Here is a 57,671-nt window from a genome sequence, read left to right on the forward strand (position 1 = left end):
GTTCTCACGCTACATATCGGTCTATCTGTGGTTACCCGTGAGCTCTGTCCTCTCGGCGCTCCTCACAAAGATACAGGTGTTGATGGTGCAGAAGGATATTGCAGCATTGAGTGACCCTAACTATCTGCCCGATTCGGGTAGCTGGTACTACATTGTCTTCTTTCTGATTGGTATCGTGGGGTACTTCTGTGTTCCTACGGTAGCGGGCTGGATTATAGAGGCTGGTGGTGGTATCGGGGCGTACGGACGCAATGTCAATCAGACGGCGCAACGAGGAGCTCAGGGTGCCTATACGGGAGGTAAGGCGGTAGCTGGTGCCACGGGGTCTATAGCTGGCAACGTAGGCGGACGTATCAAAGGGGCACTTATCAAGGGCAAATAGCGCCCCTTCAGCCGAAGGGTGGCTATGACACGCTTGATGAGGATGCGATGACCACGTGACGGTCGTATGACGGTCAGGTGGGTAGGATTAGCTCCTCCTATGTGCGTCAATATAGCAGCTGGGGGAGGTAAGCGTAGTGCCTGCCGTGTGGCACTACAGTTTCCTACCCATGGCACTGGAGTTTCCTGCCTATGAAACTAGAGTTTCTTACCTATGAAACTGCAGTTTCCTTCGTATGAAACGAAAGACTGAAAAATGAGACGTCATATTCCGACAAATGAGACGTCATATTCCGACAAATTGCAGTGCCAAGTGGGGTTGGCACTAGAGTTTCACCCGTATGGCACTGGAGTGCCAAGGCGCCTTGACACTAGACTACCCCTCAGAAGTTTTTAGATATAAGACAATTAGAATAATGGAATATGGAATTCAAATCACTCACAAACATAGAGACCTCTTTCAAGCAGATTAGGCTCTACGCCATCATCTTTGCGATAGTCTGCATAGCGGTCAGTAGCTATGCGGTCTATGCTTCGTACAGCTTTGCTAAGAAGCAGCGTGAAAAGGTGTACGTACTGGACCAAGGGAAGTCTCTGATGCTGGCTCTGAGCCAAGACGCTTCGATGAACCGCCCGGTGGAGGCTCGAGAGCATGTAAGACGCTTTCACGAGCTTTTCTTCACGATTGCGCCCGACAAGGATGCCATCGAGAAGAATATGGAGCGTGCTTTCCAACTGTGCGACAAGTCCGCTTTTAACTACTACAAGGATCTAGCGGAGAAGGGGTACTACAATCGAGCTATCTCGGGCAATGTCAACCAACGTATAGAGATTGACTCCATACGGTGTGACTTTGACTCATACCCCTATGAAGTAACCACCTTTGCTCGGCAGTTTATTATCCGACAGAGCAATGTCACGGAGCGAAGCTTGGTGACTAGTTGCTCGCTACAAAACTCGGTTCGCTCGGACAACAATCCGCAAGGTTTTTTTGATGGAGCACTTCCTCGTACGAGAGAATCGTGACATCCAAACTTACAAGCGATAAGACTATGAAGCGGAAAAGTAGACCTACCCTCAGAAGAAGCTATTTGAGGGGGCAGGTACGGCTAAGAGAGCGATGCAATATGCTAACGAACAGACAGCGACAGATTATTGTCTACGGACTGAGTCTCGTCTACCTAGTCTGCTCAATCTGGATGGTGGCACAGTTCTTCCTCCCGCACCGTGAGGAGATGCCACCTATCCCTATGGGGGAGCTGGTGGACAGCCCGATACAGAGGGATACAACCTACATCAAGAGAATGGAACATTTAGCGATTAGTAACTATGGAGCATAAACAGAAAGAACAATTGAAGAAGGTGTTAGTCTTCGCAGGGCTAGGGATTATCTTTGCCCTTGCTATGTGGTTTATATTTGCACCCGCCACTAAGGAGCAACCGGACGCTGGTGAGGGGTTGAATGACAACATACCACAAGCTACGACCGAAAAGCTAACGGAGAATAAACTCAAAGCCTACGAACTAGTTGACCATACAACTCAAGAGGAGCAAGCTCGTGAGGAGGTGGGGAGACTGGCGGAGTACTTTCAGCAGGAGGGAACCTCGTCTGAGAGCGACCCGCAGGAGGCGGTCGTTGGTAATAAGATTGAGTCTTCGATGCAACGATACGAGGAGAACAACCGTCTGCTAGCGGACTTCTACGGCTCTGACCCTTATGAGGAGGAGCGAGAAGCTATGCAACAGGAGATTGATGACCTCAGACGTGAACTGCACGAGCTTAGCCAACAAGCCGATGACGAGGAAGCTAAGCAACTAGCTCTTATGGAGAAGAGCTACCAAATGGCGGCTAAGTACTTGCCCGCAGCTGGAGCCTCTCCCGCCCATGGAGCTATGCCTATGAGTGAGCAGGCTCAGATGGTATCTCCGCCTAGCGGTGGAGCTGCCAAGGACGAGGCTCCAATGGAGATAATAGCTGACCGCAAGCCGTTGGTCTCAGCACTGGACCAGCCAATGAGCGACAAGGAGTTTATGGAGATGTACGGAGCCAAGGAGCGGAACATGAGCTTTCATTCGCTCTCTAATAGCTCCGCAATCTCTGGCGAGCGCAATACCCTTTGCGTAGTGGTGGACAAAACAACGACCCTCAAAGAGGGTGATTACGTTGCTCTTCGCCTGGTGGAGACCGCTCGTGTACAGCAAACTTCAATCCCAAAGCATAGTATCTTAATGGCTCAAGCTAAGATCGATGGCAACCGAATGCAGTTGCTGATTAAGAGCATAGAGGTGAATGGTCGCATTCTGCCGGTCAAACTATCTGCCTATGATACAGACGGACAGATGGGAGTCTATATCCCTGGCTCTGAAGAGGTGTCAGCACTCAAGGAGATGGGGGCAAATGTCGGGGGATCGATGGGTACCTCTTTCACCTTTTCCTCATCGGCTAAAGACCAAATCATCTCCGAGGTGACTAGAGGGGTGATGCAGGGAGCTGGACAACTACTACAGAAGAAGCTCCGCACGATTAAGGTGACGCTCAAAGGAGGATATAGACTATTCCTTGTACAGACGAAGTAAGCTTTTAGAACTCTAACAATAACAACTGATATACTTATGAAGAAATGGATTTTATCTATCGTAGTTTGTGCTACGATAACGCTCCCTGCTATGGCACAACAAGTGGAGGGAAACAATCAATTACTGAGTAGCGGAGACCTTTACCAAGGGATGAGCCGATCGATACCGAATGGACGGGTCGTATTGCCCTACGGGCTGGAGGTTACGTTTGAAAAGACGGTGCATCTCATCTTTCCTGCAGCTATACGCTATGTAGATCTCGGGTCGCAAAACATTATTGCTGGAAAAGCTGACGATGCGGAGAATGTGCTGCGTGTAAAGGCTGCCGTCCGTGAGTTTGAGACGGAGACCAATATGAGCGTCATCTGCGAGGATGGCTCATTCTACGCATACAGTGCGCCCATAATAGGGGCTTGATAATTATCACTTTGGCAAGTGATTAGGTTAGTATTCCAATTTATAAACCTATCCCATACCGACTTATCCGAATGGGAAACCAAACGGGGAGTGAAGCATGTCGGTAACGCGATAAGTCAGTTAATTGCTAAACTGCGACTGAATTGCTATGGGAAAAGACAGACACAAGGATGAAGCCTGATTGGTTGAACAATAGTCCTATGACTAATGTAGAGGTGGCAACGGAAAGCAGTTACATACGTTGCCTCGCAGTACCCACGCTTATTGAATGGAGTGATGGGCAAGGAATTTACTGCGACATATCCGTCAGAGAACGGAAAAGGATGTACGTTGCATCCGACAGTCTGTCAAGCCAAGTTATCAAGGCCACTAAATGGGGATTGCCTACACGGAGATGCCGAAAGGCTATGAGCATAGGCTCTGAAAACTCCGCATGGCAACGGAGTTCCCGTAGTAGTCTGAGCGTGGGAAAGCCACGTACATGGCAAAGGGGAACAGCTCGGTAATTTTAATATTGTCAAACGATAACGTGTGAGACGTATGAGAAATCCAGAGACCATATTAAACAGTTTATCTGCACATAGCAAAGATGTGCATTACAAGTACGAAAGGTTGTACCGCATCCTATTCAATGAACAGATGTTTTATGTAGCCTACCAGCGCATTTATGCGAAACCGGGCAACATGACACCTGGTTCAGACGGCAAAACCATTGACGGAATGAGTGTTGATAGAATAGGACATCTGATAGCTGCGCTAAAGGATGAAAGTTACATGCCAACGCCTGCCCGAAGAGTCTATATACCTAAAAAGAATGGGAAGAAAAGACCATTGGGCATCCCATCAATTGAAGACAAGATGGTGCAAGAGGTCGTTAGACTTATTCTTGAAGCTGTCTATGAGGGGCATTTTGAGAACACCTCGCATGGATTCAGACCAAGAAGAAGCTGTCATACGGCTTTGCGTTCCATCCAAACTCTTTTCACTGGTGCGAATTGGTTTATCGAAGGTGACATCAAAGGATTCTTCGACAATATTGACCACCATATCCTGATTGAAACTCTTCGTGAGCGCATATCAGATGAAAGATTTCTTCGACTGATATGGAAATTCCTAAAGGCAGGCTATATCGAAGATTTTACATTTCACAAGACGTATTCGGGAACTCCTCAAGGAGGGATAATAAGTCCTATCTTGGCTAATATATACCTTGATAAGTTCGACAAATACATGCGTGAATATGCGGAATCTTTTGACAAGGGTAAGAAAAGGCGGGAAAACCCACTCCACGCAAGTTATAGTCGAAAGGCTGTAAGATTACGCAAGGCTATCCGAAACGCCACTGATGAAGACACGAAACGTGAATTGCTGACACAACTGAAAGAGATGGAAGCAAAGACACGGAGAGTGCCGGCATCTATGGCAATGGATAGTAACTACAAGAGACTTAAATATATCAGATATGCCGATGACTTTCTAATCGGTGTAATTGGTAGTAAAGCAGATTGCGCAAGAATGAAAGAGGACTTTACAAACTTCATGAGAGACAAGCTAAAACTTGAATTATCCGAAGAAAAGACCTTAATCACTAATGCACAGGATTCTGCAAAGTTTCTTGGGTATGAAATCTCTATCAGAAAATCCGAGGCCATGAAGCGAAATAAGCTGGGATGGTTGAAGAGACCGTTCAGCGGACGCATAATGCTGACTCTGCCTATTGCCACAGTCCAAAAGAAATTATTGGAACTGAAAGCAATGGAACTTAGGGTAATCAATGGAAAGGAAATTTGGTATGCCATGCCACGCAATTACCTGACCAAAGAAGACCCTGCCACAATCTGCGCACGCTATACAACTGAAATCAGAGGTTTGTACCAATATTATAGGATTGCGGACAACATCTCTTATGCAGGAAGTAAATTCGGTTACATAATGCGATATAGTTTCTGCAAAACTTTGGCAAAGAAACTAAATTCATCAACTGCCAAGGTTATACGAAAGTACAGAAGAGACCATGACTTGGCGATACCCTATCAAGCAAAGAAAGGAGAAACCAAGTTCCGAATATTCTATAATGATGGCTTTGCGAGGCAAGAGCCGGACAAAGACGCAACCTGCGATAATCTACCTAACACATTTGTACTTCCTTTCCCTACTCTTGCGGAGAGACTTATGGAGCGCAAATGTGAATTGTGTGGAGCAACTAATGTCAAGACCATAATGTATCAAGTCCGTAAGCTCAGAGGTATAAATACCGATACTGAATGGCACCGACTGATGATTAAGAAGTGGCGTAAGACATTGGCTGTATGCAAACATTGTAATGCAAAAATTCATGCCCATGACAAATAAACTGATATTACCAGTGGAGAGCCGTATGCAGGGAGACTTGCACGTACGGTTCGGGGGCAGGCCATGGGAAACCTACCACCGAAAGGTGGCAAGGCGCCCATTGCCGAGCCTACATGTGAAGTATGCGGATGAACCAGAGAAGCTCAGCATCGAGATGAAGGACTTTCTATCTCCTACGGAGGGAAGACTGCCGAGCAATCGTGCGGACATCTACTTCAAAGAGCTGGGAAGTGAGTCGCCCATATTGGTTAAGCTGATTATGAAGAGCATCTACCAAAATGATAAGCGAACCATCAAGCATGTTGGAGCAAAGCAATTCGGGATGCGCTTCTTACTTCGTGGATTATATGCCCACAATGGGTTGCTTTACTTCCACGTCCGTATGGATAATGAGTCTAATATGCCGTATGCGGTGGACTTCATTACGTTCAAGGTGGTGGACAAGAAGGTGGCGAAGCATACAGCTATACAGGAGCGAATACTACAACCACTACGTGCCTTTCATCAGGTGATGTGGATTGGGGCGGGACGCTCTGAGAGAATAGTCTTTGCCTTGGAGCAGTTCACACTATCGGAGGATAAGCAACTTGAAGTGACGCTCTACGAGCGAAACGGCAGTCGCACGCTCACTTTCTATGTGGAGCCTGAAGACCTTTTGCTCACTAAGAAGATTGATAACCTTAAACTGAAGTGGTGATGAAGAGATGGTTATCCATGATGGTCTGCGTGATGGTGGCTATGGTTGCTGCTATGCCATCGTACGCACAGCGACTAATCCCTAGGCAAAATAGCGTTGAGCTGGTCGGCTCTATGCCGATTATCAAGGGGGAGAAACTATTCGCAAAGGAGAGCTTTGGGGTAGGTCTTGCATTCGCACACTACTTCAAGCGGGCAAACTACGCTTTTCTCTTGGCGGAGTATGAGCAGCAAGGGTTGACTTATCGCTCTTACAATGTTCCACTGCGTGATGTGCTACTGCATTTCGGCTATATGCACCCGATACTCTCGGATTGGGGGAAGAATGTCTTTGGCTATTTGGGACTATCCGCTCTCTGCGGTTATGAAGAGCTGAACGAGGATAAACGGTTGCTTCCCGATGGGGCTACACTCCTGGATCGGTCTCGCTTTATTTATGGTGGAGCGATACATAGCTTGGTGGAACTGTTCCTAACAGACAATCTGCTCTTCGTCCTCGAAGCTCAAGGGCGACTGCTCTTCGGCTCTGACCTGCATCGTTTTCGTCCTGCTATCTCAGCAGGACTCAAGTTCAATATCTAACTACCAACAACAATGAAAAAGTTCCTAGTGAATACGATATGGGCTGTGGGAGCGATTGCCCTCGCCCTCTTTTGTCTATCTGCTTGTACTCGTGAGCTGGATGTGCAGCAGGCTTATGACTTCTCGCTCGAAGTGATGCCTGTGCAGAACTCCATAGCTAAGGGGGAAACGGCTGAAATACGCTGTAGCCTCAAAAGAAGTGGTCGCTTTGCCAATACGCAATACACGATCCGTTACTTCCAGCCGGATGGCAAGGGCTGCTTGAAGATGGATGATGGCACTGTATTCAAACCGAATGACCGATATCCGCTCACGAGAGACGCCTTCCGGCTCTATTACACTTCACGCTCTACCGACCGCCAAACAATTGACATCTACGTGGAGGATAACTTCGGACAGCTTCAGCAACGGACTTTCAACTTCAACAATGAAAGGGAGGATAAACCAAAATCATCAATAGAAATACAGCCAACTTAGGAAGAAGTGTAATCTTCTTTGATTGCGACTTTCTTTTGCTTCTTTGCTTTGGTCGCCTGCTCGTACTCAAAGACAAAGAAAAGAAGCCCCCGAAAGTGTTGCCGTCTGTCGGCACCCTTTTGGGGGCTTTTGTTATTGAATCTACGAACAAGGTTCCGAATCTTCATCCTTTTACTTACCTTTGAGACAAACAGAGAATAAAGAGATATGGCAAGAGCTACAACAAAGGCGGATTTGATGACATCTGCTAATCAACAATTTGTGAAGATGTGGGAGCTCATCGACAGTATGAGTGAGGAGCAACAAGCGACACCTTTTGCTGTGGAAATGACTACAAGCGGTAAGGAAACACATTGGAGAAGAGACAAGAACTTGAGGGATGTACTTGTACATCTGTACGAGTGGCATAATCTGCTATTGAATTGGGTCCAAGCCAATAGCAATGGGGTGCCTAAGCCTTTTCTTCCCGAACCTTACAATTGGAGAACCTACCCTGCACTGAATGTTGAGTTTTGGAAGAAGCACCAAAGCACATCGTTGGAGGAAGCAAAGGAAAACTTGAAAGCGTCTCATAATGCTGTAATGGTTTTGATAGAAAATTATTCCAATGATGAACTTTTTGCCAACGGCTCATTGCCTTGGACTGGGACATCTATACTGGGAGCATATTGTGTCTCGGTAACGGCAAGTCACTACGATTGGGCGATGAAGAAAATAAAGAAGCATATCAAACTCTTGAAATAAACTTAGTGGAAAAGAGCCGACAGCTCCTTTACCGAACTTCATCGTACAACTTCCCGTATCAGTTGGCTATGGGCATTGACAAGGCTCACAATTTGGTCGTGGTATGGGGTGTTTTGGTTGCACACACCACGGCTCTGTGTCACTTGGAGTGTGTCCAGAGAGACCTCTATCGTCTCTATTCGTTTGCCCTCAATGGTAGCCGACAGAATGAGCGAGTTCTCTTTGAGATAGTACTCATTTGAAAATAGGCAGTGATGCAATTCAGCTCCTTCGTCTATATACTCCTGCACGCTCTCCAGGACGTGTACTTGGATTGTGCCGTCCGTGAAACGGATGCCGAAGAACTTTGACTTGAGTTCACGAAAACGCTCCTCGTCCGCCATTGCCTTTTCCCGCTTTCGCTCCATCGCCTCCCGCTCACGCTGTCTGCGGAGCTCCGCTTCTCGTTTGTCATGCTCCCCTCTGAGGTCGGAGGGGCAGATATATTTCGGACTGTGGATGTCCTTACCCAATCGTTTGAGCATATCTACATAGTCACACCATAAGACAATGTCGCTTATTATGTAGTGGTGACGCAGTGTCAACTTGTATGAGTTCCAATAGATGTCAAGCCCTTTGCCCCTTGATAGGAAGTGTCTTAAATCCTTGTATCGTCCTGCTTTCATCATTGTTTCTGCACGACTATCAGTAAGTAGAGCTGGGATGAGTTGAGTAGGTGCTATGCCGTGAAACTCTCCGTTGAAGCCATTCCTATAAAGCGTATTCGTGACCTTTAGCTTCGGATATATCTGCGAATAGGCTACATATCGGTAAGCTTCGCTATCGTTACGGATAGCCATCGGAGAGCAAAAAGAAAAGCTATCAATATAGTGTCCAAAAGTTCGCTGTATGGCTACTAATGCTTGTCTCCCTGCATCGTTCCACCAATAATGCCCAATCTCAATGACAGAGCTCTGTGCTCTGCAACCTTTCTCCATTTCAGCCACGAGGAGGAACATCCGCAACACTTGATACTCACCACAAGTGGTTAGTAGCGTGAAGTACTGCTTCTGTTGTAACTTACGCGCTCTTGTTGTCTTGACTTGCAACCTTGCCCTACATTGAGGGCAAGTGCAAGTATCTATAGGCTGCTCTAAAGTCCAACTATAACCACAATCCATACAAGTCGTACGACCTTTAGGTAAGCGGAAGGCAAAGTGGTCTATGCACTCTCGGAATGCCCACTGATGCTGTGCTTTTGTTATCGGGCATAGTCTCGTACTCCGTGCCAAGACGGCTTTCTCAAACTTGTTTCTAGGTTTCATAAGGCAAGGGTGTCAAATAGTGTGGGTTGCGGTTGTATAGAAGATGTTGTCTCTGTTCTTTCAGTTCTCTTGGGTCGCTCATTTCGCTTCTGCAATTTGACAAGTTCCTCTTGTTGGTATTGCTTGATAGCTTCCTGCCGTGCTTGCTTTTTCTCTTCTTCGGAGAGCTCTACAACGTGATTGACCACAACATTGCAACCAGAGACTTTATCCACCTCTATATCATCTTCATCATAGTAGTGAACTGCCATTGAGTATATCTCCTCATCGGCAAAGCCATTACAACCACTTCTTTGCACCTCACTCAAGATATAGAGAATGCACTCCTCTATGTTCTTATGGGGCTTCTGTAGATTGGGCGCAAACAAAGGGTCTGTCATCGCACGTTCATTAAGATACTCGGCTATCGTTCGGGTAAATTGTTCTGTTCCTTTCATTGTCTTATCGGTATTAGTGCTGTTACTGCTTGGGTATCTCTACGATTTGGTTGATAGGTCCATAGAGGTAGTTGCGTAGGCTGGTGCGGTCGGGAGCATAGTACTCTGCCCACTGTCCATATTGATTGACGAGGTACTTCTTCAATACATCAATGAAGTCAAATCGCCATCCTTGTAGCGGTACGGCAGAGCGGAAGTAGGTATTGTTATTCACCGCTTCACAGAGCCAATCCTTATCCTCACGGCTCATTCGCTCGCCACGATTAAGCTTTGCTCTCAGGAGATATACAGAGCTGTCACAAAGGCTTTTCAATGGGGGTACGTTCCAATGGACGAACTTGGTAGCCAACGCCTGCTCACTTTGTTCAAACTCAGAACTTATGCGGTAATGAGAGGAGGAGCTATATCCTTTTTCTTTCGTTGATGATGTCATATTTACTTTCTGCTTATTCATAAGAGACCTTTTTTTTATGCGTTCAAAGATCGGAGTATGCTGATTCCTTTTTTCAAGCAAAAACAAGGTAGCGGGGCAAGACTTACACAAGGTTTTGGCGGAAAATACTACCCGAAGCGAACAGCATAGGTGTGGAGATTTTCCAGACAAACCGAATGGCCTGACCTTGGGAAAGTCTTTAAGCCCCGTACTACCTTTGCGATGAAAAAGAATCAGCTTCCGATTTGACCACTGCATAACTGGGGAACTATGACTGAGAAGCAGAAGTGCAATGCCTAAACACAAGAAGCAAAAAGGGTGACTAGACTCGAAAGAGAGCCAGTCACCCAAAGAGTTGTTTCTCTGAAGAGAGAGAGGTGCTATATCATAGCACGCAAAGTAGTATTACGGCTAGTACAACAATCCAAAAGAGGTAGCGTAAAAGCGTAAATGTGATTTGCAGAACGGTACGAACGATGAATCGTAGTACCACAAAACCAATCAGTATCAATAGAGCTGTTACGATCTGTGCTGTGACTAACTTAGAGAGTAAGTACACTCCACCCGATAGGATACCTATAAGTAAGGTAAGTCGGATGATGCGAGACCATTTGATCTCGTTGCTTGGAGTTGTTTTGGACGCAACTTGTAATGGTTCCTCTTTATCTGCAGGAACACTTGCCCGTATGAAGGCTGGACTGTGCAGGTCTTTGTTCACGAGAGATCTATTCATATTCGGAGTCTTTTAGAGTTTTCAAGAGCAGAGCCAAGAGACTATGCGACATAAAGACAAGAGATAGAATATGCTCTTGACGTATGGCGCAGAGAGACTATCTTGGCTCTTGAAGCTCAAAAGGCGCACGAGATAGGGATAATCTACATTGTCGACTCTAATGCACTCACATTGCCTACCGCGGGAAGTTGATTAGCTTCGATAAGAAGTACAACTGTTCCTGTCAGTTCTGTGTAGAGCGTATCATACTCAGGTGTTGCAACAAATTCATCCGTAAGGTTATACTTGTCAAATAGGTTCTGTATCGCCTTGTTCCCGAGAAGTATCCGAGAGAGTCGTTCGGGGAGTGGGGAGGGGAGCTCCTTTTCAAACTCATTCTCCAAGACGGACACAAGCGTGTCGTATTTGGAGAAATGCAGGTCACGATATAGTACTTCACTCGCCATACTCTCTGCTTCGGGATACGAGAATCCTTCTTCCACAGCATCACAGTAGGTAGTAAGAGCTTCATCAGCTCGTGCCTTGATAAATGGCTTGTCTTCCACCTTTTCAGGGAAATGCTCACTAAGGTAGCTCTCTAGCTTTAAGCGGAAGTAGGATAGTTCTTTCTTATTCGTTGTCTTCATCTTCTTATTTGGTTTTAATGGTTGCACTTATTGCCAGCTATTCTCCCCGATACCCATTGCCGTATTGAACTTGCCTAGCTTGTCAGCAAACTGCTCCATGTCATGTTCAATCTTCTTATTGGTGATACGGGCATAGATTTGCGTTGTTCGGATATTGGTATGACCCAGCATTTTAGAGACACTCTCTATCGGAACTCCCTTGCTCAGTGACATTGTCGCAAAGGTATGTCGAGCTAGGTGGAAAGTCAAGTTCTTCTTGATACCACATATATCTGCAATCTCTTTGAGGTATGAATTGGTCTTCTGATTGCTGAGGATAGGGAAGAGCTTGCCATCACGATAAGTTTGGTGGCTATATTTACTGATGATGCGCTTAGGGATATCAAGGAGCAGCACATTGGTCTCCACGCTTGTCTTCTGTCGCTTAGTCATAATCCACTCTTTGCCACCAAGCATCACGATATTGTCGGGTGTAAGATTAGCCACATCAATGTAGGCTAAACCTGTAAAGCAGGAAAAGATGAAGATGTCTCGTACCAGCTCCAATCTCTGGATATTCAACTCCTTGTTGACAATCTGTAAGACCTCTTCATCAGTCAAGAACCCTCTATTCACTGGCTCTAAGTGAAATCGGAAGTTGACAAAAGGGTCGTGATGTAGTACGCCTAACTTTTGCCCCAAAATGACTACAGTCTTGAAGGTCTTCATCGTCTTAGTGGCTGTATTAGGATTTTGCCCCACCACTGTGCGTAGGTATAGGTCAAAATCATGTATAATCATATAGGTTAGCTCCGTGAGCTTGAGGTCTCTACGTCTGAGTTTATCTTTTAGGAACTCAGAAAAGCGTCTTTTGCAGACCTTATACTTTTGAAGAGTGGGCGCAGAGACTGAGATGCCAACTCGAGCTGCAACATCTTCATTGTGTTTGTCGAAGAGTTGCATGATGGTATCTATATCTTGTTTTTTGCCAAGATGTTCTGACTTGATACGCTCTAACGAGAGCTCATCAGTCATTTCTAACTTGCGAAAGATGGCTTGTAAACCACTTTGGATGTTATCCAATTGCAAGTTCGTATTCAGAGCTTCGGTGTGACGCCCTTTTACTCGCTCTTTTTCGCGATCCCATTGGGACTGCACGATGGTGATGCCAGTGGAGCCTAGTGACATCCGCTCATTGTTGAGATAGATGCGTAGCATGACTGGCGTTTTTCCTTCCTTGTTCACATAGTTGCTACGAAGGTAGAATGCTGTTCTGAAAATTGATTGCATACATTGTCTGTTTTTATTGTAGCCAAGCATAGAAAGTTTGCGACCAGAAAAGCTACACATTTATGGTGCTATAACTCTCTACAACTCGCCTACAAAGTTGCACATAATTGTTTGAACTACAGCAATGTACAAGTACTCTAAACAGACTCTCTACGTACTCTTGGCTACAATTATTTTTTGCGAGAAAAAAGTGTAGCCAGATTGTAGCCATTGGAGAGTATTTTGGGCGTTTCGGCTATCTCTGTAACTACTCTGAAGAGGTAGAGGTCTATAAAACAAAAGTATCGTAACTCGTTGGAATTACGATACTTATACTTTTTCAGTAATACTCTCTGGCGATGCCGCCAGAGTACTTAAAGCGGAGAGAGAGGGATTCGAACCCCCGGACCCGTGAAGGTCAACGGTTTTCAAGACCGCCGCGATCGACCACTCTGCCACCTCTCCTTGTTCTACGCAACGCAATATTACATTACACCGTTGCGGAAAACTTTTGCAAAGGTAGCAATTCTTACGAACTAAACAAGGGTTAATCCCTATTTAGTCATTCTTGTGACTATTTACTATGTCGGGGGAAAGAATTTGGGGTTAGCCGATCTCTACTTTGCTTAGCCATTAAAACACTTTTTACAAGGGGAATAGCTATATTTGCAGTCGGAAGAAAGTAACAGAATACAAGTAAATGTATGAAACCCGATGACGCTATACCTCCGAAAGAGGATCCTTTGAGTTGCTCTCTGCGACAAGCCAGTAAGAGAGAGGTTGGGAGTGTACTTACGTCGGCATTCTGTTACCCTGGTAGCTTTGCAGACATAAGTCAGTAGAAGCCGAGCTTAATCCAAAAGGCATACCTCTCCTTCCTCAATCACGTTGCATGAGATAAGCCGGGCCACTTTTCCTAATCGGAAAGAGAGAGCCCCACTAAAGGATCTTTCTTTGCGTGAGCTGCCTCACAGAGCAAGAAAGAAGGACGGACGAAAAAGAGTAACAAGGAGAAGAGATCATGCGCAGAATATTTTATCCGAAAGAGACCTTTGCCGAAGGAGATGAGCTAAAGGCAGACAGCTGGATCAAAGTAGTAAACCCCACTCGGGAAGATATCGAATATTTAACCGAGGATCTGCTGATCCCGGAAGAGTTCATAGCAGACATTGCAGATAGCGAAGAGCGCCCCCACAACGATGAAGAGGATGGCTGGGAGCTCACCGTAATACGCATACCCATTCACTCAGGGGAAAGCTCTGCGGGATCTTATACGACTGTACCCATCGGGATACTTTATTCTAAGGAGAGACATCTGATAGTCACGGTATCCTATCATCGTAGCGAACTAATGACAGACTTCATTCGTCACAATCGCCGCAAAGGAAATTGTGCCTATACGGATGTAGATTTTATTTTTAGGCTGATCTATAGTAGTTCGGTATGGTATCTAAAGTATCTGAAGCGTATTGCGACTCAACTGATGGAGCATGAGGAAGCTTTGGAAACCAGTATCCGAAATGAGGACTTACTGAACTTGATGAAAATACAGCGTAGTCTCGTTTACTTTAGTACTTCCATCAAAGGAAATGAAGCGGTGGTCGTTAAACTTAAAGCCATGCATCGTGCGAAGGACTACGATGAAGAACTTGCCGAGGATATGTCCATTGAGCTTACACAGGCCTATACAACTGTCAATATTTATACCGAGATCTTAACCGGAACCATGGATGCCTTTGCCAGTGTAATCTCAAATAACGTAAACACTATTATGAAGCGTATGACAGGGGTAACTATTTTACTTACCCTTCCTACGCTAATAGCAAGCATATTCGGCATGAATGTACCTTTGGGGTTGGAGGAAAAACCCTGGGCACTAGGATTCATTATTCTAATTTCATTACTCCTATCCATTGGGCTATTTTTCCTTCTCCGAAAGATTAAGTGGTTCTAACCAAAGTAGATAAGAAAAAGATTTAACGAAATATATGATAGCACTTAACGATATAAAGATTCAATTTGGAAAGCGGATCCTATTTCAGGACGTTAATCTGAAGTTTATACAAGGTAACTGTTACGGCATCATTGGTGCCAATGGAGCCGGTAAGAGTACCCTCCTACGCGCCATCAGCGGTGAGCTGGAGCCCAACCGAGGCACAGTTTCAATGGCACCCGGGGAAAGGCTTTCCGTTCTTAGTCAGGACCACTTTGCATTTGACGAATTCACTGTACTCGACACCGTATTAATGGGGCATAGCCACCTTTGGCAGGTAATGCAAGAGAAAGACGCACTATACGCAAAGGAGGACTTTACCGATGAGGATGGTAATCGCGCAGCTCTACTGGAAGAGCAGTTTGCTAATATGGATGGCTGGAATGCAGAAAGCGATGCGGCTATGCTGCTAAGTGGATTGGGCATTAAAGAGGATCTACACAACCGCTATATGCGTGATATTAGCGGTAAAGAAAAAGTGCGTGTGCTACTGGCCCGTGCTCTTTTCGGCAAGCCGGATAACCTCCTTTTGGACGAACCTACTAACGACCTTGACTTGGATACCGTTACTTGGCTGGAAGACTATCTTGCAGAAACAGAGAGCTGCGTTTTGGTAGTTAGTCACGACCGACACTTCTTGGACACCGTATCGACCCACACAGTTGATATCGACTTCGGGAAAATAAGAATGTTTGCCGGCAACTACTCTTTCTGGTATGAATCCAGTCAGTTGGCTCTACGCCAGCAGCAACAACAGAACAAAAAGAATGAAGAGAAGCGACGTGAACTTGAGGAGTTTATCAGACGCTTTAGTGCCAATGTAGCTAAGAGTAAGCAAACGACCAGTCGTAAGAAGATGCTTGAAAAACTCAATGTAGATGAAATAGAAGCCTCCTCACGTCGTTACCCGGGCATTCTCTTTCAACCCGATCGAGAACCGGGTAACCGCATTTTAGAACTCAAAGGGCTTACTGCATCTATAGAGGGAGAAATTCTCTTCAAGGACTTAAATCTCAATGTGGAGCAGGGAGATAAGATTGTATTTATCAGTCGAGACCCCCGAGCAATGACAGCGCTTTTTGAGATCATCAATGGCAATCGTAAAGCAGACGAAGGCACCTACGAGTGGGGACAGACTATTACAACTGCGTATCTACCACTCGACAATACTGGCTTCTTCAATAGCGATATGAATTTAGTGGATTGGCTCAGTCAATATGCAGACGACACCAACGACATATTCATTAAAGGGTATTTAGGGCGAATGCTCTTCAATGGGGAAGAATTAGATAAGAGTGTATCGGTGCTTAGTGGAGGAGAAAGGATGCGTTGCATGATTGCCAAAATGATGCTTCCTCCCGGTGCCAATGTACTTGTTTTGGATACTCCTACCAACCACCTTGACTTGGAGTCCATCCAAGCTTTCAACAATACGCTGATTTCATTCAAAGGGAATATTCTCTTTAGCAGCCATGACCACGAATTTATTCGTACAGTGGCAAATCGCGTAATTGAATTGGGACCTAAGGGCATTATTGACCGCATGATTCAATATGACGACTATATCAGCGATGAGGACATTGCAGCGCGCAGAGAAACAATCTATTAAACAATCAAGTATATAGAAATGAAACGATTAACTAAAGGTCTACCGCTCACACTGCTGATCGCCGTGACAGCTCTCATGTTCAGTTCTAAGATTATGGCACAAAGCAGTAATAATAGTACAGAAAGCTTGACTCCCGAGATGCTCCTTGAGATGGTTCGTATTGGAGGCTTTTCCTATACGACAGAAGGGGTTGTGTATGAAGCTACTTATCCCTCAATCAAGGATAATAGTTTCACAAAGAAATTCTACATCATAGATAGGAATGGGACTAAACGCACCTTTGCAGAAGGCATGAAGGGACTTTCTACTCCTAGGTGGATTAAAGGTACCAAACGCATTGCCTTTATGAAAGAGGATGAGAAGGGCGACGCACAACTTTATACCATGAATTCTGACGGAAGTAACCTAATACAGATTACAGATGTAGAGGGGGGTATAGAAGATTATCTCTTTTCTCCTGACAACCAAAGTCTGCTTTATATTCATTCTATCAAATACGGGAAAACAGCTCACGACTACTACCCTGATTTAGATAAAGCAACCGGACGAATCATTACTGATTTAATGTACAAGCACTGGGACGAATGGGTTACATCCATACCACATCCTTTTCTAGCCACCATAGGAAATGAACCCATTCAGCATGGGAAGGACCTTTTAGAGGGTGAACCCTATGAAGCGCCTATGAGACCATGGAATGGAATCTCTGATTTTGCCTTTTCTCCCGATAGTAAGTACATAGCCTATGCATCTCGCAAAAAAACAGGCTTGGAGTATAGTATATCCACCAACTCAGATATATACTTATATGATATAGCCTCCGGTATTACTCGTAATCTAACAGAGGGCATGATGGGATATGATACTAATCCCATTTTCTCTCCCGATGGGAAAAAGATCTATTGGCTTAGTATGGAGCGCGATGGATACGAATCCGACCTCATACGCCTCTTTGAACAAGATCTTAAGACCGGCAATAAGAGATGGCTCACCGAAGGCTTTGAATATAATGTAGAGAACCCCCATATCACTGCTGATGGGCAAACAATATACTTTACAGCTTGCATTAACGCAACTACAGGCTTACATTCAATTAATGTAAAGACCCGTCGTATCAGCGATCTCAGCACAGGAGTATTCGACATGGTAGGCTTTGAGTACAATGAGGCAGATAAAAGCTTTGTCTGCGCCGTACAATCTTTGCTCCACCCGACCGAATTATATACACTGAATCCTAAGAAAGGAGAATTAAAACAGCTCACCCATGACAATGATGCCACAATGAGTCGCCTCGGAGAGGTACGTTGCGAGAAAAGAATGATCCAAACGACCAATGGTGAGAAGATGCTTACTTGGGTACTCTACCCGACTAACTTTGATGCTAATAAAAAGTATCCTTCCATTCTCTATTGCCAAGGTGGTCCACAAGACCCTGTAAGTCAATTTTGGTCCTACCGCTGGTGTCCCCGTATTATGGCCGAGCAGGGATACATCGTTATACTCCCTAACCGACATGGTGTACCGAGTTTTGGTAAGGCATGGAATGAGCAGATTAGTGGAGATTACGGAGGTCAAAATATGCAAGACTACATGTCTGCAGCAGATGAACTAAAGAAAGAGCCTTATGTAGATAACGACCGCATGGGGTGTGTAGGAGCTAGCTACGGAGGGTTCTCTGTGTACTGGTTGGCAGGACATCACAACGGACGCTTCGCTTGCTTTATTGCCCATGCAGGTATCTTCAATCTTGAATCACAATACCTTGAAACAGAAGAAAAGTGGTTCGCCAACTGGGACATGGGTGGAGCACCCTGGGAAAAGGACAATGCAGTGGCACAGCGTACTTTTGCCACTTCTCCACACCATTTTGTAGATCAATGGACGGCGCCTATCCTTGTGATCCACGGAGAAAGGGACTACAGGATCCTTGCTTCACAGGGAATGATGGCTTTTGATGCAGCACGTATGAGAGGAATACCCTGCGAAATGCTTATCTATCCGGATGAGACCCATTGGGTTAGTCAGCCACAGAATGCTTTGTTATGGCAACGCACATTCTTCTCATGGCTTGATCGCTGGCTCAAAAAATAAAATATGATAAAGAACATATTGTTCGATTTAGGCGGTGTACTGATTGACCTTGATCGAGAGGAGGCAGTACACCGTTTTGAAGCCTTAGGTGTAACTGATGCCAACACGCTACTCGATGCGTATGTACAAAGAGGCATCTTTAAGGATCTGGAGAATGGTATGCTGACAGCTTCTCAATTTGAGGATGCTTTAGCGCAACGATATGAAGGAGACTTTTCACACGAGGCAGTATTCAACGCAGTGATGGGGTTTTTCCGATCTATACCCCTATACAAGTTCAATTTCCTAAATAGTATCAAGGATCAGTATAGACTCTTCATCTTAAGCAATACTAATCCTTACATAATGGAGTATATGGAGGGTAATCACTTCCTTCCCGGAGGGCTAAGTCTTTCAGACTGCGTAGAAAAAGTATTTGCCTCCTATCGCTACGGAGTGATGAAACCGGAGAAGAAGTTCTTTGAGGCCATTACTCGTGAAGTGGGAATACTACCGGAAGAGTCGCTCTTTATTGATGATGGGAAAGCCAATACAGATGCAGCTAAAACGATGGGATTCAATGTATTATGGGTAGAAAATGGCACAGATTGGCGTAGCCAAGTAAGCAAAGCACTCGCCCTTGATCAAATGAATACGCACAACAAATAAGGTAAAGAGTACCATGTTTGAAAAAAAGCATTACCTTTGCATCAGTTTTGGCAGTGAAAGCGTTCACTGCTCAAGATGGCATTATTAAAACGAAAGAGATTTATAGTAAGAATAAGTACAACTTAAAAGAATTAGAAATGAAAAATTTAAAGGTAGTATTTGCAGTTGTTGCCATGTCATTGGCATTGTTCTCTTGCAAGAAAACAGCACAGGAACAGACAAATGAAGCAGACGAAGCTGTAGCAGAAGCACAGCAGAACCTTGATGAAGCACAGCAGAACCAACAAGAAGCTCTCACCGTAGAAGCTCTTCTTGGAACTTGGACTGCTACAACTACTAACGCTGAAGGTGTAGCTTCTAACCTCAAGATCACCTTCAAGGAAAATGGTGTATATGATTGCACTACAGAAGTAGAAGGCGCTAAGCCTGAAGTTAAGACTGATCTTGCTTACACGGTTGAAAACAACATTGTAACGTTGGCTGAAGACGCTAAGCTTGAATTTGCTAATGGTGTACTCTATCGTCTTGACGCAAATGGCAACCGTCTCAATGTAGAAGGTCAGACAGCTGACATTTTCACAAAGGTTGTTGAGTAAGCATTGTTAAGTTAGGCACACGTTGCCTAATTAATAGGAAAGAGACAAGTACTTTATGGTACTTGTCTCTTTCTTTTTATCCTATACTAATGCTCATCTTTGGCTCTATCGAGAAAAGGAGCATTGGTGTATTTCTATCTCAGTAGGTCGTATTACCCAATCGCTGTTATGGGCGTGCTACTTGAGTATGCAAGCATTAGTTGAGACCTAGCTCTTTGTGGATATAGATTATTATGCTACGACTCGATATAGCACATTCAATACTCAGTGTGATCGTTAATTTTCAAGTCCGTTGAAAAACTATTTACGGCACAGTGAGGCTAGCGAGTTTCTTTCTTTAAGGCTTTTCTGACTGCTTCATCGTCATTTGCACCTTGGTAAAAGAGCTGTACTTCTGGGTTCGTAATAATATCAGAAATACTTAGCGGACGACTTAGAATCAGTCCCTCCATACTACGACAACGACTAAGCGCCACATAGGTTTGACCGGCAGCAAAGGCGCCTCCTTCTAAATCCACTATTACTTTGTCAAAGGTTAGTCCTTGGCTTTTATGAATGGTAATAGCCCAAGCTAAACGAAGAGGGATCTGAGTAAAACGTCCGGTAACGGTGGTCGTAATACGCTCCTCCTCCTCTTCATACTCATACTTACGATTTTCCCATGTATAAGGTCCTACGGAGTACTCTACCCCACTTTCGAGCTTTACTCTTACTGAAGTAACTTCACCGTTTTCACACTCTATTGCAGTACATTCCCCTAATGTACCATTGTACCAGCGACGTTCTATGTCGTTTGTAAGAAACATAACCTGCGCTCCCACCTTAAGAGAAAGTTTATCCTCTGCCGGAAAAGAACCGCTTGAAAAGTCTCCCGAGCTAGTAGAAGGGATATAATAGTCTTTAGCATTGATCTGCGCTAAGTGCTCCCTATTTATCCTTGATGCCGTATTACGCCTGGAAGTGACTGTGACTATCATGTTTTCCTTTCCTGGGGAGGGAACATCATTTTTCAACGTTTCTTCATTAAATGAGGCAATCATACCCTGAGTAATGTGTCCGGTACGGACGCTATCAAGGAAATCAATAAAATGCTTATCCTGCTGGCGGTATACCTTTTCCAATGAGATTATAATAGGTGCTGCAGCTTTGAAAGCTAATGCCCCAAAGAAAAAGCTAGTTCCGTAATAGCGCTGCAATACCTCACTTTCTCGCAAGGTTACGACCGGTTCAAGCTGAAACAGATCACCCACAAATAGCATCTGCACACCTCCAAAAGGAAGTACATCAGCCATTCGCACACGTCGCAAGATCATATCGATCATATCCACCACATCACTACGAAGCATAGAAACTTCATCAATGATGATTAGCTCAAGCGAACGAAGCAGATTCAAATGCCTCTTATTGTATCTGCTAATAATGGATTTTCTGGTTTTAGAATCGGGAGTCAGAGACCCCATGGGAAGACGGAAAAAAGAATGTATCGTCTGCCCTCCTGCATTTACTGCTGCTACACCTGTAGGAGCTAAAACCACATGTTTCTTCCAGGTTGTAGCGTCCACATAACGAAGCAGCGTACTTTTACCTGTTCCTGCCCTCCCGGTCAAGAAGATATTGGCACTGCTATTCTCAACCAGCCGAAGCAAACTCTGCATAGGGGCATTATCTTCTTCCGGAGTAAAGGCACTAAAGGCCATCTTGCTTATTTATGCGTCGTATTCAGTGGGATCCGTAATATTGAGAGCGCTGAAAGCCGCTTTACGCTCTCGACAAGTAGCACAAGTACCACAATGATGCTCTGTTCCTGTGTAGCAGCTATAGGTATGCGCATAGTCAACACCCAAACGCACCCCTCTTGACAAAATATCTGTCTTTGTTATTCCGGTATAGGGTGCAGAGAGCACAACCCGATTAGAGGTTCCTTCAAGGATGGCAGCAGCCATTGGCTCTATGAATGAGGCCCGACAATCCGGATAGATAGCATGATCTCCAAAGTGATTCGCTATGAAAAGGGTTTGCAATCCCCTACTCTCTGCCAATCCGGCTATGATACTCAGCATAATACCATTACGAAAAGGGACTACTGTAGAGGAGATATTATCCGCATTGTAATCCTCCCGAGGTATATCGTTTCCACTGAGCAAGAGGTCGCTTTTGAAGTACTTTCCCATAAAGTCCAGGGGTATAACAATATGTTCTACCCCTGCTTTCTCTGCTTGGAATCTTGCCATAGCTATCTCACGAGCATTGTGCTTGCTGCCATAGTCAAAACTAACAGCAAGCGCCATATCCTGCAAATGATCCCACAGCAGTGTTGTGCTATCTAATCCTCCTGAGAGTAATAGAATACCCTTTTTCTGTATCATTAATAGGCTCGAGCGAATAAGACTCTACATGGTGAGGGTTTACCCGTACGGATACACTTACCGGGTGTTTTATCCCCCTCGAACGGCACACAGCGAATAGTTGCTCGTGTTTCCTCCTTGATTAGGGCCTCCGTTTCTGCGGAGCCATCCCAGTGGGCAAGCACAAAGTTTCCACCATCCAAAGCAGCCTTGAACTCATCATAAGAGTCTGCCGTAACGGTATGTTCCTCTCTGTAACGCAGGGCCTTATTGTAAATATTCTTCTGTATATCATCCAGCAGTGCTTCAATATGTGCTCCAGCCGTGCTGAATGAGATAGTCTCCTTCGTGAGTGTATCACGACGGGCTACTTCAATTGTACCGGCCTCTAAGTCACGAGCTCCGATAGCTAACCGTACAGGAACACCTTTCACCTCATACTCAGCAAATTTCCAGCCCGGCTTTTTAGTATCATTGTCATCGAACTTAACGGTAAATCCACGCTTGCGAATTTCATCCATTAAAGGCTCAACATGCTTACGGATTTGTTCTAACTGCTCCCCTGTCTTATAAATAGGAACAATAGCCACATCAATCGGAGATACAGAAGGCGGTAGGATTAGTCCGTTATCGTCACTATGTGCCATGATCATTCCCCCGAGAAGGCGCGTGGAGGTACCCCATGAGGTAGCCCATACGTATTCGCGCTCTCCCTCTTTATTCAGGAATTGAACGTCAAAGGCTTTAGCGAAGTTTTGCCCTAAGAAGTGAGAAGTACCACTCTGAAGGGCTTTACCATCCTGCATCATGGCTTCAATTGTATAGGTATCTAATGCACCACCAAAGCGCTCTGTCTCCGATTTAACTCCCTGTATCACCGGCAAAGCAAGTACTTTTTCTGCGAAGTCTGCATAAACACCCAACATACGCTTTGCCTCTTCGATAGCTTCTTCCCGAGTAGCATGTGCTGTGTGACCTTCTTGCCAAAGGAACTCTGCCGTACGAAGGAACAGACGCGTACGCATCTCCCAGCGTACTACGTTCGCCCACTGATTGCAGAGAATGGGTAAGTCGCGCCAACTCTGAATCCAATTCTTATAGGTACTCCAAATAATAGTTTCGCTCGTTGGTCTTACGATTAACTCTTCCTCCAACTTAGCATCGGGATCCACTATTACCCCTTTTCCATCGGGGTCATTCTTCAAGCGATAGTGAGTTACAATAGCGCATTCTTTAGCAAATCCTGCTACATGCTCTGCTTCACGACTAAAATAGCTCTTGGGGATGAATAGAGGGAAATAGGCATTTACGTGACCGGTTTCCTTAAAGCGGCGATCCATCTCAGCCTGCATACGCTCCCAAATTGCGTATCCATAAGGCTTGATCACCATACAACCTCGTACGGCACTATTTTCTGCCAAATCGGCTTGTGCAACTACATCCAAATACCATTGCGAGTAATCTTTACTTCGCGGGGTTATCCCTTTAATTTCTTTTGCTGCCATCGCTTGTTATTCTGCTGTTTATACTGCAAAGTTAGCTATTTACATACTAATCGGTAAATATACCACATTTTATTCATGCAGGAAATATCCAACTGTAGGAAAAAGACCTTTCCAAAAGGCCAAAGCATGTTTGAGAGTTTTAGAAAGACAGCCATACAAAGAGCTACAATAGCTGCCCTATTAGCTAAAAAAAACATCTATAAGTTTCAAACAAAATATATAGATCTTTCGAATCATTTATCGGTATCTTTTATCTAAAAGATTTGTATCTTTTAAAGGTGAGAATTAGTGTACTACATTATCCCATCGCAAACTATAAGATGCGACTCTGTATCATGCAAATGAGCTTTAGGCGAATACACATGAAATAGGAAATGTATGAGCACAACAATAAGTTCCCCCTCCTTTACGTTTTTATTGCGTGCGACGAAGAGTATATAAAAAATCAGATATGTGGACAGTGCTATTCCTCTCATTGGGAATGCTCTGTTGCTGCTTTATGACGGCTAATGCCCAAAAACAAAGATCTCAAAATAGACCTTACGCGGACTATCGGCACTTTCATCTGGGGTTTCATGTAGGAATGCACACTCAGGACTTAGCCATCACCAATAGCGGTGCTCACGCAGAGGGAGAAGTCGTTCAATATGGCACTGTTGCCATGTATTCACCCGGATTTAGCGTGGGAATAATTGGCAATTGGGCGCCTATTATTGGATTGGATATTCGCTTTATACCGACCCTGCATCTTGGGGAAAGAGCGATCACGTTTACCGACCTAACAGAAGGCGAAGAGGGACTCCATAAAGAACGTTTTGGCTTGAGAAGTAATATGATTGAGTTCCCCTTGATGATAAAGTACAGCGCACGGCGGCTCAATAATGTACGCCCCTACGTTACCGGAGGTATATATGGATCTATTATGATTGGACAAAAACGTAATCCGGAGATCAAATTCAATCTTTTTGATTACGGACTAAAAATTGGATTTGGCTGCGATTTCTACCTTCCTTTCTTCAAGCTCTCCCCGGAGCTTTGCTTTAACTTTGGACTGTCAGACGTTATTACACACAAAAGGGAAGACATGATAGATGATAGCCGCATTCGTTATACAAATGCACTATCAAAAGCACTTGGGAGGATGATCATTCTAACCTTTAACTTTGAATAATTTCCTCTGTCTGCACAAAAACTAAAAACTCATTATAAAAGCAAAAAGCCCCTACGAATGTAGTGGAACTCAGTAGAGTAACACGTAGATAATACTTAGAGCGACAGACAGTAGTGCTCTATTTGCAAGCTATACAAATGTTTCAAGCTGTGGAACAAAGGCTTGCCACAGGGCATCTTTGGGGATAGGAGCAACTAAAGAGATCATTTGCTTACTGACAGGATGCTCAAAATCCATTCTATAGCTAATTAAAGAAATAGATGCATCTCGATTGGGACGGGGGGCACCATACTTCAAGTCCCCCTTTAGAGGACAACCCAAAGCAGAGAACTGACATCTAATTTGATGATGACGACCGGTGAGAAGCTCTACCTCAACCAATGTATAGCGCTCTGACCTTGCCACTGTACGATAAACAAGCTCGGCTCGCTTGCTGCCTTCACTCCCTTTATCAACGACAAAGCTCTTATTCAGCTTTTCATTCTTTTTAAGCCAATTTACTAATCTGCCTTGAGCCGGTTGTGGAGGATCCGCTACAATAGCCAAATATCTCTTACGCACCTTTCCCTCCCGGAAAAGGTTATTCATTCGTCCCAAAGCTTTACTGGTCTTTGCAAAAAGGACCAACCCACCTACGGGACGGTCAAGTCGATGCACCACCCCGACAAATACATTTCCCGGCTTATGATACTTCTCTTTTAAGTAAACAGCGACCAACTCACTAAGGGGTTGGTCGTTGGTTTTGTCACCTTGGACGATCTCACCGGGTGCCTTGTTAACTACTATGAGGTGATTATCTTCGTAAATAACCTCCATGAAGTACTAACAATTCATACCGCCACAGACATTGATTACCTGCCCTGTGACATAGCTTGAAAGATCTGACGCAAGGAAAGTAGCCACATTGGCAATATCTTCAGGTGTACCTCCCCGACGAAGCGGTATTTGCTTAGCCCACTCAGCTTTTACCTCTTCAGGAAGCTGATTGGTCATATCAGTAATAATAAAGCCTGGGGCAATCGCATTAGCACGGATATTACGAGAACCTAATTCCTTTGCAATACTCTTTGCAAGACCGATCATACCGGCTTTTGAAGCAGAATAATTGGCCTGTCCGGCATTTCCACTAACGCCAACCACTGAAGCCATATTAATAATCGAACCTGCACGCTGCTTAACCATAATGGGAGTTACGGCATGAACAAGATTAAAGGCACTCTTTAAATTCACATTGATTACAGCATCCCATTGATCCTCGGTCATACGTAAAATAAGCCCGTCACGAGTGATCCCTGCATTATTAACCAAAATATCTATTCGTCCAAAATCTGAAAAGATTTGCTTGACAACCTCATGAGCTGCATTAAAATCAGCTGCATTAGAAGCATAGGCCTTAGCCGTCACCCCCATAGCCGACAGTTCTTGGACAAAACTCTCTGTCTCTGGTGATATTTTCAAGTCTGTGATAGCCACATTAGCTCCTTCGGCTGCATATTTGCGTGCAATAGCACTTCCGATACCTCTTGCTGCACCCGTTATGAGTGCCACTTTTCCTTCTAAAAGTTTCATGTTATTATGGTTCGTTTGTTTTAATATTATGCGATACTTTTCCTTTATATCCAAGTCCACGAAATAAAAGTTGCTCGGTAGCCAAACGCATGCGATCAAACTCCTTACTCCTTACTTTTCGTGAATGCTTATTGATGTATGGAACTTCTAAACCCTTGATGGAGTGTTGCAGGATAGTTGAAGCCATTTCAGTATCCCGCACACAAAACACACCGCTTTCGTTTCCCTCATTCAATATCTGCTTGATAAACTCAGCCTCTTTACAATCAAATCGATAGCGGATACGCTCCAATTGGGCTATATCATTGAAGAAGTCAGCCCTCAATGTGCCATTTCGCATTACTATTTGCAGGATTGTCTCTAAATGCGTATAGATCAAGTTAATAAACCTATCATAGGGAGGCTCTTTACCACTTACAACGATATCAAGTCTCTCAGATAATAGATCTAACTCATGGCTTACGACTGCAGCAAATAGCTCCTTTTTGCTTTTAAAGTACATGTAAAGAGTACGACGGCCCTTATTGCTCTGCTGAGCTATGTCATTCATCGTAGTCTTCTCAACGCCAAAGCGAGCAAAAAGCTGCCTCGCCGCATCTATAATCGCACTTCTTGTGGTGCTATGATGGACACGAATATTGTGTAATAATTGCTTTTTGTGGGGACCCTGCTCCATACAATTAAGCAAATAAATCTGCTTAGAAACGCTCCAAGACGGTTTCGATTAGATGGTCTATACTGCCCTTATATTCTGTATTCATATTGAGGTTTTGACGCCCCGCTATGATACAGCACACTGTCAAAGCTCGGTGGCCAAGAAGGGCTGCGATACCTTGCAGCGCACTACTCTCCATCTCAAAATTAGTAATCTTAAAGCGATCATATCGGAAGGCTTCTATCTTATGATTTAGCTCTTCATCGGCAAGCGGCAAACGCAGCTTTCTTCCTTGGGGAGCATAAAATCCATTCGCTGCAATAGTGGAGCCCTTCACAATCAATCCATCAGTACCGACTATACGATCCAATAATTCATCATTAGCTCGTACTACATAGGGCTTCAGCCTCTCTATTTTCCAATCTAATCCTTTCAGTAAGGCATCTTCATAGTCCAGATCACGTACCCGCTCTGTCTCCCCATAAAAATAGAGCACTCCATCAAAGCCGATACTCCGCTCCGCTGCTACATATGTACCTATCGGGGTCTCGGGTTGTAAGCCTCCACTGGTTCCCACACGGACTAAGTTGAGACAGCGAAATGTATCCTTTACACAACGCCTCTCAAAGTCAAAATTGGCAAGCATATCAAGCTCGTTGACCACGATTTCTATATTATCTCCTCCTATACCATGGCTTATCGCCGTGATTCGCTTCCCCTTATAAGTACCCGTTATTGTGCGAAACTCTCTATTGGAGACATCACATTCCTTAGTATCAAAGTAATGGGCGATCATCTCTACTCTGGAAGGGTCGCCACACATGATAATATCATCAGCGATTTGCTCGGGTTTGAGATGGAGATGAAATATAGTACCATCACCATTGACAATCATTTCTGAAGAGGGAATTGTTCTTTTTTCCATAATTAATCAATAAAAACTTGTATAATTTGAGGAGTCTTTTTCAGGCTGTAAAAGCCTCCAAGGCATTAGTTTAGCTTGTATAAGCTTCTCGTTCACCGAATTTGCCGGCACAGGTGGGAAGAAGTCTTTGATTACAAAAGTATAAAGGTTGAACTCACCTTGAGGGGCAAATCTATTAGTACCCAAAATGCCCTTTCCGGTTACATCATCGTAAATGAGAATGCAATCGTCATAGGGGGAATTAAATGGGGTACCTAACATCGTGGGTTGCAAAAACTTTCGCGTATAAGGATCGCGTCGCGACACATATAGATCTAATTTACCCATGCCATCATCGGAATAAGCGGCAAAATAAAGAGTCTCTCCATCCTGACGTAGGATAGGATAAAAACTTCCTCGGTTAGAATTAAGTTCCTCTACTTCCCGCTCTTCAATAATCTCATTATTTCCTAAGCTTCGACGATAATAGATACGGCATACGCCATTTTCGTCAAGCTTTGTATAAAATGTTTCATACCCAAGAGCTGTTTGGTATATCCAATCTCCTGTCACATCGGAGAAAGAGATGCGTCCCCACTCACCGGATAAAAGCCTCTTTGATGCAAGAGACTCAAGGCGTTCGATGCGTAAACTATCAATTATCTCTAATGAGACACAATTATCTACGAAGCGCTTTATTCGAGAAATCTCTTTCTGCAGTGAATCCGCCGCATTACGGCTATTGCGTTTTTTTCTTAATTGCTCTACCAACTTTGTTGCTTCATCAAAGCGATATGCTTTAAGTAACGCATCCACTTCATCTAAAAGAATTGAAGTAGTCTTCTTTTTGGCATTTATTCTATTAAAGCAAGCAATAGCCATATCAGGCTGCCCGGCTGCCATCTCCAAAAGGGCGCATCGGTGCCATTCTTCCGCAGATAACGATACATCCACCTCTCCCCCAAGCACTGCGCGACAATCAGAAAGTGAAATAGAGGTATCTTCCTGCGCATACAATGCCCCGATCGGGACGAGAGCAAAGAGCACCATCCCGATCAAAAGGCTTATCCGATGCATCCTTACCATCAATGTACGGAGTAGCTACTCTTAACGGTTACGGAAATCGTCTTTTCGCGGCTTGACGTATTGAAAGAACCACCCCAGCTATAATCCTCATCGGAATAGAGCCCAACCACTTGGAAGACGCCCATCTGGGTACGTTGTAGTTTGCCCACTTTACGATTGCTACCTTCAGCAATAGCAGTAGCACGCTTAAGAGCATCTTCCGAAGCCGCTTTCAGCATTTCGTGTTTGGATTCGTTCAACTTGGTATAGTAATAGCTCGGTGGATAGGAGGTTATTTCCAACCCTTTATCTATCAGCTCGGTAATGTCGCGTGAAAGGGCTTCTACACGATCAATATCGTTAGAGGTTACCTGAACGGGTTGCGACAATTGATATCCTGAAAAGACACTTCGTCCACCTCCATTACCATTGGATTGATAATCGTACTGCTTATTAATATCAACGCTTTCAAACTGAATAGCATCTGAAGGAATATTCTTGCTTCGGAGATACTCTTCCACCTGCTTTTTGTACTCGGTAATTTGAATGTACGCCGTTTTTAAATCCATAGCTGTAGCCGAATAGGAAGCTTTCCAAACGATCAAATCCGAGGAGATCTGCATTTCCGCAGCTCCCGTTACGGTTATCTCGTTAGCAGGACGGCGCCCTTTCATCACTTTGGTGCCTGCCCAGGCAAGTCCGCATACAAAGGCAATGCCCAATACGACCGCCACAACAATTGAATTTCCTTTCATCATAACCTTTCTACTTATTGATAAACTATATTCCTTTTTTTGTAAGGCTCAAAAGTATCTATCGGAGTAGCATGCTTAAAGCTCATGCTCCATCAAATACTTTTCGGCATCCATAGCTGCCTTGCATCCGGAGCCTGCCGAGGTTACTGCCTGCCTATAGCGCGGATCTGCTACGTCACCGGCGGCAAATACGCCCTCTACATTGGTGAGAGAAGTATTTCCTTTCGTAACGATATATCCGGCTTTGTCCAACTCGATTTGTCCTTGGAACAAATCTGTGTTGGGTTTATGCCCAATTGCCAAGAAAAAGCCGTCAATAGCTATATCCTTTTTGGCTTCATCCCTTTCGCCCTTTCGGTACACAAGATGAGCCCCTTCTACGCCGTTCTCGCCGAAAAGTCCCAGCGTATTGTGTTCGAACAATACTTCAATCTTAGGATGCTTTTCGACGCGTTCCTGCATTACTTTTGAAGCACGAAGGAACGGCTTGCGCACAATAAGGTATACCTTTTCGGCAATGGAAGCGAGATAGAGTGCCTCTTCGCACGCTGTATCGCCTCCGCCTACCACGGCAACCTTTTTACCACGATAGAAAAAGCCATCGCACGTAGCACAAGCCGATACGCCTTGCCCGGCATACTTTTCCTCATCCGGAAGGCCTAAGTACTTGGCACTTGCTCCGGTAGCAATAATCAGTGCATTACAGGTAACCTCCTTTTCGCCATCTATTGTTACCGTGAAAGGACGTTTGGACAAATCGACCTTGGTAGCCGCTCCGAAACGAATATCCGTACCGAAGCGAGCTGCTTGCTGTTTGAGCTGCTCCATCATCTCCGTACCACCGATTCCCTCCGGATAACCCGGAAAGTTCTCTACTTCGGTAGTGGTGGTGAGCTGCCCTCCCGGTTGCAAACCTGAGTACAGCACCGGAGCCAAATTGGCTCTCGATGCATATATGGCTGCCGTATATCCTGCAGGGCCTGCGCCCAAAATAAGACAACGAATAGATTTATCCTCTGTTCCCATTTTACTTTTTCTTATGAAAGTCCGTCAATTTGTACGTCCGGACATATTTTCTTTATTAATCCTTGCAATACCTGACCCGGTCCTAATTCGGTAAAGTGTGTAGCTCCGTCTGCTACCATGGCACGAACACACTCAGTCCAACGTACCGGAGAGGTGAGCTGCTTCACTAAGTTTTGCTTTATTTCTTCCGGATCGGTCACTGCCCGAGCTACCACATTCTGATAAACAGGCGCAATCGGCTTCTCAAAGTGCGTTTGCTCTATAGCCACCCCTAGCTCTTCCTTTGCCGGCTGCATCAGTGGAGAGTGAAAGGCTCCGCCTACTTTCAACGGAATAGCTCTTTTGGCTCCGGCCTCTTTCAGACGTGTGCACGCTTCATCAATTGCTTCCTTAGTACCGCTGATGACAACTTGTCCGGGACAATTATAATTGGCGGGTACTACAACACCGCTTGTGATACTTTGGCACACTTCGGCAATTATTTTATCGTCCAACCCTAATATAGCTGCCATCGTGGAGGGTGTAGCTTCGCATGCCTTCTGCATCGCCATAGCGCGCTTGGATACAAGCGTTAAACCGTCTTCAAACGATAAGGCTCCTGCAGCAACCAAGGCAGAGAATTCTCCCAATGAGTGACCCGCTACCATATCCGGCTTAAACTCATTATGCAAACTCTTCGCCAAGAGAACAGAGTGGAGGAAAACGGCAGGTTGCGTTACTTTTGTCTGTTTTAGCTCATCTTCCGTTCCGTGAAACATCACTTCCGAGATCGCGAAGCCTAATATCTCGTTTGCTTTGTCAAACAGTTTCTTTGCTTCTGCGTTTTCGGTATAGAGCTGCTGCCCCATTCCTACAAATTGTGCTCCCTGACCGGGAAAAACATATGCTCTCATGTTTTTGATAGTATTTATTGTTCTTAAGATTAAATGTTAGCAAGAGCTTCTTCCACAACCTTGTAGGTGCGCTCTACCGAAGCAATATTGACGCGTTCATCCGGTGAATGCGGGTGCTCAATGGTCGGGCCGAACGAAATCATATCCATATCCGGCATAACCCCTTGTATAATACCGCACTCCAATCCTGCGTGCATCACTTTTACTTCAGGTTCCTTCCCATACACTTTGGTATATGCCTTCTTGAGCACCTCCAGTGCGTGTGACTTGGTATTGGGTTGCCATCCGGAATAATCAACATCAAATTCAACATCTGCTCCCATTAATAGGAAAGCGCTCTCTACCTGAGAAGCTACCTGCATCTTGCGGCTTTGGGATGAACTGCGTACGAGGAAGCGTACAATAATTTTGCCCTCTTTGGCCGTTACTATAGACATATTGGTAGAGGATTCTACCGTATTTTTGAAACTCTGAAGCATTGATACCGGGCCGTTTACGCACGCTTCCAATGCATTGATGAAATTATCTTGAATTTCTTCGGGAATCAACATTTTCGGTAGCGGACATTTTTCCACTTTCAGCGTGATTGCATCTTCAATTCCTTCATATTCTTTACGGAAGATCTGTTCCCATTCTGTAACCATTTTATTGAATCCTTCGGCATCTTCCGGAGCAAGCGTAACAACTGCTTCGGCATCGCGAGGAATGGCATTACGCATGGATCCGCCCTCAAAGGAAGCTAATCGAACCCCATATTCACATATTGCCTTTTTGAGGAATCGTGCCATCAGCTTATTTGAATTGGCACGTCCCAGATGTATTTCCACACCCGAGTGTCCGCCTTTGAGTCCGGCAAGCGTCACTTTTACCGCTATATCGTCGGTAGATTCGTTTTCCTGTTCTTTATACTCCAGTAGCACATTCACGTCAACACCACCGGCACAGCCAATGAAAAGGTTGCCTTCCTCTTCGGAATCCATATTCATAAGAATATCTCCGGTAGCAAACCCTGCCTTTAGCTCGTTGGCTCCGATCATACCTACTTCTTCGTCGACGGTGAACAGCGCTTCTATCGGTCCGTGCTTTAGCGTGTTATCGCTCAAAACTGCCAGTGCCATGGCACAACCCATACCATTATCTGCGCCCAAAGTGGTTCCGTTCGCTCTAACCCATTCGCCATCAATGCGCGCATCGATAGGATCTTTCGTAAAATCGTGGTTGACTTCCTTATTTTTCTGCGGAACCATATCCATATGCCCCTGCAAAGTCACCTTGGGACGATTCTCCATTCCGGGCGTTGCAGGCTTGATTATCAGCACATTACCCACCTCATCGCGTTTGGTTTCCAATCCAAGTTTTTTACCAACTGATGCGATATACTCGGCCACCTCCTTCGTTTGACCGGTAGGACGCGGGAACTGAGTGATTTCGTAAAAATAGTTCCAAATTGCCTGAGGTTGAAGTTGTTTGATTTCTTGTGCCATAGTTTTATATTCTAACTTATCATTTTTTCTTGTTTAGTAAAGGTACTAATAAAATCGCTATTAGCCCAACGAAAATAGTGCCTAATGTTTGCAGAGCGTGCACTACTAACGCAAAAAGCGCAGCATCAGACTGTGTCACGCCATATACTGTAAGCGTTGTAATAATCATATAGTGCCATGTACCTATTCCGGCTTGCACCGGCACGGCTACCCCCAAGGTCCCCATTATGAATGCCAAAAGCCCTATAGCTGACGACAACTCAGCGGTAAAGGGGAAGGCAAAAAAAGTCAACCGAAAGGCCCAATAATAGCAAAGCCATATAAGCAGAGAGTAGAGCAGAAAAAGCGTTTTCCGAGGCATAGTAAATACCGACTTCATAGCAGTGACGAAGTCATCTTTAAATGCCGCTATTCTTTTTGCAAAACGTTTGTTACGTAGTACTTTCCGCAATAAAATAAAGAGCAATACGCAGCTAACCAAGATAGCCCAAAAGCCCCATGATTGTATCATAGTCCACACTGAAGGGACTTTGAAAGGTATCATATTTACCAGCACGAGTAGATCACTATAGCAGAGGAGTAAGGAGAGTAAAGCTATCACTAATAGCATCACAAAGTCCATTACTCTATCCACTACAATTGTACCGGCCACTCGAGAGATAGGAATTCGGTCGTAGGAGTGTGCTACTCCACCCCGCCATATTTCCCCGGTTCGAGGCACAATCAAACTAACCGTATAAGAACCTAATGTGGCAAGAATAGACGTAGCATAACGGGCATGTGGAGGGGATGTTGCCTCCATTTGCAGTCTCCAGCGCAAGCCTCTAAATACATTCCCCAATGCTCCGATAAGGATCGTAAGTACAATATACTCATAGCGGATAGGAGTCGAGCGAAGCGCCTCTGCAAACTCTTCGTAGTCAAACTTGCGATACACAAGAAGAAACAATCCCAATCCAACAAACAGTGACAGCCCTATAGTTGCTAACTGTCTCCATCCACCCGTTAGCTTTCGTTTCTCTCCTATTTTTTCCCCGTCTTGTCTCTCTTTTGTGCCCAAATCCTTACCTTTGCTGCGTGAAACTATGCAAAAATAGCAGTTTCTATTGATAGAAATAGACGTACGCTCTTAGAACAATGCCCTTGCGAAACGTTAGACCGAAGAAAGCCTTGGGGCAACATTTCCTCACAGACCCTTTGATTGCGAGACGAATAGCAGAGACTATTCCCGAGTCTTTTCGCTCTCTACCTGTATTGGAAATAGGACCCGGCATGGGCATCCTCACACGGGAGCTCATGGATATTTGTCCCGATCTATATCTGTTAGAGATTGATGGGGAGTCAATAGACTACTTAAGCGCTGCTTTTCCTTCCCTTTTTGCTGAACAGAGAGTGGTAAAAGGCGATGTGCTACGCTGTACAGACGAAGCGTTTATTCCCGGAAAGCCGGATACCGCCTTCGTAATGACAGGCAATTACCCCTACAATATCTCAGGAAGACTTTTCTTCCGCATATTTGAACTCCACGACCGCATTCCCTGCTGCACCGGTATGCTACAAAAGGAGGTTGCCGAGCGACTTACTGCAGGGCCGGGAAGTCGCACTTACGGTATTCTGAGTGTACTCCTTCATACTTGGTATGATGCCGAATACCTTTTCACAGTGGATAAATCTGATTTCAACCCACCCCCTAAAGTACATGGAGGCGTTTTGCGACTCACCCGTAACAGTCGCACAGCTCTACCTTGTGACGAGAAGCTTTTTGTACTCACGGTAAAAACTGCCTTTAATCAACGCCGCAAAACACTTCGCAATGCCTTACGCCGGCTTTTCCCCGAAGATTTTGATTTTTCCCAGGTAGATCTTTTCACAAAGCGGGCTGAGCAATTGGATGTGCCGGACTTTATTCAACTCACGCGTCTGGTAGAAGAACATGGCTCCGAGAAGCCATTGATAAGTACATAGTACGCCCCCTCCGCACAACGCAGGAGATTTACTCATCGATAATTTGCTTCGGGTAAAGGGGGGCGCACGGATAGACCGCCTTACGCTGGAGCATCCGCTTGATGCGCCTGGATGCGTACTCGCAAGGGGTGAAGTAAACAGCTCGGGGTCAGTGATAAAAAGCTTTGGCAAATACAAAAAGAAAGTTGGCGATAGTGCACCAAGAACAACGTATTATATCCCCCCATATAACTTTCAATCAAAAGGTACTGGTCTTTCATTTGAAAAGTACAGATGTTTCAAGTGAAAGTTATTGATGTTTCATTTGAAAGATCCTGATGTTTTATTTAAAGGTTGTCCTACTCTATTTGAGAGGCACCAATACTCTATTGAATGTATCTATACTTTCATATTCAAAAATTTGTATTCCTTATAAGTACACCGGGAATAAATAGAGAATTCAAGTGAAGATGCTATCTTTGCTGATAGGAAACAAATTCGGTTCGTCCATTTATGGGTGACCGACTAAGAGAAAGTAAACTTAAGTTGAATTTATTTAGAAGTATAAAGAGATGAAGAAGTATCAATGCCAGCCCTGCGGCTGGATCTATGACCCTGCAGTAGGAGATCCTGATGGTGGTATAGCTCCGGGCACCCCGTTTGAAGAGATTCCCGATGATTGGTGCTGCCCCATGTGTGGAGCAGAAAAGAGCGACTTTGAACCTATCGAAGATTAGCCAAACTTGCACCGATAGATATACTCCGGGAACCTTTCCTCTCCTCCCAAGAGATATCCGGTGTACATACAAGAATTGCTTCGGCATGTGCACAGCTCCTGAGGGAGCTGTCACTTTTTACAGAAACAAAATTCAATGGAAGGCGCTTTAGCTTGGTCGGGTAATTCATGGTACGACACCTCGAGTGCCATAGTAATCCTTATTGCATTACTGTATGCATTATCCGTTACATTCCGCTCAAAGCAGAATAAGTCTGAGAAACCATGGGAAAAGCTTTTCTCAGATCAGCACAATGTAGCTACTCCTCCCTCCCTTAGTTCAGTTATAGGCGTACGACTGATTATATGTGTAGAGGTAGCGTTTATCGCTGTAGGTTATCTATATGGTACCATTCACATTAGTTTACCTGCGGGGGACTCCTTCACTACTACCCTGCTACTCATAGCAATACTCCTTGGAGCCTATTTAATACGAGTTCTCCTATACAAATTATTAGGTTACGTGTACTTATCCAATCGAAGGCGGATTACATGGGATGTAAACTATCAATTTATTGAACATGCTGCGGCCATTCTATTTTTCCCGGTGATGGTAGTGAGCTGTGTGCCCAGCCTTGTACACTCAATACCCTATCTATTCTTAATCGCACTAATTATATGGCGAATAGGGGTAATAGCCATCTCGCTGAAAGCTTTTAAAGAGGAAAGGCGAGGCAGCTATGCGCACTTTTTTTTGTACCTTTGCAGTCACGAATTGATGCCCTTCATACTCTGTGCCTTGGCATTTAATGAATTACTCATCAGCTGAGGGTTGCTCTTAGCACAAGCATTAAGAAAAGAGGACTGTGGCGCATTAGGATAGTGTAGCATAACCCAAATGGAAGAACCCAGAAAAAAGATGCTCATTTCACAGCCCGAACCCTCCTCGGGCAGGAGTCCCTACTTTAGTATCGCAAAAAAGTATGGTTACGACATTGATTTCAGACAATTGATCCAAACCGTACCCATTGATGCTGTTGCGTTCCGCAAACAGCGAATAGATCCGCTTTCTTATACAGCCGTTGTCTTTACCTCAAAAACAGCGATAGATTGCTTTTTCAACCTACTTAAGGCACTACGTTCTACGGCACCGGACACTATGAAGTATTTCTGTACCAGTGAGAAAATAGCTTTATATCTACAGAAATATATCGTATACCGCAAACGAAAAATCTTTTTTGGAGAAGCGGGGCATATCGATGAATTGGTTCAGATCATGTCTAAGCCCACGCATAAGAGTGAGCGCTACCTCATCCCGGTAGGCGAAGACGGTATCAGTCCAATCGTAGATAAACTAAAAGAAACGAACCTCAATTACACAAGTGCCGTTGCTTACCAGACCATCACAAGACCTTGGGATGACAAACCGGATTATTCATACGATCTGATTGTGTTCTTCAGTCCTTATGGGATCACAGCCATGGAGGAGCTTTTCCCTAACTTTGATCCGAAAAAATCATTTATTGGAGCGTTCGGACATCTAACTTCAGAAGCTGTAAAAAAAGCCGGCATGCAACTCGACTTTGTAGCGCCTACACCGGAATACCCCTCCATGACTGACGCCTTGGAGGCATTCCTTGCGTCACATGCTAAAAAATAACTTTAGTAAGGAAGAGAGGCTTCACAAGAAGCGTCACATAGACCAGTTATTTGCCTCTAAGCAGGCTTTTACAATCTATCCCTATAGGGTGATCTATCAGTTTGAACCGCCTACCGACAATAAACCTGCCGAGAGAGCTGCTTGTTTGATCAGCGTAGCAAAGAAACGCTTTAAGAGAGCCGTTGCACGCAACCGCTTGAAACGGCTCACCCGAGAAGCCTACCGCTTAAATAAATCGCCACTTTGTAAGGGATTGGAGGAAAGAGACCTTACGTTACATTTTGCTCTCATTGCAATATGTGATGATTTACCCTCATTTGCCCGCTGCCAAAAAGCGATGAAACAGGTGGTGAGCAAACTTAGTGAGCGTGCTATTTCGTATGGTAAATGATAGACTCTCAAAGAATACCTTTTCGCTCCGACAAAAAGTAAGCCGGGGATCTATTTGGCTTCTATCACTCCCCATACGCTTCTACCAGATATGTATTTCACCTCTTTTTCCGCCCACATGTCGCTTTACACCCACCTGCTCCACTTATGCACTTCAGGCCCTACGCAAGCATGGTCCACTAAAGGGGAGTTATTTGGCTATAAAGCGGATATTAAGATGTCATCCATGGGGAAAGTCGGGATACGACCCCGTTCCCTAACCCGATTCTATGCTTCTCTATTGCAATAGCCACTGCCACTTACACACCCCACAAGAAGCAAATGCGTGGCAGCTCATTTCGGTAGACGTAACGACTGAGGCTATTCCCGCCCCTTCTATAGGTACGACTCAGTTCTACTCAGTAGGATGGCATCCATGGTACCTTTCAGAGGAGAAACTGCATAAAGAGGACCTCATGTCATTAGCCTCTCGAGAAGATGTAAAAGCGTTGGGAGAGTGCGGATTGGATCGTCTCGCCTCTACTCCACTCCCTATTCAAGAGCAAGCTCTAATGCTTCAGTGGCACATTGCACATGAGCTGAACAAGCCCATGATACTGCACGTAGTAAGAGCTTGGAGCGAAGTATTAGCTTTCCGAAAGAGAGTTGGAGACGAAGTGCCGATGGTCATCCATGGATTTAGAGGAAATGCCCAATTAGCAGCACAATTACTTTCACACGGCTTTTTTCTCTCCTTTGGAGAGCACTTTAACCAAGACGCAGCAAAGTGGGTATATAGTGCCGGGAAAATGCTTTTGGAGAGTGACGACAGCGCACTATCCATTAGTCAAATATACGCTAATATGGCACAAGCGCTTTGCACGACTATAGCACCTCTTTGTAGTAGCTTGTACGAAACAAATGCGTCACTTTTTGACTTTTCCACAGCTAAAAGCAGGGAATAGGTACACTCCAGCTATTTGAATTATAGGACATTCCGCTTTGTTTACTTAGAAATTGTTACCTTTGTCAACTGAACGACGAACGAACAACAGAAGAAACAGATATATGACTAAAGCAAACTTAGTTGCTCGCGTAGCAAAGGAGACAGGACTTGATAGAGAGGAAGTATCCAAAGTGGTCGAGACCCTAATGGATTCCATCAAAGAAGCGCTACGCGAAGGTGATAGAATTGAATTGAGAGGGTTTGGTACCTTCTTGGTAAAAGAAAAAGCACCTAAACTAGCACGCAATATTTCCAAGCAAGAATCGATCCTTATCCCGGCTCGGCGTGTACCTGCTTTTAAGCCGTCTCGCAAGTTCATTGCCCTATTTGAAGAAAATTAAAAGTAAGTAGCACGAGAAGGCACATAGATCCACTTAATTACCACTCTGTACCTACTCTGCGAAAAGAAGTATAACAAATTTAAAACGAGGAATAATTATGCCAAGCGGAAAGAAAAAGAAGAGACATAAGATGTCTACACACAAGCGCAAAAAAAGACTGAGAAAGAATCGTCATAAGAAGCGCTAAACGACACATACCGAAAAATTATGGTAAAGAGGGTTTTTGCTGTGATATACTTTGCAGCGCTACCCTCTTCCATTGTTATTCGTAACATTAATAGCAGACGGACACTATCATCTATAATATAATGTAATGGAAAGCCATTTAGTAATTGATGTAAAGGATGATGAAACTGTCATTGCACTGCTCGAAGATAATAGATTAGTTGAATTACAGCGAGAAGAACGCAATCCTGAATGCGCTTTAGGAGATATATACCTAGGACGGATTCGGAAGGTTCGCGCGGAGATTAATGCAGCCCTAGTTAACATAGGTTTTAAGCAACCTGCTTTTTTATCGTATAATGCGTTAGGAGGTAGTAGTTTCGACGCTTCTCGTAAACTGCTCAAGAGCATTCGTTCAGAAAAAGGACGCAAAGAGGGACGACAGGCTGAGGCAACAAAAAAAGAGGAAAAAACAAAGTCCTCACCGGATAAGAACAAAATAGACTCCTTACTTGATAAGAATGATGAAGTTCTCGTTCAAGTTATCAAGGAACCGATTAATACAAAAGGAGCTACGATTACAACGGATATTTCCTTTACGGGACGATATATGGTACTCAAGCCCTTCGGGAGCGGTATCCATATCTCTCAAAAGATAAAGGACATCTGTCGCAAGGAAAAAGATAACTACGAGATCATTAAAATAGAGAATCTGATAGCTTCTATAAAGCCGGACGGATTTGAAGTGATCGTTCGTACAAGTGCCTTAGGACGCGACTCCCGCGAATTGGTAAGCGAATTAAAGAATCTACTGAACCGATGGGAAGAGGTAAAGCGTTCATTAAAAACGACAAAAGAGCCGGGCAGGATTCACAAAGAGGTTAGCAGAGCCATCAGTTTCATTCGCGACTCATTCAACGACACCTACTCTAAGATTACAGTAAATGACGAAGAACTATACCGTGAGATAAAAGAATACATCAGCTTCTTAGATATCGACAAGCCTAATATCGTTGAGTATTACGATAAACCAAAGCCAATATTCGACGCTTTTGGCATCACCAAGCAGATTAAGTCCTATATGGGACGAAATGTAACTTATAAAAGTGGGGCTTACTTGGTGATTGATACTACAGAAGCAATGCATGTAATTGATGTCAATAGCGGCACCGGATCAAGGAAATCGCCTGATCAGAAAGAGAACGCCTACAACGTAAATATGCTTGCTGCAGAAGAAATTGCAAGGCAGCTTAGACTACGTGATATGGGCGGAATAATCGCAATCGACTTTATTGACATGGAGCAGCCCGAATGCGATGAGCTCTATAAGTACATGGTTGAGCTTATGAAGAACGATCGCGCTTCGCACACCGTTCTACCGCTCAACAAGTTCTGTGTCATGCAGATCACACGCCAGCGTGTTAGACCTGCAACAAAGGTAAAGACAGAAGAAGCTTGCCCAACCTGTCATGGGACCGGCAAAGCCAAGCCTTCTATCCTACTTACCGATGAGATAGAAGAGTACCTGAAAAGGGTGGTAGAAAGCAATAGGTCACTCAAGAAAGTAACTTTAGTAGTACATCCCTTTGTTGCCTCATATATCAAGAGAGGAAGCTGGGGAAAGAGTCTATTGAATTCATGGAAACGCACCTACAAGGTTGCTATAAAGGTCATTGAAAACCAAAGCTACCCATTGCTAAGCTACGAAATTGAAGAAGCTGATGCTTTGAGTAATGAATAGCGAACAGTACCCTTCCAAATGGCTTGAAAAAGCTGTTGAAGAGCTTGCTCAACTTCCGGGGATAGGTCGTAAAACGGCGTTACGTCTTGCGTTACACCTATTACGACAACCCCGCGAGAGCGCTATTTCTCTGGGGAATGCGATTATCGACTTAAGAGAGAATAGTGGATACTGCCAACGCTGCCACAATATCAGCGATACCCCTCTCTGTCCCATTTGCTCCTCTCCGGATCGTGTGCAAGATGTGCTTTGTGTTGTAGAGAATATACGTGATGTACTCGCCATAGAGCGCACTTACCAGTATAAGGGACTTTACCATGTACTTGGTGGAGTTATTTCTGCCATTGATGGAGTTGGCCCCCAAAACTTAGAGATTGATTCGCTTATTGAGCGCATTCAAAAGGAGCAGATCAAGGAAGTAATCTTCGCTATCAGCTCAACGATTGATGGCGAAACTACTTGCTATTATATTTATCGGCGCCTAAAGGATTTTTCCATCCGTATAACCCAGCTATCTCGTGGCATTGCCATTGGGGATGAATTGGAGTACGTCGATGAGATTACTCTTGCTCAAGCTATGCATGACCGGCAGGACATGAGAAAGACCATGCTTTGACTCTTCGTATAAGGAATGGACTACTCTTTGTTAGAGGATAATACGATTAGGCTGAGACGCTGCGAACCCGGAGATGCTTTAGATTTCTATCGATGGGAAAGCACTCCCTCAATAGCAATGAGCAATACCCTTTGCGAACCAATTTCTCTGTTTCAAGCAGAGCAGTTAGTTTCCTTGGGAAGCAGCTCATTACAAGAAAATGGCTTTTTATACTTAGTAATTGAGCAAAAAGGTGACCATGCGATAAGAAATGCGATTGGGTATATCATGCTCTATAACTACGATTTTGTCAATGCCAGAAGCTACATAGGTATAGCTATTGACGAACGATATAGAAGAAAAGGATATGCCTTGCGAAGCATTAGTCTAATGTCTCGATATGCTAGCTCCGTCTTCCGAATAGAGCATCTCATTGCTGAGATAACCCCTACAAACCTTACAGCGCGCTCCCTATTTGAGAAAGCAAGCTTTCGCTTGATAGCCACTTTACCTGAGTGGATACGCCAAAATGATACGTTTACAGACCTTCTCCTTTATGCCCTATGTCCGACTCCCCAAAGCAACAAATAGAAAAGCTCCGCGAAGAGATTGAGCAGCACAATTACAACTATTATGTAGCAGCCCAACCACTTATCAGCGACATTGACTTTGATAAGTTGATGAAGCGGCTGGAGGCTCTGGAGAATGAGTTTCCTGAATTCAAGGATCCTCATAGCCCTACACAACGGGTGGGAAGTGATCTCACAGGTGGCTTTAAAAGCTATCCCCACCGGGTGCCAATGCTTTCCCTTGCCAATACCTATAATTTTGAAGAGGTGACAGGCTTCTGGCAGAGGGTTTTGGAGGTAGCAGGCAAAGAAGAGGTCGCTATTTCTGCTGAACTCAAGTTCGATGGGCTAAGTATAGCACTCCACTATCATAATGGATACCTTGAACAAGCTCTTACACGCGGTGATGGCTTAGTAGGCGATGATGTTACTGCCAATGTACGTACGATTCGCTCTATTCCTCTAAAGCTAAGGGGTACACACATCGCTGAAGATATCGAAGTGAGGGGAGAAGTACTTATGCCTTTCGCGGAGTTTGAGAGGATCAATAGAGAGCGACAAGATGAAGGCGAGGACCCCTTTGCCAACCCAAGGAATGCAGCCTCAGGAACTTTGAAAATGCTTAATCCGGAGGTTGTATCTCATAGGCACTTAGATGCCGTATTTTATTATCTATTTGAGGAAGAACACAATCTATCTACCCAAGAGTTAGCACTACAGCGCATCGCTGAATTAGGACTTAAATCTTCGCCTCACGCAATATGTTGCCACTCGCTGGAAGAGATATTAGACTTTATTAATTATTGGGCTGATAAGCGTCATTCTTTACCCTATCCCACAGATGGGGTTGTGCTTAAAGTAGAAGATAAAAGTTTATATGAAGCTTTGGGAACAACAGCCAAAAGCCCTCGTTGGGCCATCGCATACAAGTTTCCTGCCGAACAGGCAAAAACAAAACTGGAGAACGTCTCCTTCCAAGTGGGACGTACAGGAGTAATAACGCCTGTGGCGAACTTTGCTGCCATTCCACTATCTGGGACAATTGTCAAGCGCGCTACGCTTCATAATGCGGACTTCATGGCAGCTTTAGATCTCCACGAGGGGGACTGGATCACGGTAGAGAAAGGCGGAGAGATCATTCCAAAGGTTGTTTCTACAGACCCCACTCTCCGAGATCCTCAAGCTAAAAGGATTGCCTTTGTCTCCCTATGCCCCGAATGTGGAACACCATTAATACAGAACGAGGGAGAGGTTGCATGGTACTGCCCTAATAAAGAGGGTTGTGCACCTCAAACGAAAGCTCTATTGGAGCACTTTGCAGGTAGAAAGGCAGCTAATATCAATATTGGTAGCGAGACAATTAGTCAACTCTATGACCTTGGTTTCTTACGAAGAGTTGACCAATTCTACACGCTCACCCCACAACAGCTCGCTGAAATAACCCATTTTAAGGACAAAGCCATCAATAATCTTCTTCGATCCATTGAGGCATCTAAGGCACGCCCGTATGAATCTTTTCTATTTGGGTTAGGGATTCCATTCGTAGGAGAAAAGGTAGCCCAAATATTAGCGAAAGCCTTCCCCGACATTGAGCAATTAGCCCAAGCAAGTAGCGAGGAGTTGGAAGCCATTAATGATATAGGCAACAAGATTGCCGGCAGTATAAAAGAATGGTTTGCCATCGATCGGCATCGAACCATTATACACAACCTACAGCAAGCCGGTATTTCATTAAGCACAAATCTATCTGAGAAGAAGGAACAGGTTTCCACTACTCTACTTAATAAGAGCATTGTGATAAGTGGCACGTTTGAGCATCATTCTCGCGATGAGTATGAGGCTTTAATCGTTGCACATGGAGGTAAGCGCACAGGCTCTATTTCCGGCAAGACAAGCTTCATTCTTGCAGGTAAAGATATGGGACCTACTAAGTTGGAAAAAGCACACGCCTTAGGTATTCCAATAATAGGAGAAGAGGAGTTTCTCTCTCTCATAGGCGAAAAAGAAGAATAGAGGGTACTCTTTGCTCCCACATAACCTTCTTAGTTCCTTTCCGAGGCTTTTCGTTTAAGGTATTCCTCTTATATTTCTCCCTCTAAAGCCTTCATTGATACTAATGAGGCCGTAGTACAATAAGCAAAGCGGTCGGCAGGAATCACATCCCGTCGACCGCTCTTTATTTGATTAGAATAAATTCTTTTTTCTTAGATGCTTACAATACCACTGAAGCCCATGAAAGCCATAGCAAGAATGCTTGCGGAAATCATGGCTATAGGTACATTCTTCATAGCCTTGGGAAGGTTAGCTTTAGTCAATTGCTCGCGTATTCCTGCGAATACAACCAGTGCCAGCAAGAATCCAAGACCGATCGAAATTGCATAAACCAGGCTCTGTAAGAAGGTAAATTCCTTCTGGATAACCAATATGGCAACCCCAAGCACACAGCAGTTTGTGGTGATAAGCGGCAAGAATACACCTAATGCCTGATAGAGAGGTGGCGAAACTTTCTTCAGCACCATTTCAAGCATCTGCACTAATGCAGCGATCACCAGAATGAAAGCGATCGTTTGGAGGTACTCAAGTTCTAACGGATTCAGCACGTACATCTGAATCAGGTAGGTAACCATCGTAGAGATTGCTAAGACAAAAGTCACAGCGGCTCCCATTCCCCCTGCTGTATCAACCTTCTTCGATACACCAAAGAAGGGACAAATTCCAAGGAACTGAGACAGGACTACGTTATTAACGAAGACTGCTGAAATAAATAGAAATAAATAATACATAGTAAACTATTGGCGCTTAGTAATAATGTTGAACAAAGCAATCAGCATACCCAATACCAAGAATGCACCCGGTGCCAAAATAAACACCAAGGAACCATACTGATCGGGGTAGATAGGCGTACCAAATACCATTCCGCTTCCTAAAAACTCACGCACTGAAGCAAGAATCGTCAGTGCTAAGGTAAAGCCCAGCCCTATACCAATACCATCAAACATGGCCACTAAAGGATTAGACTTGGAAGCGACAGACTCTGCACGTCCTAAGACAATACAGTTAACTACAATCAAAGGGATAAAGATACCTAAGCTGCTATTAAGCGAAGGCAGATAGGCCTTAATAAGTAACTGAAGCACCGTCACAGCACCGGCAATTACTACAATAAAAGCAGGAATACGTACTGCATCCGGGATCAATTTCTTTAAGCAAGAAATCAGGGTATTGGATATAATCAGCACAAAGGTAGTAGCCAACCCCATGCTTAAACCATTGATTGCTGAGGTAGTTGTGGCCAAGGTAGGACACATTCCCAAAAGCAACACGAAGGTTGGATTCTCCTTAATGACACCATTTGAGAGTGCCGAGAGATATTTATTCATGGTTTTATCTATCTATTGTGTTATTTACTCTTGTACTAACTGCTCTTCTACTTCAGCAGGCTGTGGCTCTTGCGTTTGTGCTTCGCCAGCTTCCTCAGAGGTCTGAGGAGTTGCTTCAGAAGCTACATCTGTAGCTGTCCCTTGAACCACCTTAAGCGCACTATATGCACGCTCAAAAGCATCAATGAAAGCACGGCTGGTTATGGTAGAAGCTGTAATAGCATCAACCTTACCGCCATCTTTCGTCACCTTAAGAGGAGATTCTTCTTGCATTTTCACACCGTGCATATTACGGATCAAACCCGGTGCCCCATCGGAATGGAACCAATCGTCCATCTTTGCACCCAAACCCGGGGTCTCTGCATGCTTTAGTACAGCAAAGTTCTCCACTGTACCATCAGGCAGGAATCCTACCATTAAAGAAAATTCTCCACCAAATCCCTTCTTGGTATAAGTTTCTATTGCGTAACCAATTACTTCTCCACCTTTAGTTGCAGGATAGACTTTCAGTTTTCCTTCCTCTCCGGGGATCTCTACCTCTGTAGCTTCCTCAATAGGATTATTATCAAACTCAGGCAAAACTGCAGCTATGGCAGCTGTTTTATTTTTCAACTCGGTAGCAGCAATAGGCTTCTGAGTAATATGATTCATGGCTCCAAGAATGCCACCCATTACCAAGCAGATGAGCACCAAAGAAAGGAGCATATTAGGGAATGTAGATGCTAACTTTTTCATTTCTTCACCTCCTGCTTCTTAACCTTATCACCAAACAATTTTGGTTTTGTATATACATTGATCAATGGCGTAAATGCATTCATGATTAGAATAGCGAAGGACATTCCTTCCGGATAAGCTCCCCATGTACGGATAGCTACCGTAATAGCACCTATTAATACACCATAGAATATCTGTCCTCCCTTGGTCATTGGAGAGGTAACATAGTCAGTAGCCATAAATATAGCCCCCAGCATCACACCCCCTGAACACAGATGTACCAAAGGAGATGCATACATAGTAGGATTTACTAGCCAGAAGGCCCCACTCAGCACTGCAACCGCAGCAAGGATTGACACAGGAATATGCCAAGTAATAGTACGTGTGCAAAGCAAGTAGATAAGACCGATCAATAAGGCTAATGCGGAGATTTCTCCCATTGAACCGGGGTTAAGCCCCAAGAAGAGGCTAAATGCATCAGGCAACTGATCAAGCGAAGCATTGGGTGCTCCTTTAATCACGCTCTTCATTAGGGAGAGAGGCGTTGCCATCGTTGTGGCATCCATAGTAGCAACCGCATTCGTAAGGTGGTTCGCTACCGGCCAAGTAGTCATCTGGGCAGGAAAAGATATTAGAAGGAATACGCGTCCCACTAATGCAGGATTGAAGATATTGTTACCCAATCCTCCAAAAGCCATCTTTCCAATACCCATGGCAACAAAAGCCCCAATGAGAATAATCCACCACGACAAATTGCTGGGTAGGTTAAAAGCTAATAACACCCCTGTCAGAATAGCAGAACCATCCATCAGGTAACACTTACGGTGTAGCATTACAGTAGTGATAAACCACTCTGTAAGGCAACACATGCCCACACTAATCGCTGTTACCAGCAACGATTGCCATCCGAATTGATAAATGGAGAAAGCAAAGGCAGGGATTAGTGCTATCAACACATTATACATATTGCGACTAATCGAATCGCCGCTATGAATATGTGGAGAAGGAGATACAATTACTCTTGTCTGTTCCATAGTCGCAAATTATTGTTTTCTTGAACGCATTATTCCCATCACTGTTTGCTTGCCGATGCGAATATAATCAAGCAAAGGTCTATTGGCCGGACAGGTAAAGCTACAGCTTCCGCACTCGATACAATCGAATACGTGCATCTTTTCGCAGCTATCCCAGTCCTTCATCTTACTATCTCTCATCAAGAAAGCCGGGTTAAGTCCCATAGGGCAAGCCCCAACACACTTAGCACAGCGTATACAGTCTCGTAACTCTTTACGTCTACTTTCCTTTTGTGATAAGAGGAGGAGTCCACTTGACCCCTTAGTTACCGGTACAGAAGTATCCACGAGTGCACGTCCCATCATCGGACCGCCACCAATTATTTTGCCGGTATCTTCAGGTAATCCGCCTGCTGCATCAATTAATTGTTGCATGGGCATACCTATACGAGCCAAGAAATTACTCGGATTAGCGAGCTTATGCCCTGTAACCGTAATCACGCGCTCAATAAGAGGTTTATTCTTTTGAACAGCCTGATATATGGCGAAGGTTGTACCTACATTCTGCACAACAGCACCGGTAGAGATAGGCAGCGCACCGCTTGCCACCTGCTTACGGATCACAGCATCAATAAGTTGCTTTTCACCACCTTGTGGATAGCGCTTCTTCAGGGGAACAATCTCAATCCCATTATATGCTTTAGCCACTTCGCTCATTGTGCGAATTGCTTCGGGCTTATTGTTCTCTATACCAATAATGCATCGCTCTACACTAAGCGCTTTCATCAAAATGGTGCACCCAATGATGATTTCTTCCGGATGCTCGCGCATCAATGCATCGTCGCTGGTGAGATAAGGCTCACACTCAACGGCATTGATAATTAGGCATTCCGCTTTTTGTCCCGGTGGAACGGAGAGCTTCACATGGGTGGGGAAGGTAGCTCCGCCCATACCCACTATACCCATCTCGGCAACCTTATCAATGATTTCCTTTGGGCTTAGTGCACACTTTTTGACGATATCTCCCGACCGATCAATGCTCTCTTCCCATTCATCGCCTTCTACATTAATAAAGATGGCAGGTTTCTTGTACCCCGAAGCATCGAAAACAGAATCTATTTTGAGCACAGTTCCCGATACAGAGGAATGAATGTTGGCAGAAACGAAGCCGGAGGACTTAGCGATCAGGGTACCCACCTTAACAGGATCGCCCTTAGCCACACAAGCTGTGGCAGGTGCGCCAATATGCTGACCTATAGGAATCACCACTTGTTTAGGCAAGGGCATTTCTTGAATAGGTCTGCCGGCAGACAACTTGCTTTCAGGAGGATGAATACCTCCAATGCGGAACGTTTTCGGCATACTATTTATATAATTTCTTCTTTTTCTTCTATTCTTACTACTTCCATAAACTTACAGACCGGCATTGGCTGACGGAGCAGTAGCCGGTGCCTTAGCTTCTCCTGCAGCCTCTTCTACTTTCGGCTTGCGAGGAGGGAAGTTTACTTCGTGAATGGCCCCTGTAGGACAAACTACCACACACTTACGGCACATGCGACATTTATTGAAGTCTATATAAGCAAGATTATTTTCAACGGTAATAGCGTCAAAGGGACACTCCTTAGCACACTTCCCGCATCCAATACATGCATTCTTACAAGCTTTCATTGCCACACCGCCCTTGTCCTTATTCACACAAGAAACAAAGACGCGACGACCCTTGGGACCTTTCTTGCGAAGCTCTATAATCATCTTAGGACAAGCCTTCACACAAGCATTACATGCTGTACATTTTTCTTCATCTATTTCAGGAAGTCCCGTCTCATGATTTATATGGAGGGCGCCAAATTTACACGCAAGCTCACAATCGCCGAATCCCAAGCATCCAAAAGCGCAACCAGTTTGACCCGCATACAAAGTGTGAGCCACTTTACAGCTTTTGGCACCTACGTACTCGTTAACTTTAGGACGAACTGCACAATTTCCATTACAGCGTACAACTGCTATTTTCGGGTCTCCGGCTTCCACAGCCAAACCCACAATTGTAGCAACCTTATCCATCACAGGAGCTCCGCCCACGGGGCAGAAAAGTCCCTCTAATGAAGTTGCCGAAGCACATGCATTCGCAAATCCCGAGCAACCCGGATATCCACATCCGCCACAATTTGCTTGAGGAAGTACCTCTTCCACAGCAGTTACCTTGGGGTCTACAAACACTTCGAATTTCTTCGAAACCAAGTACAAGAGCACTGCACTTAGTAAGGCTATTCCCCCTAAAATCAATACGGTATTAAGTATCATACGTCCTCCAATATATAATTATATTTTTAAGAATACTCCCAAGTAATTATCTCTTTCCCTGTCCTAACTATCCGCTTCCACAGAGTTGTGAGGAGGGATTTTTTCAATTGTAAAACTGAGCTTCTTTTCAAAATATCCCCTAAATGGAATGAGAAGCAAGTAATACACTACAATCACTCCCAAAGAAAGAAAAATAGCATTAGGTTCACTCCACTCCAAAGCGCTTAAAGCGATAAATGCAGCTGCTAACAATAGGATGAGAGGCACTATAAAAACAGCAAATATTGCTCGGCGGCCAATTGAATAGGCCCCCTTGAGCATCACCTCTTCACCAAGTTGAAATTGCCCACCAGAGGGCATATTCACCTCCACGCTTCGAGGTTTCTTATCCAACACGGAGCACGAACCGGCGGCATGACACCCCATACAAGCACTTGCTTGCATCACGGTAACAACGATCTTTCCGCCCGAGATAGACTGCACCCGAGCCCGTTGCATCATACAATCCTTATCTGTGTGCTGCACGTATCAAATTTTCTTTAAGTTCCGAATGAACACAACACTCATTTCCTCGGCAAAAGTAGGTATTATTATTGAGTTGACAAAGCGTACAGTCACCATTTCAAGGTATTTCAGAAGAGCGTGATTAGAAGCGGATAGTTTCAGCTCAAAATTATATCTGTAACTTTCAATTGAAACATCTATATCTTTCAATTGAAACATATAGATATATCATCCAAAAGGTACAGATCAATTTAAAGACGCAAAGCAACGCCTTATTTAGGAGTATTGAGAAAGCATCACACTGAAACATGAATTAAGCGAAGCTATACAGATTTTTTGCCGAAAAGCGGTATTAAATGAGGTAAATAGGCTAACTTTGCGGAAAATATAGACAGAAAAGACTATTACAGGAATGGCAGCAAAAGAGCATTTATACGACCCGGGAGCAGTAGAAGAAAAGTGGTATAAGTACTGGATGGATGAACATCTTTTTTCATCCCATCCCGACGATCGTGAACCTTACACAATCGTAATACCACCTCCTAATGTAACCGGTGTGCTCCACATGGGGCACATGCTCAACAATACGCTTCAAGATATACTTATAAGGCACGCCAGACTACAAGGATATAACGCATGCTGGGTGCCCGGAACCGATCATGCCTCCATTGCAACTGAAGCTAAAGTAGTGGCTAAGTTAGCTGAAAAAGGCATTAATAAGCACGATCTCACAAGAGATCAATTCCTTGAACACGCTTGGGCATGGACGCATGAGCATGGGGGGATTATATTGGAACAGCTCAAGCGTTTGGGGGCTTCTTGCGACTGGGATCGTACTGCTTTCACTTTGGACGAAGCACGCAGCAAATCTGTAATAAAGGTCTTCTGTAAGCTTTTTGAGGAAGGACTTATCTATAGGGGCGTACGCATTGTACATTGGGATCCTAAGGCAGAAACGGCTCTGAGTGATGAGGAGGTGATATATCGCGATGTGGTGGGTAAACTATACTGGCTTCGTTATCGATTTGAAGATCCTGCTGATGGCGACTTCCTTGTTGTGGCTACTACGCGTCCGGAAACAATTCACGGGGACACAGCGCTTTGCGTAAATCCCGACGACGAACGCTATAAACAATATATCGGCAAAAAAGTGATCGTTCCCATTGTAGGTCGCGTTATACCTATTATCGCCGACAGCTATGTGGATAGGGAGTTTGGTAGCGGCTGTCTTAAAGTAACTCCCGCACACGACATAAACGACTACAACTTAGGGCAGAAGTATCACTTACCCTCCATTGATATATTCAACAACAATGGCACCCTAAATGAACATGGAGGCGCATACAAAGGCATGGATCGCTTCGAGGTTCGTGATAAAATTGCTAAAGACCTTGAGGCTGCCGGTTTAATGGAGCGCATTGAGACCTATACCAATCGTGTAGGGTGTAGTGAGCGAACCGGTGTGCCGATTGAGCCCAAATTATCTATGCAGTGGTTCCTCAAAATGGAAGATTTAGCAAAGCCGGCATTGGAAGCGGTTGAAAAGGATGACGTACAGCTTATTCCTGCTAAGTTTAAGAATGTCTATCGCCACTGGATGGAAAATATAAAGGACTGGTGCCTTAGCCGTCAGTTATGGTGGGGACATCGTATTCCTGCCTACTATTTGCCCAATGGTGACTTTGTGGTGGCCGAAAGCCCCGAACAAGCACTCGCAAAGGCACAACTTAAGGAGGGGGGAGAGAGTCTCTCTATAGAAGATCTAAGACCGGAGGAAGATTGCTTAGACACATGGTTTAGTTCTTGGTTGTGGCCTATGAGTGTCTTTGGGGACTTCTTCGACGAAAACAATAAAGAGCTTAACTATTACTACCCTACCACAACCCTTGTGACAGGACCCGATATACTATTCTTTTGGGTAGCTCGCATGATCATGGCGGGATACAAGTTCAAAGGGACTCGTCCATTCAAAGATGTATACCTAACCGGCATCGTGCGAGATGCACAAGGACGAAAGATGTCTAAGAGCTTAGGCAACTCGCCCGATCCCATAGCACTGATGAACCAATACGGAGCAGATGCCGTGCGTTGTGGTCTTATGATGGCAACATCAGCAGGTAATGACTTACTCTACGAAGAGTCTCTGATAGAGCAAGGACGTAATTTCTGCAACAAAATATGGAATGCGTTCCGGTTGGTTGAGCAACTTCCTGTAGACAATACATTAGCACAACCGGAAACAGCGCAACAAGCAGTAGCTTGGTTTGAAGGATTCCTCGGAAATGCGATAAAAGAGCTGGATGATCTAATGAGCAAATACCGCATTAGTGAGGCTATGACACTACTCTACAGACTATTCCGCGATGACTTCTCCTCTTTCTACCTAGAGGCAATAAAGCCTCCTTTCGGACATCCGTTAGATGCAGCTACACACAAAAGCACCATTGCCTTCTTCGAGATTCTTCTGCAACTATTGCACCCCTTTATGCCTTTCATTACGGAAGCACTGTGGCAAGAGATAGAACCGCGCCAAAAGGGAGAAAGCATTATGCTAACTCGTATAGCCAAACCCGCACAAGCAAACAACTCATTACTACATGCTGTGGAGGTAATACGCAATGTAATTACCGAAGTACGAAACGCACGCAACAAAAACAACATTGCCAAGAATGAGAAGTTAGTATTGGTTATTCCTCAAGATCATCCCGGTGAAGCAGATGCCCTCCTGATGAAATTGGCAAACGTAGACCTTAAGCAAAAAGATGACTCCGAGGGAATCAAAACAGGCTTTATCGTAGAGACTTATTCGTACTCTCTTCTAATAGATAACGCTGTAGACAAAGATGCCCTTAGACAGAAATTGATGGCCGACTTGCAACATCAAGAAGGCTTCCTAAAAGGAGTAGAAAAAAAGCTATCTAATGCCCGTTTCGTAGAGAATGCTCCTGAGAACGTAGTGGCTATTGAACGCAAGAAAGAGGCTGACGCCAAAAGCCGTATTGCTACACTACAAGCTCAGCTTGCGGAGTTAGACAAGTAACTGCTATACGCTCAAATATGCACGTTGACATCATCACCCTTTTCCCGGACGCTATGCGGGCGATGCTCTCTTACTCCATCTGCCAGAGAGCACAGGATAAGGGGTTACTCTCATTGGGATTCCATGACTTGCGCACTTGGAGTACTAACCGATGGAGACGAGTTGATGACTATCCCTATGGGGGAGAGGCCGGTATGGTGATGGCAGTAGAGCCTATCGCTCGAGCTATAGAGGAACTCAGCTCAACTCATGTCTACGATGAGGCAATATATACCTCCCCCGATGGCGAGCTATTTGATCAAAACATTGCTAACGAGCTTTCTCTAAAAAAGAATTTACTGATCCTCTGCGGTCACTATAAAGGGATTGACCAAAGAGTACGAGATCACTTGATCACAAGAGAGCTGTCCATTGGGAACTACGTACTAAGTGGAGGGGAGCCTGCTGCCGGGATTATTGTGGATGCTATCACAAGACTTATTCCCGGAGCTATTGGTGATGCTGAAAGTGCATTGAGCGACTCTTTTCAAGATGGACTACTCGCTCCTCCGGTCTATACTCGTCCCGCAGAATACAATGGGTGGAAAGTGCCTGACATACTCTTAAGCGGTCATGCCGCTAAGATAGCAGCTTGGCAAGAAGAGCAGGCTTTAGAGCGCACTAAGCGGCTTCGACCCGACCTTTTGGATAATAAATCACTTACTAAGGAACAATAATATGAACCCACACACAAGAGAAATTATAGCACGTCTTTTACTCTCCGTGGATGCTGTTACGCTAAGCCCACATAAGCCATTCACATGGGCTTCCGGAATTCTTTCACCAATCTACTGCGACAATCGTCGTACACTCTCTTATCCTGCTGCAAGAAGCTACGTAAAAATGGCTCTTGCACAGACTGCGTTGGAGCTATACCCCGATGCAGAAGTAATTGCAGGTGTTGCAACCGGGGCTATTAGTTGGGGAGTATTAGTGGCAGATGAACTGGGACTTCCGTTCGTTTATGTGCGTCCTAAGCCTAAAGATCACGGATTAGAGAACTTAATTGAAGGATACTTACCCGAAAACAGTAAAGTAGTTGTGATCGAAGATCTTATTTCTACAGGAGGCAGTAGCCTTAAAGCCGTTGATGCACTAAGAGATGCAGGAGCTAAAGTAGAAGGACTCATTGCTGTCTACACCCATGGATTTCAAGAAGCTGTCGATCGCTTCGCAGATGCCAATTGTGCTTTGGATACGCTTTCTGACTATGATGCAGTAATTGAGGCTGCTTCTAAGGATGGACTTATCAATCCAGAAACAAAAAGCATTCTGATTGACTGGCGTAAAGATCCTCATCACTGGTCTGCTCCAAAATGAAAATAAGTAACGACTAATCGCACAAACACAATATGATCATTCAAAGTAAGGAATATAACGTTGCAGCTTCCTCTACGGTAGTTTTCGAAAAGCTCTCTAATCTTGAGAACCTCAAGCCTCTTGCCGAGCATATTCAAGATGATAAAATTGCAATTGAGATAATTGATAGTACACATTGTCGTGTAACTGCTGATGGTGGACTTTCAGCCCTTTTTGAGATTACCGAGTCCATTCCTAACGAACGTATTACGCTCATTTCTTCCGGTCAAGGTCTTCCCATTTCCGGTAAGTTAACTATTTCTCTTAAGGGGCTTAATGAGGAGACCCAGCTAAGCACAACTTTAGATGCCGATGTACCTATTTTTCTTAGGGGAATGGCAAAACCTATGATGCAGCAGGCAGCAGAGAAACTCGGAGAGACTCTATCTAAAGTTCCCTATAATGCATAACAGATGGGCACAAAAGCACTATTATGGCAAGATACTTTTTACGAGTATCTTGCCGCTGTTTGCGCTTTGTTGTACTCCTGCGGTACGCTCCTCTATTCCATCTTACCCGGTTTATTGCGAGATAGACCTTAATAGTTCTGAGGCAAAAGATTTGCGTGCAGAGGGCGGCTGGATGGTGGTAACACATCCTTCTACAGCAGTGACTCAGCTCGGCTTTGGCGGATTACTCATTATCCACTCCCCCATTACCGATGGCAATGGCAATTCATTTTATGCTTATGATGCAGCTTGTCCAATAGAGCGTTCCGCAAAGGTGCGCTTAACGGTCAATGACAAGCTCAATGCGTATTGCCCCAAATGCCACAATGAATTCAGCATTCTATACGGAGGGGGTAATCCCCTGACCGAGGGCTGCAAAGAGCCTTTACTCCGCTATGCAGTCTATTCCAATGGTTCCATGCTTATTATTCGTAATTACTAATGCGCCCACTTCGTCTCCTTGCATATCTAAACTCGCTTTTACTCTTGATGCTCTTCGGCATTAAGCTTTCCCATGCACAAGAAGACAACGTTAATACGGCTATGCTTACGGGTATTTACCCGGATGATCCGGAGCTAATTCACCGCAAGGAATCATTAAAGGCGTTTACTATGCATCCGTATATTTTTCGCCTTTCTCAAGCAGCCCCCGACACTACTTTTCTCAACTACTACCGTCGCGCCTTTCCGGAAGGTTCCTCTCTTGCTCTTGCCTACAATGGTAATGCTGTAGGCCCCCGTTTGCTACAAACCTATTTTGATCGAGCAAAAGAGTGGAATCCGTTTGTCTTTGGCAATGCTTATAAAGGTCTGCTTTACGAAGCAGACAAAGTGCTCTTCTACGATACTCAATCTCCTTATTCGGATGTTTCTTATTCCAGACATGGTGCTGTGCCACAGAGAGAAGAGCTCTTCGATATGACCTTAGCTATCAACTTTGGCAAGCATCTCAACTTGGGAGGTGACTTTGCCTACTGGTTTTCTCGTGGCAAGTATATAGCACAGCGAAGCAAAGCAGTTAGTTATCGTCTGTTTGGCTCACTAAACCTGGACCACTACGAGCTATATACTTGGGTTGGTAATAATTACTTTCGAATGACTGAGAACGGAGGAATTGCTGATGATAGCTATATTACTCATCCGGAGCAATATGCATCTGCTCGCCGAAATATAGAAGCCATTGAAATACCGGTTCGTTTTCCTTCCGGTGTTGGGAATAGCCATTTTGTAGGGCAAGCCCATCTCAATCACCGCTACAATTTTGGGAAAAAGCACTACTTCTTGGTGGGTAACACACTCCCTAACGGACGACCTGCCGAGCAAGACACTAGTATTTTTGTCTCCTTCGCAAGCATAGAGCACCGATTTGAATACTACAAGGGAACACGCATTTTTGTGGGTAATAATGAAGAACTAAGCAAAGTCTATCCACAGCATAATGCCTATTGGTGGGAACGAACGCGTAAAGACAAAGAGAAGAGTGCCATCCAATTTGAGCCTTTCGATTCCACACGCTATACGAAAATAAATAACACCATCGCCCTTTCTTTGCGTGAAGGCTTCCGCCCATGGGTTAAATTCGGGTTAACCGCCTATGTACGTCTACAAAACCAATTTTATTTCATGCGTGATACCATTCCCGAAAATAATGGGCGAAGTCGGGATTTTTCCACCTATATTGGGGCGAATATTTCGCGCACCGGAGGAAATGGACTACTACAATTTGATGTAACAGGTGAAATGGCTCCTGTAGGACATGATGCGGGGAACATACGACTTGATGGGAATATTAGCACCCTCTTCAAGCTCTGGAAAGTGCCGGTCAATATAAAAGCCTTTGGCTACTTCCATAACCTTAAGCCGCCCGTTTTTATAGAACACCACAGAGGTAGTTATTTACGCTGGGATAAGGATTTTGGATTCATGCAGAAGCTTCTTCTCGGGGGTGTGCTATCAGCACCAAGTTGGGGAACTTCGATTTCTGTTTCTTCTGCTACACTGCGCAATACAATCTACTTTGATGAGGACTTTATGCCTTACCAACATGAGGGCATTGTACAAATACTTGAGGCTCGATTACGCCACAAACTGAACTGGAGAATCCTTAATTGGAATCTTGAGGCCTCCTATCAGATGACCTCTAATGCAAGCGTAATCCCCTTACCCATGCTCAGTGCCTATGCCTCTGTCTATCTTGACTTTTATGTTGCCAAGGTGATGCGGACCCAACTGGGAATTGACGGATACTTCCACACGCGCTACCATGCGCCATACTACGATCCCGCTACGCAACAGTTTATCAATCAAAAGAGCACCTCAGTCGGCAACTATCCGTTACTGAATATTTTTGCCAACTTCAAGCTCCGTCGCTGCCGCTTTTTCCTTGTTTATTACAATGCTGCAGAACTATTTCTCAATCCCAGTGAACGCTTCTCATTAGCTCACTACCCT

The 57,671-nt window shown here is 44.6% G+C and carries 58 protein-coding genes, 1 tRNA gene and 4 pseudogenes (1 of these 63 running past the window's edge); 36 read left to right on the forward strand and 27 right to left on the reverse strand.

Features of this window, described 5'->3' with window-relative positions; translation table 11 throughout:
• The 12 genes and pseudogenes from ACLWMH_RS04750 to ACLWMH_RS04805 form a co-directional block, all read left to right on the forward strand.
• Positions 1-382, forward strand: a pseudogene (locus ACLWMH_RS04750) (conjugative transposon protein TraJ); the annotation flags it as partial.
• A 66-nt stretch (positions 383-448) separates the two neighbouring features.
• The gene (locus ACLWMH_RS04755; RefSeq protein WP_411915614.1) at positions 449-577 is read left to right on the forward strand and encodes a hypothetical protein; all 129 of its coding nucleotides are present in this window, start codon (positions 449-451) and stop codon (positions 575-577) included.
• A 227-nt stretch (positions 578-804) separates the two neighbouring features.
• Positions 805-1,429, forward strand: a pseudogene (gene traK / locus ACLWMH_RS04760) (conjugative transposon protein TraK).
• Positions 1,430-1,433: 4 nt separating this feature from the next.
• Positions 1,434-1,721 (forward strand): hypothetical protein, encoded by a 288-nt coding sequence (locus tag ACLWMH_RS04765; RefSeq protein ID WP_411915615.1) that lies wholly within the window; start codon positions 1,434-1,436, stop codon positions 1,719-1,721.
• Positions 1,711-2,958, forward strand: a complete 1,248-nt coding sequence (gene traM / locus ACLWMH_RS04770; RefSeq protein ID WP_411915616.1) for a conjugative transposon protein TraM — start codon at positions 1,711-1,713, stop codon at positions 2,956-2,958. Before ACLWMH_RS04765 ends, traM begins: the two co-directional genes overlap by 11 nt.
• Before the next feature lie 90 nt (positions 2,959-3,048).
• A pseudogene (locus ACLWMH_RS04775) lies at positions 3,049-3,354 on the forward strand (DUF4138 domain-containing protein); the annotation flags it as partial.
• 191 nt (positions 3,355-3,545) lie between these two features.
• The gene (locus ACLWMH_RS04780) at positions 3,546-3,881 is read left to right on the forward strand and encodes a hypothetical protein (RefSeq protein ID WP_240049939.1); all 336 of its coding nucleotides are present in this window, start codon (positions 3,546-3,548) and stop codon (positions 3,879-3,881) included.
• 34 nt (positions 3,882-3,915) lie between these two features.
• On the forward strand, positions 3,916-5,727 hold the full coding sequence (locus ACLWMH_RS04785; protein ID WP_070463969.1) for a reverse transcriptase/maturase family protein: 1,812 nt from the start codon (positions 3,916-3,918) through the stop codon (positions 5,725-5,727).
• A gap of 106 nt (positions 5,728-5,833) precedes the next feature.
• Positions 5,834-6,424: pseudogene (gene traN / locus ACLWMH_RS04790) on the forward strand (conjugative transposon protein TraN); the annotation flags it as partial.
• Complete coding sequence (locus tag ACLWMH_RS04795) at positions 6,424-7,005, forward strand: conjugal transfer protein TraO (protein WP_411915617.1); 582 nt, start codon at positions 6,424-6,426, stop codon at positions 7,003-7,005. The pseudogene traN and the gene ACLWMH_RS04795, both read left to right, overlap by 1 nt.
• A 12-nt stretch (positions 7,006-7,017) precedes the next feature.
• On the forward strand, positions 7,018-7,482 hold the full coding sequence (locus ACLWMH_RS04800) for a DUF3872 domain-containing protein (RefSeq protein WP_411915618.1): 465 nt from the start codon (positions 7,018-7,020) through the stop codon (positions 7,480-7,482).
• 207 nt (positions 7,483-7,689) lie between these two features.
• Positions 7,690-8,226 (forward strand): ClbS/DfsB family four-helix bundle protein, encoded by a 537-nt coding sequence (locus tag ACLWMH_RS04805; RefSeq protein ID WP_411915619.1) that lies wholly within the window; start codon positions 7,690-7,692, stop codon positions 8,224-8,226.
• 38 nt (positions 8,227-8,264) lie between these two features.
• On the opposite strand, the gene ACLWMH_RS04810 is transcribed toward ACLWMH_RS04805, so the two are convergent.
• The 7 genes from ACLWMH_RS04810 to ACLWMH_RS04840 all read right to left on the reverse strand — a co-directional run bounded on the left by ACLWMH_RS04810 (position 8,265) and on the right by ACLWMH_RS04840 (position 13,472).
• Positions 8,265-9,530: a PcfJ domain-containing protein gene (locus tag ACLWMH_RS04810; protein WP_411915620.1), complete on the reverse strand. Its 1,266-nt coding sequence runs from the start codon at positions 9,528-9,530 to the stop codon at positions 8,265-8,267.
• Complete coding sequence (locus ACLWMH_RS04815) at positions 9,527-9,967, reverse strand: PcfK-like family protein (RefSeq protein ID WP_411915621.1); 441 nt, start codon at positions 9,965-9,967, stop codon at positions 9,527-9,529. Before ACLWMH_RS04815 ends, ACLWMH_RS04810 begins: the two co-directional genes overlap by 4 nt.
• Before the next feature lie 22 nt (positions 9,968-9,989).
• The gene (locus ACLWMH_RS04820; protein WP_411915622.1) at positions 9,990-10,658 is read right to left on the reverse strand and encodes a hypothetical protein; all 669 of its coding nucleotides are present in this window, start codon (positions 10,656-10,658) and stop codon (positions 9,990-9,992) included.
• 127 nt (positions 10,659-10,785) lie between these two features.
• A complete protein-coding gene (locus ACLWMH_RS04825; protein ID WP_411915623.1) occupies positions 10,786-11,133 on the reverse strand; it encodes a hypothetical protein in 348 nt (115 codons plus the stop codon).
• A 143-nt stretch (positions 11,134-11,276) separates the two neighbouring features.
• Positions 11,277-11,759, reverse strand: a complete 483-nt coding sequence (locus ACLWMH_RS04830; protein WP_411915624.1) for a DUF1896 domain-containing protein — start codon at positions 11,757-11,759, stop codon at positions 11,277-11,279.
• Between the two features lie 27 nt (positions 11,760-11,786).
• Entirely contained in the window at positions 11,787-13,028 is a 1,242-nt protein-coding gene (locus ACLWMH_RS04835; RefSeq protein WP_308555888.1) for a site-specific integrase, read from the reverse strand.
• A 359-nt stretch (positions 13,029-13,387) separates the two neighbouring features.
• Positions 13,388-13,472 (reverse strand) — tRNA-Ser (locus ACLWMH_RS04840).
• A gap of 556 nt (positions 13,473-14,028) precedes the next feature.
• On the opposite strand from ACLWMH_RS04840, the gene ACLWMH_RS04845 reads away from it, so the two are divergent.
• Genes ACLWMH_RS04845 through ACLWMH_RS04865 form a run of 5 tightly spaced genes read left to right on the forward strand, consistent with a single transcriptional unit; the run spans position 14,029 to position 19,944 of the window.
• A complete protein-coding gene (locus ACLWMH_RS04845) occupies positions 14,029-14,961 on the forward strand; it encodes a magnesium transporter CorA family protein (RefSeq protein ID WP_411915625.1) in 933 nt (310 codons plus the stop codon).
• A gap of 34 nt (positions 14,962-14,995) precedes the next feature.
• On the forward strand, positions 14,996-16,609 hold the full coding sequence (locus tag ACLWMH_RS04850) for an ABC-F family ATP-binding cassette domain-containing protein (RefSeq protein WP_411915626.1): 1,614 nt from the start codon (positions 14,996-14,998) through the stop codon (positions 16,607-16,609).
• Positions 16,610-16,627: 18 nt separating this feature from the next.
• Positions 16,628-18,700 (forward strand): S9 family peptidase, encoded by a 2,073-nt coding sequence (locus tag ACLWMH_RS04855; RefSeq protein WP_411915627.1) that lies wholly within the window; start codon positions 16,628-16,630, stop codon positions 18,698-18,700.
• Between the two features lie 3 nt (positions 18,701-18,703).
• The gene (locus tag ACLWMH_RS04860; protein ID WP_411915628.1) at positions 18,704-19,348 is read left to right on the forward strand and encodes an HAD family hydrolase; all 645 of its coding nucleotides are present in this window, start codon (positions 18,704-18,706) and stop codon (positions 19,346-19,348) included.
• 17 nt (positions 19,349-19,365) lie between these two features.
• Positions 19,366-19,944 carry a hypothetical protein gene (locus tag ACLWMH_RS04865; protein WP_411915629.1) on the forward strand — a complete coding sequence of 193 codons (579 nt, stop codon included), beginning with the start codon at positions 19,366-19,368 and terminating at the stop codon, positions 19,942-19,944.
• Positions 19,945-20,264: 320 nt separating this feature from the next.
• On the opposite strand, the gene ACLWMH_RS04870 is transcribed toward ACLWMH_RS04865, so the two are convergent.
• From ACLWMH_RS04870 to proS, 3 genes are read right to left on the reverse strand one after another with little or no spacing between them, the layout of a single operon-like run.
• Positions 20,265-21,641, reverse strand: a complete 1,377-nt coding sequence (locus ACLWMH_RS04870) for an ATP-dependent DNA helicase (protein WP_411915630.1) — start codon at positions 21,639-21,641, stop codon at positions 20,265-20,267.
• 9 nt (positions 21,642-21,650) lie between these two features.
• Positions 21,651-22,310: a 7-cyano-7-deazaguanine synthase QueC gene (gene queC, locus ACLWMH_RS04875; RefSeq protein WP_411915631.1), complete on the reverse strand. Its 660-nt coding sequence runs from the start codon at positions 22,308-22,310 to the stop codon at positions 21,651-21,653.
• Entirely contained in the window at positions 22,310-23,794 is a 1,485-nt protein-coding gene (proS, locus tag ACLWMH_RS04880; RefSeq protein WP_411915632.1) for a proline--tRNA ligase, read from the reverse strand. Before proS ends, queC begins: the two co-directional genes overlap by 1 nt.
• Before the next feature lie 451 nt (positions 23,795-24,245).
• Between proS and porT the strand changes: the two genes are divergently transcribed.
• Positions 24,246-24,965, forward strand: coding sequence for a type IX secretion/gliding motility protein PorT/SprT (gene porT, locus ACLWMH_RS04885; protein ID WP_411915633.1), 720 nt, complete (start codon positions 24,246-24,248; stop codon positions 24,963-24,965).
• Positions 24,966-25,094: 129 nt separating this feature from the next.
• Here the strand turns inward: porT and ACLWMH_RS04890 are convergent, their stop codons facing one another.
• The 10 genes from ACLWMH_RS04890 to ACLWMH_RS04935 form a co-directional block, all read right to left on the reverse strand.
• Positions 25,095-25,781 (reverse strand): RluA family pseudouridine synthase, encoded by a 687-nt coding sequence (locus ACLWMH_RS04890; protein ID WP_411915634.1) that lies wholly within the window; start codon positions 25,779-25,781, stop codon positions 25,095-25,097.
• Between the two features lie 6 nt (positions 25,782-25,787).
• Positions 25,788-26,534: a 3-oxoacyl-[acyl-carrier-protein] reductase gene (fabG, locus tag ACLWMH_RS04895; RefSeq protein WP_411915635.1), complete on the reverse strand. Its 747-nt coding sequence runs from the start codon at positions 26,532-26,534 to the stop codon at positions 25,788-25,790.
• 4 nt (positions 26,535-26,538) lie between these two features.
• Positions 26,539-27,210 (reverse strand): TetR/AcrR family transcriptional regulator, encoded by a 672-nt coding sequence (locus tag ACLWMH_RS04900; RefSeq protein ID WP_411915636.1) that lies wholly within the window; start codon positions 27,208-27,210, stop codon positions 26,539-26,541.
• Positions 27,211-27,232: 22 nt separating this feature from the next.
• The gene (locus ACLWMH_RS04905) at positions 27,233-28,114 is read right to left on the reverse strand and encodes a nucleoside phosphorylase (protein WP_411915637.1); all 882 of its coding nucleotides are present in this window, start codon (positions 28,112-28,114) and stop codon (positions 27,233-27,235) included.
• A gap of 6 nt (positions 28,115-28,120) precedes the next feature.
• Positions 28,121-29,179 (reverse strand): hypothetical protein, encoded by a 1,059-nt coding sequence (locus tag ACLWMH_RS04910; protein WP_411915638.1) that lies wholly within the window; start codon positions 29,177-29,179, stop codon positions 28,121-28,123.
• The gene (locus ACLWMH_RS04915) at positions 29,179-29,916 is read right to left on the reverse strand and encodes an SIMPL domain-containing protein (RefSeq protein ID WP_411915639.1); all 738 of its coding nucleotides are present in this window, start codon (positions 29,914-29,916) and stop codon (positions 29,179-29,181) included. The genes ACLWMH_RS04910 and ACLWMH_RS04915 overlap by 1 nt, the downstream gene beginning before the upstream one ends.
• Before the next feature lie 72 nt (positions 29,917-29,988).
• The gene (trxB, locus tag ACLWMH_RS04920; RefSeq protein WP_411915640.1) at positions 29,989-30,939 is read right to left on the reverse strand and encodes a thioredoxin-disulfide reductase; all 951 of its coding nucleotides are present in this window, start codon (positions 30,937-30,939) and stop codon (positions 29,989-29,991) included.
• Between the two features lie 11 nt (positions 30,940-30,950).
• Positions 30,951-31,832 carry an ACP S-malonyltransferase gene (gene fabD, locus ACLWMH_RS04925; protein ID WP_411915641.1) on the reverse strand — a complete coding sequence of 294 codons (882 nt, stop codon included), beginning with the start codon at positions 31,830-31,832 and terminating at the stop codon, positions 30,951-30,953.
• 29 nt (positions 31,833-31,861) lie between these two features.
• Positions 31,862-33,316, reverse strand: coding sequence for an aminoacyl-histidine dipeptidase (locus ACLWMH_RS04930; RefSeq protein WP_411915642.1), 1,455 nt, complete (start codon positions 33,314-33,316; stop codon positions 31,862-31,864).
• Between the two features lie 19 nt (positions 33,317-33,335).
• Positions 33,336-34,376 carry a lysylphosphatidylglycerol synthase transmembrane domain-containing protein gene (locus tag ACLWMH_RS04935; RefSeq protein WP_411915643.1) on the reverse strand — a complete coding sequence of 347 codons (1,041 nt, stop codon included), beginning with the start codon at positions 34,374-34,376 and terminating at the stop codon, positions 33,336-33,338.
• Positions 34,377-34,459: 83 nt separating this feature from the next.
• Between ACLWMH_RS04935 and rsmA the strand changes: the two genes are divergently transcribed.
• From rsmA to ligA, 12 genes are all read left to right on the forward strand, one after another.
• Positions 34,460-35,281 (forward strand): 16S rRNA (adenine(1518)-N(6)/adenine(1519)-N(6))-dimethyltransferase RsmA, encoded by an 822-nt coding sequence (gene rsmA / locus ACLWMH_RS04940; RefSeq protein WP_411915713.1) that lies wholly within the window; start codon positions 34,460-34,462, stop codon positions 35,279-35,281.
• Positions 35,282-35,832: 551 nt separating this feature from the next.
• On the forward strand, positions 35,833-35,997 hold the full coding sequence (rd, locus tag ACLWMH_RS04945) for a rubredoxin (protein ID WP_411915644.1): 165 nt from the start codon (positions 35,833-35,835) through the stop codon (positions 35,995-35,997).
• A gap of 135 nt (positions 35,998-36,132) precedes the next feature.
• On the forward strand, positions 36,133-36,804 hold the full coding sequence (locus ACLWMH_RS04950; protein WP_411915645.1) for a DUF4271 domain-containing protein: 672 nt from the start codon (positions 36,133-36,135) through the stop codon (positions 36,802-36,804).
• Between the two features lie 69 nt (positions 36,805-36,873).
• Complete coding sequence (locus tag ACLWMH_RS04955) at positions 36,874-37,635, forward strand: uroporphyrinogen-III synthase (RefSeq protein WP_411915646.1); 762 nt, start codon at positions 36,874-36,876, stop codon at positions 37,633-37,635.
• On the forward strand, positions 37,622-38,026 hold the full coding sequence (locus tag ACLWMH_RS04960) for a ribonuclease P protein component (protein WP_411915647.1): 405 nt from the start codon (positions 37,622-37,624) through the stop codon (positions 38,024-38,026). Before ACLWMH_RS04955 ends, ACLWMH_RS04960 begins: the two co-directional genes overlap by 14 nt.
• Positions 38,016-38,285, forward strand: a complete 270-nt coding sequence (gene yidD / locus ACLWMH_RS04965) for a membrane protein insertion efficiency factor YidD (protein ID WP_411915648.1) — start codon at positions 38,016-38,018, stop codon at positions 38,283-38,285. Before ACLWMH_RS04960 ends, yidD begins: the two co-directional genes overlap by 11 nt.
• Before the next feature lie 9 nt (positions 38,286-38,294).
• A complete protein-coding gene (locus ACLWMH_RS04970; protein ID WP_411915649.1) occupies positions 38,295-38,969 on the forward strand; it encodes a TatD family hydrolase in 675 nt (224 codons plus the stop codon).
• A 103-nt stretch (positions 38,970-39,072) separates the two neighbouring features.
• The gene (locus ACLWMH_RS04975) at positions 39,073-39,351 is read left to right on the forward strand and encodes an HU family DNA-binding protein (RefSeq protein WP_411915650.1); all 279 of its coding nucleotides are present in this window, start codon (positions 39,073-39,075) and stop codon (positions 39,349-39,351) included.
• 313 nt (positions 39,352-39,664) lie between these two features.
• A complete protein-coding gene (locus ACLWMH_RS04980) occupies positions 39,665-41,257 on the forward strand; it encodes an Rne/Rng family ribonuclease (protein WP_411915651.1) in 1,593 nt (530 codons plus the stop codon).
• Entirely contained in the window at positions 41,250-41,873 is a 624-nt protein-coding gene (gene recR, locus ACLWMH_RS04985) for a recombination mediator RecR (protein ID WP_411915652.1), read from the forward strand. Before ACLWMH_RS04980 ends, recR begins: the two co-directional genes overlap by 8 nt.
• 15 nt (positions 41,874-41,888) lie before the next feature.
• A complete protein-coding gene (locus ACLWMH_RS04990) occupies positions 41,889-42,443 on the forward strand; it encodes a GNAT family N-acetyltransferase (protein WP_411915653.1) in 555 nt (184 codons plus the stop codon).
• Positions 42,416-44,434 (forward strand): NAD-dependent DNA ligase LigA, encoded by a 2,019-nt coding sequence (gene ligA / locus ACLWMH_RS04995; protein ID WP_411915654.1) that lies wholly within the window; start codon positions 42,416-42,418, stop codon positions 44,432-44,434. The genes ACLWMH_RS04990 and ligA overlap by 28 nt, the downstream gene beginning before the upstream one ends.
• Before the next feature lie 191 nt (positions 44,435-44,625).
• Here ligA and rsxA read toward each other — a convergent pair whose 3' ends face one another.
• The 7 genes from rsxA to ACLWMH_RS05030 all read right to left on the reverse strand — a co-directional run bounded on the left by rsxA (position 44,626) and on the right by ACLWMH_RS05030 (position 50,330).
• Complete coding sequence (gene rsxA / locus ACLWMH_RS05000; protein ID WP_411915655.1) at positions 44,626-45,204, reverse strand: electron transport complex subunit RsxA; 579 nt, start codon at positions 45,202-45,204, stop codon at positions 44,626-44,628.
• A gap of 6 nt (positions 45,205-45,210) precedes the next feature.
• The gene (gene rsxE, locus ACLWMH_RS05005) at positions 45,211-45,801 is read right to left on the reverse strand and encodes an electron transport complex subunit RsxE (protein ID WP_411915656.1); all 591 of its coding nucleotides are present in this window, start codon (positions 45,799-45,801) and stop codon (positions 45,211-45,213) included.
• A 24-nt stretch (positions 45,802-45,825) separates the two neighbouring features.
• On the reverse strand, positions 45,826-46,536 hold the full coding sequence (locus ACLWMH_RS05010; protein ID WP_411915657.1) for an RnfABCDGE type electron transport complex subunit G: 711 nt from the start codon (positions 46,534-46,536) through the stop codon (positions 45,826-45,828).
• Positions 46,533-47,549: an RnfABCDGE type electron transport complex subunit D gene (locus ACLWMH_RS05015; RefSeq protein ID WP_411915658.1), complete on the reverse strand. Its 1,017-nt coding sequence runs from the start codon at positions 47,547-47,549 to the stop codon at positions 46,533-46,535. The genes ACLWMH_RS05010 and ACLWMH_RS05015 overlap by 4 nt, the downstream gene beginning before the upstream one ends.
• 9 nt (positions 47,550-47,558) lie before the next feature.
• Entirely contained in the window at positions 47,559-48,890 is a 1,332-nt protein-coding gene (gene rsxC / locus ACLWMH_RS05020) for an electron transport complex subunit RsxC (protein ID WP_411915659.1), read from the reverse strand.
• Positions 48,891-48,941: 51 nt separating this feature from the next.
• On the reverse strand, positions 48,942-49,829 hold the full coding sequence (locus tag ACLWMH_RS05025) for a Fe-S cluster domain-containing protein (protein ID WP_411915660.1): 888 nt from the start codon (positions 49,827-49,829) through the stop codon (positions 48,942-48,944).
• Positions 49,830-49,892: 63 nt separating this feature from the next.
• Entirely contained in the window at positions 49,893-50,330 is a 438-nt protein-coding gene (locus ACLWMH_RS05030) for a SoxR reducing system RseC family protein (protein WP_411915661.1), read from the reverse strand.
• A 415-nt stretch (positions 50,331-50,745) separates the two neighbouring features.
• On the opposite strand from ACLWMH_RS05030, the gene ACLWMH_RS05035 reads away from it, so the two are divergent.
• The 6 genes in view from ACLWMH_RS05035 to ACLWMH_RS05060 are tightly spaced (at most 32 nt apart) and all read left to right on the forward strand, a layout consistent with a single transcriptional unit that may run on beyond the window.
• On the forward strand, positions 50,746-53,373 hold the full coding sequence (locus ACLWMH_RS05035; RefSeq protein WP_411915662.1) for a valine--tRNA ligase: 2,628 nt from the start codon (positions 50,746-50,748) through the stop codon (positions 53,371-53,373).
• A gap of 17 nt (positions 53,374-53,390) precedes the next feature.
• A complete protein-coding gene (gene trmD / locus ACLWMH_RS05040) occupies positions 53,391-54,089 on the forward strand; it encodes a tRNA (guanosine(37)-N1)-methyltransferase TrmD (RefSeq protein ID WP_411915663.1) in 699 nt (232 codons plus the stop codon).
• A gap of 1 nt (position 54,090) precedes the next feature.
• Complete coding sequence (gene pyrE, locus ACLWMH_RS05045; protein ID WP_411915664.1) at positions 54,091-54,732, forward strand: orotate phosphoribosyltransferase; 642 nt, start codon at positions 54,091-54,093, stop codon at positions 54,730-54,732.
• A 32-nt stretch (positions 54,733-54,764) separates the two neighbouring features.
• The gene (locus tag ACLWMH_RS05050; protein ID WP_411915665.1) at positions 54,765-55,181 is read left to right on the forward strand and encodes a CoxG family protein; all 417 of its coding nucleotides are present in this window, start codon (positions 54,765-54,767) and stop codon (positions 55,179-55,181) included.
• Positions 55,174-55,662 carry a hypothetical protein gene (locus tag ACLWMH_RS05055; RefSeq protein WP_411915666.1) on the forward strand — a complete coding sequence of 163 codons (489 nt, stop codon included), beginning with the start codon at positions 55,174-55,176 and terminating at the stop codon, positions 55,660-55,662. Before ACLWMH_RS05050 ends, ACLWMH_RS05055 begins: the two co-directional genes overlap by 8 nt.
• Positions 55,662-57,671, forward strand: partial view of a putative porin gene (locus tag ACLWMH_RS05060; protein ID WP_411915667.1) — the 5' portion only. It continues 51 nt past the right edge of the window; only the first 2,010 of its 2,061 coding nucleotides appear in the window; its start codon is at positions 55,662-55,664; the stop codon falls past the right edge of the window. The genes ACLWMH_RS05055 and ACLWMH_RS05060 overlap by 1 nt, the downstream gene beginning before the upstream one ends.

Source organism: Porphyromonas miyakawae (assembly GCF_045865415.1).
GTDB classification, from domain to species: Bacteria; Bacteroidota; Bacteroidia; order Bacteroidales; family Porphyromonadaceae; genus Porphyromonas; species Porphyromonas miyakawae.

Coding starts and splice junctions, on each gene's coding strand:
- ACLWMH_RS04755 (WP_411915614.1), top strand. CDS start 449: ATGACGGTCAGGTGGGTAGGATTAGCTCCTCCTATGTGCGTCAATATA.
- ACLWMH_RS04765 (WP_411915615.1), top strand. CDS start 1,434: ATGAAGCGGAAAAGTAGACCTACCCTCAGAAGAAGCTATTTGAGGGGG.
- traM (WP_411915616.1), top strand. CDS start 1,711: ATGGAGCATAAACAGAAAGAACAATTGAAGAAGGTGTTAGTCTTCGCA.
- ACLWMH_RS04780 (WP_240049939.1), top strand. CDS start 3,546: ATGAAGCCTGATTGGTTGAACAATAGTCCTATGACTAATGTAGAGGTG.
- ACLWMH_RS04785 (WP_070463969.1), top strand. CDS start 3,916: ATGAGAAATCCAGAGACCATATTAAACAGTTTATCTGCACATAGCAAA.
- ACLWMH_RS04795 (WP_411915617.1), top strand. CDS start 6,424: ATGAAGAGATGGTTATCCATGATGGTCTGCGTGATGGTGGCTATGGTT.
- ACLWMH_RS04800 (WP_411915618.1), top strand. CDS start 7,018: ATGAAAAAGTTCCTAGTGAATACGATATGGGCTGTGGGAGCGATTGCC.
- ACLWMH_RS04805 (WP_411915619.1), top strand. CDS start 7,690: ATGGCAAGAGCTACAACAAAGGCGGATTTGATGACATCTGCTAATCAA.
- ACLWMH_RS04810 (WP_411915620.1), bottom strand. CDS start 9,530: ATGAAACCTAGAAACAAGTTTGAGAAAGCCGTCTTGGCACGGAGTACG.
- ACLWMH_RS04815 (WP_411915621.1), bottom strand. CDS start 9,967: ATGAAAGGAACAGAACAATTTACCCGAACGATAGCCGAGTATCTTAAT.
- ACLWMH_RS04820 (WP_411915622.1), bottom strand. CDS start 10,658: ATGCAGTGGTCAAATCGGAAGCTGATTCTTTTTCATCGCAAAGGTAGT.
- ACLWMH_RS04825 (WP_411915623.1), bottom strand. CDS start 11,133: ATGAATAGATCTCTCGTGAACAAAGACCTGCACAGTCCAGCCTTCATA.
- ACLWMH_RS04830 (WP_411915624.1), bottom strand. CDS start 11,759: ATGAAGACAACGAATAAGAAAGAACTATCCTACTTCCGCTTAAAGCTA.
- ACLWMH_RS04835 (WP_308555888.1), bottom strand. CDS start 13,028: ATGCAATCAATTTTCAGAACAGCATTCTACCTTCGTAGCAACTATGTG.
- ACLWMH_RS04845 (WP_411915625.1), top strand. CDS start 14,029: ATGCGCAGAATATTTTATCCGAAAGAGACCTTTGCCGAAGGAGATGAG.
- ACLWMH_RS04850 (WP_411915626.1), top strand. CDS start 14,996: ATGATAGCACTTAACGATATAAAGATTCAATTTGGAAAGCGGATCCTA.
- ACLWMH_RS04855 (WP_411915627.1), top strand. CDS start 16,628: ATGAAACGATTAACTAAAGGTCTACCGCTCACACTGCTGATCGCCGTG.
- ACLWMH_RS04860 (WP_411915628.1), top strand. CDS start 18,704: ATGATAAAGAACATATTGTTCGATTTAGGCGGTGTACTGATTGACCTT.
- ACLWMH_RS04870 (WP_411915630.1), bottom strand. CDS start 21,641: ATGGCCTTTAGTGCCTTTACTCCGGAAGAAGATAATGCCCCTATGCAG.
- queC (WP_411915631.1), bottom strand. CDS start 22,310: ATGATACAGAAAAAGGGTATTCTATTACTCTCAGGAGGATTAGATAGC.
- proS (WP_411915632.1), bottom strand. CDS start 23,794: ATGGCAGCAAAAGAAATTAAAGGGATAACCCCGCGAAGTAAAGATTAC.
- porT (WP_411915633.1), top strand. CDS start 24,246: ATGTGGACAGTGCTATTCCTCTCATTGGGAATGCTCTGTTGCTGCTTT.
- ACLWMH_RS04890 (WP_411915634.1), bottom strand. CDS start 25,781: ATGGAGGTTATTTACGAAGATAATCACCTCATAGTAGTTAACAAGGCA.
- fabG (WP_411915635.1), bottom strand. CDS start 26,534: ATGAAACTTTTAGAAGGAAAAGTGGCACTCATAACGGGTGCAGCAAGA.
- ACLWMH_RS04900 (WP_411915636.1), bottom strand. CDS start 27,210: ATGGAGCAGGGTCCCCACAAAAAGCAATTATTACACAATATTCGTGTC.
- ACLWMH_RS04905 (WP_411915637.1), bottom strand. CDS start 28,114: ATGGAAAAAAGAACAATTCCCTCTTCAGAAATGATTGTCAATGGTGAT.
- ACLWMH_RS04910 (WP_411915638.1), bottom strand. CDS start 29,179: ATGGTAAGGATGCATCGGATAAGCCTTTTGATCGGGATGGTGCTCTTT.
- ACLWMH_RS04915 (WP_411915639.1), bottom strand. CDS start 29,916: ATGATGAAAGGAAATTCAATTGTTGTGGCGGTCGTATTGGGCATTGCC.
- trxB (WP_411915640.1), bottom strand. CDS start 30,939: ATGGGAACAGAGGATAAATCTATTCGTTGTCTTATTTTGGGCGCAGGC.
- fabD (WP_411915641.1), bottom strand. CDS start 31,832: ATGAGAGCATATGTTTTTCCCGGTCAGGGAGCACAATTTGTAGGAATG.
- ACLWMH_RS04930 (WP_411915642.1), bottom strand. CDS start 33,316: ATGGCACAAGAAATCAAACAACTTCAACCTCAGGCAATTTGGAACTAT.
- rd (WP_411915644.1), top strand. CDS start 35,833: ATGAAGAAGTATCAATGCCAGCCCTGCGGCTGGATCTATGACCCTGCA.
- ACLWMH_RS04950 (WP_411915645.1), top strand. CDS start 36,133: ATGGAAGGCGCTTTAGCTTGGTCGGGTAATTCATGGTACGACACCTCG.
- ACLWMH_RS04955 (WP_411915646.1), top strand. CDS start 36,874: ATGGAAGAACCCAGAAAAAAGATGCTCATTTCACAGCCCGAACCCTCC.
- ACLWMH_RS04960 (WP_411915647.1), top strand. CDS start 37,622: ATGCTAAAAAATAACTTTAGTAAGGAAGAGAGGCTTCACAAGAAGCGT.
- yidD (WP_411915648.1), top strand. CDS start 38,016: ATGGTAAATGATAGACTCTCAAAGAATACCTTTTCGCTCCGACAAAAA.
- ACLWMH_RS04970 (WP_411915649.1), top strand. CDS start 38,295: ATGCTTCTCTATTGCAATAGCCACTGCCACTTACACACCCCACAAGAA.
- ACLWMH_RS04975 (WP_411915650.1), top strand. CDS start 39,073: ATGACTAAAGCAAACTTAGTTGCTCGCGTAGCAAAGGAGACAGGACTT.
- ACLWMH_RS04980 (WP_411915651.1), top strand. CDS start 39,665: ATGGAAAGCCATTTAGTAATTGATGTAAAGGATGATGAAACTGTCATT.
- recR (WP_411915652.1), top strand. CDS start 41,250: ATGAATAGCGAACAGTACCCTTCCAAATGGCTTGAAAAAGCTGTTGAA.
- ACLWMH_RS04990 (WP_411915653.1), top strand. CDS start 41,889: ATGGACTACTCTTTGTTAGAGGATAATACGATTAGGCTGAGACGCTGC.
- ligA (WP_411915654.1), top strand. CDS start 42,416: ATGTCCGACTCCCCAAAGCAACAAATAGAAAAGCTCCGCGAAGAGATT.
- rsxA (WP_411915655.1), bottom strand. CDS start 45,204: ATGTATTATTTATTTCTATTTATTTCAGCAGTCTTCGTTAATAACGTA.
- rsxE (WP_411915656.1), bottom strand. CDS start 45,801: ATGAATAAATATCTCTCGGCACTCTCAAATGGTGTCATTAAGGAGAAT.
- ACLWMH_RS05010 (WP_411915657.1), bottom strand. CDS start 46,536: ATGAAAAAGTTAGCATCTACATTCCCTAATATGCTCCTTTCTTTGGTG.
- ACLWMH_RS05015 (WP_411915658.1), bottom strand. CDS start 47,549: ATGGAACAGACAAGAGTAATTGTATCTCCTTCTCCACATATTCATAGC.
- rsxC (WP_411915659.1), bottom strand. CDS start 48,890: ATGCCGAAAACGTTCCGCATTGGAGGTATTCATCCTCCTGAAAGCAAG.
- ACLWMH_RS05025 (WP_411915660.1), bottom strand. CDS start 49,829: ATGATACTTAATACCGTATTGATTTTAGGGGGAATAGCCTTACTAAGT.
- ACLWMH_RS05030 (WP_411915661.1), bottom strand. CDS start 50,330: ATGATGCAACGGGCTCGGGTGCAGTCTATCTCGGGCGGAAAGATCGTT.
- ACLWMH_RS05035 (WP_411915662.1), top strand. CDS start 50,746: ATGGCAGCAAAAGAGCATTTATACGACCCGGGAGCAGTAGAAGAAAAG.
- trmD (WP_411915663.1), top strand. CDS start 53,391: ATGCACGTTGACATCATCACCCTTTTCCCGGACGCTATGCGGGCGATG.
- pyrE (WP_411915664.1), top strand. CDS start 54,091: ATGAACCCACACACAAGAGAAATTATAGCACGTCTTTTACTCTCCGTG.
- ACLWMH_RS05050 (WP_411915665.1), top strand. CDS start 54,765: ATGATCATTCAAAGTAAGGAATATAACGTTGCAGCTTCCTCTACGGTA.
- ACLWMH_RS05055 (WP_411915666.1), top strand. CDS start 55,174: ATGCATAACAGATGGGCACAAAAGCACTATTATGGCAAGATACTTTTT.